Source organism: Glutamicibacter sp. NPDC087344, assembly GCF_044744225.1.
Lineage (GTDB): Bacteria > Actinomycetota > Actinomycetes > Actinomycetales > Micrococcaceae > Glutamicibacter.
Genome location: NZ_JBIUXY010000004.1, coordinates 171,454 through 229,124, shown reverse-complemented (window position 1 = coordinate 229,124; position 57,671 = coordinate 171,454). Strand labels below are relative to the sequence as shown.

General features: G+C 60.8%; 49 protein-coding genes (2 of these 49 only partly in view). 27 read left to right on the top strand and 22 right to left on the bottom strand.

The annotated features are described in order from the left end of the window. A protein-coding gene (locus ACIOWL_RS08680; protein WP_400383630.1) for a prolyl oligopeptidase family serine peptidase crosses the window boundary here: on the bottom strand, window positions 1–1,850 show its 5' portion. Its footprint begins 106 nt before the window's first position; only the first 1,850 of its 1,956 coding nucleotides appear in the window; it begins with the start codon at window positions 1,848–1,850; its stop codon lies beyond the left edge, outside the window. 74 nt (window positions 1,851–1,924) lie between these two features. Here ACIOWL_RS08680 and ACIOWL_RS08675 point away from each other — a divergent pair, with 74 nt between their 5' ends. Continuing rightward, on the top strand, window positions 1,925–2,464 hold the full coding sequence (locus ACIOWL_RS08675) for a DUF1697 domain-containing protein (protein ID WP_400383628.1): 540 nt from the start codon (window positions 1,925–1,927) through the stop codon (window positions 2,462–2,464). A gap of 65 nt (window positions 2,465–2,529) precedes the next feature. Next, window positions 2,530–3,186, top strand: coding sequence for a trimeric intracellular cation channel family protein (locus tag ACIOWL_RS08670; RefSeq protein ID WP_400383626.1), 657 nt, complete (start codon window positions 2,530–2,532; stop codon window positions 3,184–3,186). A 17-nt stretch (window positions 3,187–3,203) separates the two neighbouring features. Here ACIOWL_RS08670 and ACIOWL_RS08665 read toward each other — a convergent pair whose 3' ends face one another. Both ACIOWL_RS08665 and ACIOWL_RS08660 read right to left on the bottom strand, forming a co-directional pair. Continuing rightward, window positions 3,204–4,463 carry a CynX/NimT family MFS transporter gene (locus ACIOWL_RS08665; RefSeq protein ID WP_400383624.1) on the bottom strand — a complete coding sequence of 420 codons (1,260 nt, stop codon included), beginning with the start codon at window positions 4,461–4,463 and terminating at the stop codon, window positions 3,204–3,206. 17 nt (window positions 4,464–4,480) lie between these two features. Next, window positions 4,481–5,035 (bottom strand): TetR/AcrR family transcriptional regulator, encoded by a 555-nt coding sequence (locus ACIOWL_RS08660; protein WP_400383622.1) that lies wholly within the window; start codon window positions 5,033–5,035, stop codon window positions 4,481–4,483. A gap of 129 nt (window positions 5,036–5,164) precedes the next feature. On the opposite strand from ACIOWL_RS08660, the gene ACIOWL_RS08655 reads away from it, so the two are divergent. From ACIOWL_RS08655 to ACIOWL_RS08645, 3 genes are all read left to right on the top strand, one after another. Next, the gene (locus tag ACIOWL_RS08655; protein ID WP_400383620.1) at window positions 5,165–6,682 is read left to right on the top strand and encodes an MFS transporter; all 1,518 of its coding nucleotides are present in this window, start codon (window positions 5,165–5,167) and stop codon (window positions 6,680–6,682) included. A gap of 293 nt (window positions 6,683–6,975) precedes the next feature. Further along, on the top strand, window positions 6,976–7,179 hold the full coding sequence (locus ACIOWL_RS08650) for a cold-shock protein (RefSeq protein ID WP_028268826.1): 204 nt from the start codon (window positions 6,976–6,978) through the stop codon (window positions 7,177–7,179). A gap of 124 nt (window positions 7,180–7,303) precedes the next feature. Beyond that, window positions 7,304–8,296 carry an LLM class flavin-dependent oxidoreductase gene (locus ACIOWL_RS08645; protein ID WP_400383618.1) on the top strand — a complete coding sequence of 331 codons (993 nt, stop codon included), beginning with the start codon at window positions 7,304–7,306 and terminating at the stop codon, window positions 8,294–8,296. Here ACIOWL_RS08645 and ACIOWL_RS08640 read toward each other — a convergent pair. Further along, the gene (locus tag ACIOWL_RS08640) at window positions 8,283–8,765 is read right to left on the bottom strand and encodes a hypothetical protein (RefSeq protein WP_400383616.1); all 483 of its coding nucleotides are present in this window, start codon (window positions 8,763–8,765) and stop codon (window positions 8,283–8,285) included. The genes ACIOWL_RS08645 and ACIOWL_RS08640 overlap by 14 nt on opposite strands. Window positions 8,766–8,770: 5 nt before the next feature. Beyond that, window positions 8,771–10,027 (bottom strand): MFS transporter, encoded by a 1,257-nt coding sequence (locus ACIOWL_RS08635; protein WP_400383614.1) that lies wholly within the window; start codon window positions 10,025–10,027, stop codon window positions 8,771–8,773. Window positions 10,028–10,249: 222 nt separating this feature from the next. Between ACIOWL_RS08635 and ACIOWL_RS08630 the strand changes: the two genes are divergently transcribed. From ACIOWL_RS08630 to ACIOWL_RS08615, 4 genes are all read left to right on the top strand, one after another. After that, a complete protein-coding gene (locus tag ACIOWL_RS08630; protein ID WP_400383613.1) occupies window positions 10,250–10,726 on the top strand; it encodes an Lrp/AsnC family transcriptional regulator in 477 nt (158 codons plus the stop codon). Window positions 10,727–10,857: 131 nt separating this feature from the next. Then, on the top strand, window positions 10,858–11,121 hold the full coding sequence (locus tag ACIOWL_RS08625) for a hypothetical protein (RefSeq protein WP_400383611.1): 264 nt from the start codon (window positions 10,858–10,860) through the stop codon (window positions 11,119–11,121). Window positions 11,122–11,167: 46 nt separating this feature from the next. Beyond that, complete coding sequence (locus ACIOWL_RS08620) at window positions 11,168–12,073, top strand: LysR family transcriptional regulator (protein WP_400383609.1); 906 nt, start codon at window positions 11,168–11,170, stop codon at window positions 12,071–12,073. A 48-nt stretch (window positions 12,074–12,121) separates the two neighbouring features. Further along, window positions 12,122–13,183, top strand: coding sequence for an enoyl-CoA hydratase/isomerase family protein (locus ACIOWL_RS08615; protein WP_400383608.1), 1,062 nt, complete (start codon window positions 12,122–12,124; stop codon window positions 13,181–13,183). On the opposite strand, the gene ACIOWL_RS08610 is transcribed toward ACIOWL_RS08615, so the two are convergent. Beyond that, entirely contained in the window at window positions 13,180–14,979 is a 1,800-nt protein-coding gene (locus ACIOWL_RS08610; RefSeq protein WP_400383606.1) for an FMN-binding glutamate synthase family protein, read from the bottom strand. The two genes, ACIOWL_RS08615 and ACIOWL_RS08610, sit on opposite strands and share 4 nt — an antisense overlap. A 266-nt stretch (window positions 14,980–15,245) precedes the next feature. On the opposite strand from ACIOWL_RS08610, the gene ACIOWL_RS08605 reads away from it, so the two are divergent. Then, window positions 15,246–16,010, top strand: a complete 765-nt coding sequence (locus ACIOWL_RS08605) for a hypothetical protein (RefSeq protein WP_400383604.1) — start codon at window positions 15,246–15,248, stop codon at window positions 16,008–16,010. A gap of 509 nt (window positions 16,011–16,519) precedes the next feature. On the opposite strand, the gene ACIOWL_RS08600 is transcribed toward ACIOWL_RS08605, so the two are convergent. Together ACIOWL_RS08600 and ACIOWL_RS08595 are read right to left on the bottom strand one after the other, a co-directional pair. Further along, window positions 16,520–18,301: an amino acid ABC transporter ATP-binding/permease protein gene (locus tag ACIOWL_RS08600; RefSeq protein ID WP_400383602.1), complete on the bottom strand. Its 1,782-nt coding sequence runs from the start codon at window positions 18,299–18,301 to the stop codon at window positions 16,520–16,522. A gap of 3 nt (window positions 18,302–18,304) precedes the next feature. Continuing rightward, window positions 18,305–20,035 carry an ABC transporter ATP-binding protein/permease gene (locus ACIOWL_RS08595; RefSeq protein ID WP_400383600.1) on the bottom strand — a complete coding sequence of 577 codons (1,731 nt, stop codon included), beginning with the start codon at window positions 20,033–20,035 and terminating at the stop codon, window positions 18,305–18,307. 85 nt (window positions 20,036–20,120) lie between these two features. Between ACIOWL_RS08595 and ACIOWL_RS08590 the strand changes: the two genes are divergently transcribed. Then, window positions 20,121–21,134 carry an acyl-CoA thioesterase gene (locus ACIOWL_RS08590; protein WP_400383598.1) on the top strand — a complete coding sequence of 338 codons (1,014 nt, stop codon included), beginning with the start codon at window positions 20,121–20,123 and terminating at the stop codon, window positions 21,132–21,134. Beyond that, window positions 21,131–21,772, top strand: a complete 642-nt coding sequence (locus ACIOWL_RS08585) for a phosphoribosylanthranilate isomerase (protein ID WP_400383597.1) — start codon at window positions 21,131–21,133, stop codon at window positions 21,770–21,772. Before ACIOWL_RS08590 ends, ACIOWL_RS08585 begins: the two co-directional genes overlap by 4 nt. Window positions 21,773–21,858: 86 nt before the next feature. Here ACIOWL_RS08585 and ACIOWL_RS08580 read toward each other — a convergent pair whose 3' ends face one another. Continuing rightward, window positions 21,859–22,410, bottom strand: coding sequence for an acyl-CoA thioesterase (locus ACIOWL_RS08580; protein WP_400383595.1), 552 nt, complete (start codon window positions 22,408–22,410; stop codon window positions 21,859–21,861). 151 nt (window positions 22,411–22,561) lie between these two features. Between ACIOWL_RS08580 and ACIOWL_RS08575 the strand changes: the two genes are divergently transcribed. The 5 genes from ACIOWL_RS08575 to ACIOWL_RS08555 all read left to right on the top strand — a co-directional run bounded on the left by ACIOWL_RS08575 (window position 22,562) and on the right by ACIOWL_RS08555 (window position 27,399). Continuing rightward, entirely contained in the window at window positions 22,562–23,932 is a 1,371-nt protein-coding gene (locus ACIOWL_RS08575; protein WP_400383593.1) for a sensor histidine kinase, read from the top strand. Then, window positions 23,929–24,585: a response regulator gene (locus ACIOWL_RS08570; RefSeq protein WP_400383591.1), complete on the top strand. Its 657-nt coding sequence runs from the start codon at window positions 23,929–23,931 to the stop codon at window positions 24,583–24,585. Before ACIOWL_RS08575 ends, ACIOWL_RS08570 begins: the two co-directional genes overlap by 4 nt. 84 nt (window positions 24,586–24,669) lie before the next feature. Beyond that, complete coding sequence (locus ACIOWL_RS08565; RefSeq protein WP_400383589.1) at window positions 24,670–25,551, top strand: ABC transporter ATP-binding protein; 882 nt, start codon at window positions 24,670–24,672, stop codon at window positions 25,549–25,551. Next, complete coding sequence (locus tag ACIOWL_RS08560; RefSeq protein ID WP_400383587.1) at window positions 25,548–26,720, top strand: ABC transporter permease; 1,173 nt, start codon at window positions 25,548–25,550, stop codon at window positions 26,718–26,720. The genes ACIOWL_RS08565 and ACIOWL_RS08560 overlap by 4 nt, the downstream gene beginning before the upstream one ends. Window positions 26,721–26,790: 70 nt before the next feature. After that, window positions 26,791–27,399 carry a hypothetical protein gene (locus ACIOWL_RS08555; protein ID WP_400383586.1) on the top strand — a complete coding sequence of 203 codons (609 nt, stop codon included), beginning with the start codon at window positions 26,791–26,793 and terminating at the stop codon, window positions 27,397–27,399. Between the two features lie 71 nt (window positions 27,400–27,470). On the opposite strand, the gene ACIOWL_RS08550 is transcribed toward ACIOWL_RS08555, so the two are convergent. Next, window positions 27,471–28,664 carry an MFS transporter gene (locus tag ACIOWL_RS08550; protein WP_400383585.1) on the bottom strand — a complete coding sequence of 398 codons (1,194 nt, stop codon included), beginning with the start codon at window positions 28,662–28,664 and terminating at the stop codon, window positions 27,471–27,473. Window positions 28,665–28,736: 72 nt separating this feature from the next. On the opposite strand from ACIOWL_RS08550, the gene ACIOWL_RS08545 reads away from it, so the two are divergent. Then, a complete protein-coding gene (locus tag ACIOWL_RS08545; protein WP_400383583.1) occupies window positions 28,737–29,642 on the top strand; it encodes a LysR family transcriptional regulator in 906 nt (301 codons plus the stop codon). 172 nt (window positions 29,643–29,814) lie between these two features. Here ACIOWL_RS08545 and ACIOWL_RS08540 read toward each other — a convergent pair whose 3' ends face one another. Further along, window positions 29,815–33,333: a proline dehydrogenase family protein gene (locus ACIOWL_RS08540; RefSeq protein ID WP_400383581.1), complete on the bottom strand. Its 3,519-nt coding sequence runs from the start codon at window positions 33,331–33,333 to the stop codon at window positions 29,815–29,817. A 236-nt stretch (window positions 33,334–33,569) separates the two neighbouring features. Between ACIOWL_RS08540 and ACIOWL_RS08535 the strand changes: the two genes are divergently transcribed. Then, window positions 33,570–34,526: a LysR family transcriptional regulator gene (locus ACIOWL_RS08535; protein WP_400383579.1), complete on the top strand. Its 957-nt coding sequence runs from the start codon at window positions 33,570–33,572 to the stop codon at window positions 34,524–34,526. Between the two features lie 140 nt (window positions 34,527–34,666). After that, window positions 34,667–36,172, top strand: a complete 1,506-nt coding sequence (putP, locus tag ACIOWL_RS08530; RefSeq protein WP_400383577.1) for a sodium/proline symporter PutP — start codon at window positions 34,667–34,669, stop codon at window positions 36,170–36,172. A gap of 606 nt (window positions 36,173–36,778) precedes the next feature. Here the strand turns inward: putP and ACIOWL_RS08525 are convergent. Together ACIOWL_RS08525 and ACIOWL_RS08520 are read right to left on the bottom strand one after the other, a co-directional pair. Beyond that, window positions 36,779–37,051 carry a hypothetical protein gene (locus tag ACIOWL_RS08525; RefSeq protein WP_400383575.1) on the bottom strand — a complete coding sequence of 91 codons (273 nt, stop codon included), beginning with the start codon at window positions 37,049–37,051 and terminating at the stop codon, window positions 36,779–36,781. Between the two features lie 187 nt (window positions 37,052–37,238). Then, window positions 37,239–37,574 (bottom strand): nucleotidyltransferase family protein, encoded by a 336-nt coding sequence (locus ACIOWL_RS08520; RefSeq protein ID WP_400383573.1) that lies wholly within the window; start codon window positions 37,572–37,574, stop codon window positions 37,239–37,241. 516 nt (window positions 37,575–38,090) lie between these two features. Between ACIOWL_RS08520 and ACIOWL_RS08515 the strand changes: the two genes are divergently transcribed. The 3 genes from ACIOWL_RS08515 to ACIOWL_RS08505 all read left to right on the top strand — a co-directional run bounded on the left by ACIOWL_RS08515 (window position 38,091) and on the right by ACIOWL_RS08505 (window position 42,597). Then, complete coding sequence (locus ACIOWL_RS08515; RefSeq protein ID WP_400383571.1) at window positions 38,091–39,491, top strand: NAD-dependent epimerase/dehydratase family protein; 1,401 nt, start codon at window positions 38,091–38,093, stop codon at window positions 39,489–39,491. A gap of 261 nt (window positions 39,492–39,752) precedes the next feature. Continuing rightward, a complete protein-coding gene (locus tag ACIOWL_RS08510) occupies window positions 39,753–41,375 on the top strand; it encodes a biotin carboxylase (RefSeq protein ID WP_400383569.1) in 1,623 nt (540 codons plus the stop codon). Further along, window positions 41,365–42,597 (top strand): serine hydrolase domain-containing protein, encoded by a 1,233-nt coding sequence (locus ACIOWL_RS08505; RefSeq protein ID WP_400383567.1) that lies wholly within the window; start codon window positions 41,365–41,367, stop codon window positions 42,595–42,597. The genes ACIOWL_RS08510 and ACIOWL_RS08505 overlap by 11 nt, the downstream gene beginning before the upstream one ends. Before the next feature lie 77 nt (window positions 42,598–42,674). Here the strand turns inward: ACIOWL_RS08505 and ACIOWL_RS08500 are convergent, their stop codons facing one another. From ACIOWL_RS08500 to ACIOWL_RS08480, 5 genes are all read right to left on the bottom strand, one after another. Then, on the bottom strand, window positions 42,675–45,422 hold the full coding sequence (locus tag ACIOWL_RS08500) for an aminotransferase class I/II-fold pyridoxal phosphate-dependent enzyme (protein WP_400383565.1): 2,748 nt from the start codon (window positions 45,420–45,422) through the stop codon (window positions 42,675–42,677). Window positions 45,423–45,641: 219 nt separating this feature from the next. Then, window positions 45,642–46,631, bottom strand: coding sequence for an Lrp/AsnC family transcriptional regulator (locus tag ACIOWL_RS08495; RefSeq protein ID WP_400383563.1), 990 nt, complete (start codon window positions 46,629–46,631; stop codon window positions 45,642–45,644). 21 nt (window positions 46,632–46,652) lie between these two features. Continuing rightward, window positions 46,653–48,194, bottom strand: coding sequence for a carboxyl transferase domain-containing protein (locus ACIOWL_RS08490; protein ID WP_400383561.1), 1,542 nt, complete (start codon window positions 48,192–48,194; stop codon window positions 46,653–46,655). After that, entirely contained in the window at window positions 48,191–49,396 is a 1,206-nt protein-coding gene (locus ACIOWL_RS08485; protein ID WP_400383559.1) for a CaiB/BaiF CoA transferase family protein, read from the bottom strand. Before ACIOWL_RS08485 ends, ACIOWL_RS08490 begins: the two co-directional genes overlap by 4 nt. Window positions 49,397–49,411: 15 nt before the next feature. After that, entirely contained in the window at window positions 49,412–50,866 is a 1,455-nt protein-coding gene (locus tag ACIOWL_RS08480) for an amidase (RefSeq protein ID WP_400383558.1), read from the bottom strand. A 217-nt stretch (window positions 50,867–51,083) separates the two neighbouring features. Between ACIOWL_RS08480 and ACIOWL_RS08475 the strand changes: the two genes are divergently transcribed. From ACIOWL_RS08475 to ACIOWL_RS08465, 3 genes are read left to right on the top strand one after another with little or no spacing between them, the layout of a single operon-like run. Further along, window positions 51,084–51,824, top strand: coding sequence for a DUF5058 family protein (locus tag ACIOWL_RS08475; protein ID WP_400383556.1), 741 nt, complete (start codon window positions 51,084–51,086; stop codon window positions 51,822–51,824). A gap of 22 nt (window positions 51,825–51,846) precedes the next feature. Then, complete coding sequence (locus ACIOWL_RS08470; protein ID WP_400383554.1) at window positions 51,847–52,569, top strand: hypothetical protein; 723 nt, start codon at window positions 51,847–51,849, stop codon at window positions 52,567–52,569. Window positions 52,570–52,577: 8 nt separating this feature from the next. Continuing rightward, window positions 52,578–53,810 carry an amidohydrolase gene (locus ACIOWL_RS08465; protein ID WP_400383552.1) on the top strand — a complete coding sequence of 411 codons (1,233 nt, stop codon included), beginning with the start codon at window positions 52,578–52,580 and terminating at the stop codon, window positions 53,808–53,810. Window positions 53,811–53,836: 26 nt separating this feature from the next. Here ACIOWL_RS08465 and ACIOWL_RS08460 read toward each other — a convergent pair whose 3' ends face one another. From ACIOWL_RS08460 to ACIOWL_RS08445, 4 genes are all read right to left on the bottom strand, one after another. Further along, entirely contained in the window at window positions 53,837–54,655 is an 819-nt protein-coding gene (locus tag ACIOWL_RS08460) for an HAD family hydrolase (protein WP_400383550.1), read from the bottom strand. A gap of 20 nt (window positions 54,656–54,675) precedes the next feature. Next, window positions 54,676–55,470, bottom strand: coding sequence for a polyphosphate--glucose phosphotransferase (gene ppgK / locus ACIOWL_RS08455; RefSeq protein ID WP_400383548.1), 795 nt, complete (start codon window positions 55,468–55,470; stop codon window positions 54,676–54,678). Between the two features lie 78 nt (window positions 55,471–55,548). Continuing rightward, complete coding sequence (locus ACIOWL_RS08450; RefSeq protein ID WP_400383547.1) at window positions 55,549–56,619, bottom strand: ROK family protein; 1,071 nt, start codon at window positions 56,617–56,619, stop codon at window positions 55,549–55,551. Beyond that, window positions 56,616–57,305 (bottom strand): tyrosine-protein phosphatase, encoded by a 690-nt coding sequence (locus ACIOWL_RS08445; protein WP_400383545.1) that lies wholly within the window; start codon window positions 57,303–57,305, stop codon window positions 56,616–56,618. The genes ACIOWL_RS08450 and ACIOWL_RS08445 overlap by 4 nt, the downstream gene beginning before the upstream one ends. 50 nt (window positions 57,306–57,355) lie before the next feature. Between ACIOWL_RS08445 and ACIOWL_RS08440 the strand changes: the two genes are divergently transcribed. Next, window positions 57,356–57,671, top strand: the beginning of a protein-coding gene (locus ACIOWL_RS08440; RefSeq protein ID WP_400383543.1) for an alcohol dehydrogenase catalytic domain-containing protein. Its footprint extends 716 nt past the window's final position; 316 of the gene's 1,032 nt are visible here — the first part of the coding sequence; the start codon lies at window positions 57,356–57,358; its stop codon lies beyond the right edge, outside the window.

Below are 57,671 nucleotides of genomic sequence, written 5' to 3'. Positions count from 1 at the left end.
CCGTGCTGTTCCCCGGCGTACACGATATATGCATGCGGGATGCCCCGGGTGGCCAGCGCGTCGGCAACAACCTGCGATTGCGCCGGGGGAACCACCAGGTCTTCGTCACCTTGCAGCAGCAACACCGGGCAAGAAATCTTGGATACGTGATTGATTGGCGCGCGTTTTTCATACAAATCGGCGGCCGCCGGGTACGGTCCTACCAACGAGAACATGTATTGGGATTCGAAGTCATGCGTGTCCTGGACCAGGGCAACGAGGTCCGAGACTCCGTAGCGGCTAATACCAGCGGTGAAAACCTTGGAGTTGGTCAAGGCGCTCAGCACGGTCCAGCCGCCTGCGCTGCCTCCTTCAATCCCGATTCGCGCAGGATCCGCAATCTTGCGGGCCACCAGCGCTTTAATCACCGACACGGTGTCCGCGACGTCCACCACGCCCCATTGCCCGCGGAGCCTGTTCCGGTACTCACGTCCGTAGCCGGTCGACCCGCCGTAGTTCACGTCGACCACGCCGATGCCGCGAGAGGTGTAATAGGCGATGCTTGCGTTCACGGTGGGGGCGGCCTGCGCGGTAGGACCCCCATGCACCAGGGTGACGAAGGGAGCAAGCTCGCCGTCTTCTCCTGTGTAGCCGTCCTGGCGTGGTCGGTACAACAAGGCATGCACCGACTGTCCAACCTCGTTGGAGCATTCAAATTCTTCAACCTCCGGCAGCATGGCCGGGTCCGGCAGCTTGGAGATGGAGCCGGCGACCGTTCGATATTCCAAGGTCTCAAGATTGATCAGCGAGATTTGCTCGCCATAGGTCATCGAGGAGGTTCCGGCCAACAGCCAACCGTCACGAACTTCCAAGGGGCGCACCCGGGTGAAGGGCAGAGCCAGATCTTCTAGTCCCCCGGTCAGCGCGTGGACGCGAGCCAGTTTTGTGGTTCCAGTTCCGTAGGAGCACAACAGCGTTCGTTGGTCTTCGAGAACATACCAGGTCGTTCCAACTTGCCACAGCGGTCCGGCGAACTCAGCCGCACGATCCGCCAGACGAGTGGCACGCGCCGAGCTGACTTGGTAAATGTAGGGATTCCACCAGCCGGACTCATCGCTGATGAAGGCAATGCGGTCCTCGTCCACCCACTCGGGCTGCATGATCGAGATATCTTCGGCTCCGGCAATCACCGTGTCGCGCAACTGCCCCAGTGAAGTGAATTCGGCCAGGTGCAATGTGGTGCCATCCCAAGGCATGTTCGGGTGCTCCCAACTGATCCACGTCAGCTGCGTGCCCGAAGGGCTCAGCCGCGGTGCGGCCACAAAACGGGCCGGTGTGGTGAGCACCCGAATCCTGGTCGCGTCTTCAGCGGCAGACCCGTCCAACGGGATCTGGACGATATGGCGCACCGGTTCACCATTCAGATCTTCCATGATTGCAAGGACCGTGCGACCCGGACCATCGATAAATTCTGCGAAACGCAGTTGCGGTTGTCCGTTCACCAGGGAGTCTGGTGTCAGGGCAATGGGAGTAACCTGACCCAATTGCTGCAGGTAAACTCGCTGGTCACTGAAGTTACTGAAAACGATAGCGTCCTGGAGCTGACCCTTGATCAGTTTCCAGCTCGCGCCACCGTACTCATGAACACGAGAACGAACATTGTAGGGTTTGCTGATCAGCTCGCTTGGTTCACCGTTCGAATCTATCGGGTAGGAAACCAGGGTGATTCTCCCGCCTTCGGCAGGACGTCCTTCTTGGACAATAATATTTTGACCATGAAAGCTTGCACCGCCGAGAGGCTTGGTCCCCGCAGCAACGTCGTGCGCGGAAATTGTCGAGGGCCAGGATCCATAGGGCAGTTTCGAAGGCATGTTTTGATCCTATCCAGATTTTTGCCGCCAAACGACCCTCGACAACTTCAAAGTTGTTCGGTTTGGATTAACCCATGACAACTTTTGCGGTTTTTCTCCGCGGTGTAAACGTCGGTGGCGTCAAGGTGCTGATGAAGGACTTGACCGCCTTGTTAAGCAATGAGGGCTACCAAAACGTACGTACGCTACTTGCCAGCGGCAACGTGCTGCTTCAGTCCGCTCGTCAGGGGCGAGGCGAGCTGGAAGCTCACTGCAATTCACTTTTGGCCACGCACTACGGACGGCCAATCCCCACCTTGGTCTTCACCACAGATGAAATTCTGCAGCTGGCCAAACCGTTTGCGGTGAATCTGCCCGGGCCGGCAGCCGAACACCACTGCTATTTGACGTTATGTGAATCGCAGAGAGACGCGCAGGAACTTTATGCCTTGGCCGCGCAGCTCACCGCAGAATCAAGCATCGCCGTAGTGGGAAGATCCTTGTGCTGGACCGCTCGCAAGGGGCAAAGCACCAATGACGCCCTGGGCAAACTCATGGCAGCACAGGCCCGACGGCGGGTTATTACGACAAGGAACCACAACACCTTGGTCAAAATGGCCGCGATTATCGACTAGGTTCCCTGACGGGCAATAATTGAGCGTTGTATTTTCACCGCCGAAATCTCACCGAAAGTCCGTGAATGCTGACCATTATCGAGCTTGTTGGTATTTTCTTTTTCGCTGTCTCCGGATCCTTGATGGCGGCGCGGCGCGGGTTCGACATGCTCGGCTCGGCATTTCTCGGTGGAGTCTGTGGTCTCGGTGGTGGCGTGGTCCGGGATCTCATCTTGAATCAGTCCCCGGCCACCTTTGCGCATCCGATCTACTTCCTGCCCCCGGTGTTGGCCGCGTTATGTGTCTACGCATTCACCCCGGCCGTCCAGAAGCTGCACCGTCTGGTACAGATCTTTGACGCAGCTGGTCTGGGACTGTTCTGCATGACCGGCACCATGAAGGCGTTGGAGAATCAGGTCAACCCGGTAACAGCGGTGCTGCTTGGCGTGATTACCGGCGTGGGTGGCGGAATGTTGCGTGATGTCATTTCAAATGTCACCCCGGATCTCTTTAATCCCCGGGATATTTATGCAATTCCGGCCATTTTGGGCGCTACCCTCACCGCGGCAGCCTGGCATTTCGACGTATTGAACGTCGCGATAGGTTCAGGCATTGCCGGGCTGACCTTTGTGTTGCGGCTGGCGTCGATTCGTTTCGGGTGGAGTATTCCCTTGGCGGCCGGACATTGGCACCGCCAGGCACCCCCGCCGTCCACTGGCGATGGTCCACGCCGCCATTTCTAACCGGTCTGACCGCAAACTCAGCCGATACGTTCCAAGCCGCCGGCTTTGCCTCCACCGGGCACACTGTCTTCAATGGTTCGCGAGGGATTAATGATGATGGCCCCAACGAGCATCACGACAACACAGACACCGAGCATGGCAAAGGCCGGCCCCCACGAACCGCTAGATTTCTGCACCACGCCAAAAAGCAACGGGACAATCCCGGCTCCCGCGTATCCCAATCCTTGAGCAAAGCCGGAGAGCACCCCGGAACCGTAGGTGGTGCGTGAGCGCAAATTCATCATCAACAGCGCGATGGCGAAGGTTCCCTGTCCAAGGCCCGCCAGGCAGACCCACAAAATCGTGCCACTGGTGGGTGAAAGGTAGATCCCGAGGTGGCCGGCAACCCAGCATGCGGTAAAAATGAGCACTGCGATGATCGGGTTTTTCAGTCGGGGAACCCACAATGGAACCAGCAGGGATACAGGAAGTCCGAGGATCGCGAAGAGCGCCAGCATATTTCCCGCACTCAGTTCGCTCAGCCCGCGGTCTTGCAGGTAGGGCGGCAGCCACGTGAAGTACACATAGGTCTGGGCGGAGTTGCCGGCCAAAAAGATGGCCAGACCCCAGGCAACTTTGGATTTCCAGGGGTTGATCCGGGTGATGGTTCCGGCTGCACCAGCAGAAGCATGCGCTGGCTGATTGGGACGGTCGACCTTGCGGTCGGCCAGTAATTGAATGATCCACGGCACCAGCACAATGGTCGAGAGCAGGGCCCACGATCCAATGGAGATCTGCCAATCGCTGGCGTTGGCCAGCGGTACCGAGAACTGCGGAGCCATCCAGGTGCCCACGGCGAGCATGGTGACGTAACCGCTGGTGACCAGGCCGATACGGTCGGGGAAATACTTTTTGACCAGCGGCGGCAAAACGACGTTACCCATGCCGTACCCGGCCAGCGCAATGACTGAGAGTCCCAAAAAGGCATAAACGTCCGTTGTGAACACGCGGGCAACTTGTCCCAGAACTGCCAGAACGACCGCGGAGATCAAAGTTTTCTCCAGCCCGAATGCGCGGATCAGCCGCGGAGTCAACAGGCCGAAGCAGGCAAAAACAATCGGGGCAAGAGTGGCCAGCAGGCCAATGGTGAATTCGGTAAATTCGATGTCATCCTGGATGCGTGCCAACAGCGGCGGCACGGAGACCACCGCGGCGCGTAGTGACAGCGCCATCAGCAGAATGCCAATCAGGGCCCCAATTCTTCCCTTGAATGAGGTTTTAGGGCTGGCATTCGACATCAAAAATTCTCCGCAGTCTATTCGTTGTTGGTTTTCAACTTTTTCAGTTGCGGAACCAACTCTAGTAACTGGGAGAGGTTACCTTCAAAGTGGCGCTCGTACCATGTCCCGGGAGTTCCGGAATAAGCATAGAGCCCTTCGCCCACCAGCATCACCAGATGAGCGATGCTCTTGTCACCAACTTCTTCCATGAGTACTTCAAACCAGCGCTCATTAATGCTCGCCAATTGCTCGGTAGCCGCTTCAACACCCGAATACGCAAGTCGTTGCAGCGCGGTTAACAATCGATCCAGCTCGGTGTTTACTTCGGCGCTGGTCCGAATGAAGTATGAGACGGAGCCTTCGGCCGCTCCACGCATATCATTCAGGTCAATGCGGACAAAATCCTCACTCATCTTGATCACCGCATCGGCCAAGGCTTCCTTCGAAGCAAAGTGATACAACAAACCGCCCTTGGAGACTCCCGCCCGGGTGGCCGTCGCTTCCAGGGTGGCCGCACGCTCGCCCTCCTCGCAAAGCAATGAGATATATGCGTCCAAAACTTTAGCGCGCGCCGCTGCTGGTCGTGCCATGAGACTCCGTTCGATCGCTAGAGGTGATGGATACAACCATACCCAAGAATTGTAACTATACCGTCCGGACGGTATAGTTACGATTTGTTCAGGCACAAAGCCCCGTAACTAATTCTCAGGATGATAACTATGGGCCCACTACTCTCCGACCACACCTCAACGCTGTCCAAGCCGCGACGTTGGGCGGCGCTGGTTGCGCTCCTCTTCCCGGTCTTGCTGATTTCGATCGACAACACCGTGCTCACCTTCGCGGTCCCTGCGATTTCCGAAGCCCTCTCCCCCACCGGCACCCAGTTGCTGTGGATCATCGACATCTACCCGTTGATCCTGGCCGGCCTGCTCGTTCCGTTCGGCTCATTGGGCGATCGAATCGGGCGCCGCCGGTTGCTGCTGATCGGCGCCTCGGGGTTCGCCATCGTTTCCGCGCTGGCATCATTCGCCACCGACCCAAATCAGCTGATCGCGGCTCGCGCGCTGTTGGGCATCTTCGGTGCCATGCTGATGCCCGCCACCTTGTCATTGATCCGCAACATCTTTACCGACGACACCGAACGACGCACGGCCATCGCGGTGTGGGCTTCGGCATTTTCCGGCGGGTCGGTACTCGGGCCGATCATCGGCGGGGTACTGCTTGAGCACTTCTGGTGGGGTTCGGTCTTCCTAATTGCCGTACCGATGCTCTTGCCGCTGTTGATTGGCGGGCTCATCTTGGTTCCCGAGTCCAAGGATCCGAACCCAGGCCGGGTAGACCCGATCTCGATCCTGTTGATCATCATGACCCTGCTGCCCTTCACCTATGCGATCAAGACCTTCTCCAGCTCACCTTGGTACATTCCACTGGCAGCTGTGGCCTTGGCCGTGGTGTGCGGCGTGACGTTCGTCCGTCGCCAGTTGGGCGCCTCGATGCCAATGATTGATGTCCGGCTATTCAACAACGGCCGCTTCTCCGGATCGTTGATCGTGAACCTCATCGGTGTGTTCTCACTGGTCGGTTTCATCTACTTCGTCTCGCAGCACCTTCAGCTCATTGCCGGCTACAGCCCGATCCAGGCCGGCCTGCTCATGACTCCGGGATTGGTGCTGACCATGGGCTTCGGCTTGCTCTCAGTTCCGCTATCCGAGCGTTTCGGTTCGCCGAACATCATGATCGTTGGCCTGCTGTTCTCCGTGGCCGCCTACTCGATGGTGATTTTCGCCGGCAGCAACCCCAATGTTGTTTTGTTGATGGCCGCCTTCTGTGTTTTGGGCATCGGCATCGGCATGACCGAAACGTTATCCAACGACATGGCCCTAGCCGCCGTCCCTGCCTCCAAGGCAGGCGCCGCCTCGGCTATCTCGGAGACCGCCTACGAGATCGGGACAGTTATGGGCACGGCCGTGCTGGGCACCATTCTGAACACGGTTTACAGCTCGAACCTGCAGGTACCGGCCGTTGTTTCTTCCAGTTCCGCGGCTCAGGCGGGCGAAACACTCAGCGGTGCGCATCAGGTGGCGCAGACACTGGATCCCGCGTCGGCGCAGGCGTTGCTTGAGTCAGCGGCGCAGGCTTTTGACCATGGCGTGCTGTTCACTTCAGGCATCGCAGCGGTGCTCTCACTAGTCGCTGCGCTCATGGTTATGAAAGTCATCAAACCGGCCGCTAAGTGAAGGTTTCGGGGCGATATCTCAAATTTTTGATAAATTGCTTCAAAGTTATTCAAAAGTGGCCTTTGACCACGTAGGCTAGGCAGTGTAGTTCCAAAGTAATTCGCGAAGTACCCTTTAGAAGTTTGTGAATGTCGGACCATCCTTGGTTGGCGCGAACCCCTTCTAGACGTGAAGTGAATGACTTGGCTGCTTCGCGGGTTCACGTTGAGCAATCAACGTGGGACTTGCGTGGATACAACCAAGCTCGCCAGATAAGAATTGGCGAGAAACGTCTGAAAGGACCAAATAGGAATATGGCAACCGGAATCGTCAAGTGGTTCAACGCTGAAAAGGGCTTCGGCTTCATCGCTCCAGACAGCGGCGATCCAGACGTCTTCGCACACTTCACCGCAATCCAGACCCAGGGTTTCCGCACCCTGGACGAAGGCCAGAAGGTTGAGTTCGAAGTTGTTGAGGGTCCAAAGGGTCTGCAGGCTGCAGACATCCGCGCACTCTAAAGAAGGTCTTTGGCACTAACGCCTGACTTTTATTGATGGGTGGCTATCCGTTTCGGATAGCCACCCATCAATCGTTAACCGCTGACCCCGGAATAGACGACCCAGAATCCTTGTTACATACAACGTGAAGCTATCGATTTTGGACCTTGCCCCGGTATCGCCCGGCGGCTCAATTGCAGACTCTTTCAAATCATCCGTCAGACTTGCGCAAACCGCAGAACGTCACGGCTACGAACGCATCTGGTACGCCGAGCACCACAACATGGAAACCATCGCCTCCAGCGCGACGTCCGTGCTGATTGGCCACATCGCCCACCACACGAACCACATCCGGTTGGGCTCTGGCGGCGTGATGCTCCCGAACCATTCCCCGCTGGTGATCGCCGAGCAGTTCGGCACCTTGGCTACCATTTTTGGCGACCGTATTGACCTGGGCTTGGGCCGTGCCCCGGGAACGGATATGACCACCTTGCGCGCCCTGCGCCGCGATGCCTCGGCAGCGGACGCATTCCCCCACGATGTGCTGGAACTTCAGGCCTACCTCGCCGGGAATTCTCGGGTCCCCACCGTCCAGGCAATCCCCGGTGCCGGTACCAATGTGCCGCTCTACATTCTGGGATCTTCGCTCTTCGGTGCGAAGTTGGCCGCCCAGCTGGGTCTGCCGTATTCCTTCGCCTCGCATTTCGCCCCGGCCGCTCTGCACCAGGCCATCTCGGTCTACCGCGAAGAATTTGTCCCTTCAGAGCAGCTCGCCGAGCCCTACGTCATCGCCGGGGTCGGGGTGCTCGCGGCCGAAACCAGCGAGCGAGCTCATGAGCTGTTCAACGTGGCCCGCCGCCACCGTGTGGCAAGTTTCCTCGGCCGCGGGGCGAAAAAGGACTTCACGGAGGCTGAGGTGGACATGCTGATGGACACCCCGCAGGCCGAGCAGATCCTTGACATGATGCGGTATTCGGCGGTTGGCACCGGGGAACAGGTCAACGAGTACCTCAAGCACTTCGCCCAGTCCGCGCAGGCCGATGAACTGATCACGGTGCACTACCCCACCGAGGAGCAGGCGCGTTTGGAATCGGTCATGATCACCGCCAAGGCAGCCAACCTGGTTAACGCGGGCTGATCTGAACCCAGCGCCGAACGGCCATGACCATGAGCGTTACCAGCGTCGCGGTCAGCAAGCATTCTGCGCCAATATAGGCGTAGTGCCACAGCGATCCGCCCTCGGAGGTTCCCGCCAGCACCGCATCGGTGCGCTGGGACAGCCCCGGGCGGATCGCTGCGGTCTTTAACAGCAAAATGAAGCCAGCAGCTGCGACACCCCAGTTCCACAACCTGTCGGTGCCGCGTTTGACTGTGCCCAGAAGCAAAAGTATGAACAGCAGGATTTCGACAAGGTTCATGGCAAAAAAGACCAGGCGGCCAATGCCCAGTCCCAACGGAATAGTGATTCCCGGAGCCTGGAATTTCAGCGGTGCCTCGATGAAGGAAATGCCGATCACCAGACCCAGCCAGAGTGCCGGAACCATAACTCGCGCAGCGGTAGCCCACAGGGCCGGACGTGCAGGTGCGTGAAGTGCAGAAGAGCTCATGCTCTCTACACTAAACCCGCACCCCGCTGAATGCGGCGGAGGTACAGTGCCGACCATGCCCCGAGCGCTAGCGCGACGGCGGCGCTGGCCAGGGAATACACCGAGATGCTCGGGCTTTCTCCGAAGTGTCCAACGGCCCAACCCAGTACGATCACCGGCAAGGCGCTGCCCAGGTAGGTGACCAGGTAAATACTGGACACTGTTTGCGCGTGGGCTTGCGGGCTGACCGCGTCCACGCATAGGGCGAAGGCGGTACGGAAGGCGACACCTTGCCCCAGGCCAAGGAGCGCCAACGCAAGCACGCCGAGTCCCAGCGCCCCATGGTTCGCCGCAAAACTCAGTGTCATGATTCCAACCGCCATGAGCCCCAGCCCCGCGGGCAGCAAAGTTCTACCTCCGCGCACAAGCACCTGCGAGAGTGCGGCTACCCCCAGGGGCAGGCCAGCGACCAAACCGACGGCCCACAGCGAGCGCAGGTCGAAAGCGCCGGCGAGGTATCCCGGCGCGAGGGACAGGACAAAACCGAACACGGCAAAACTGAGGAAACCAACCAGGGAAGCCAGCCAGAACTGGGTGCGGGCCTTCTGCGGGATTCCCAATCTGCGTGGTGCCAAGGCCCGGGATCGCTGACCGGGACCGGCCATGGCGATCGCTGGGCGAGCCTGCAAGGTGCCTAAGGGAACCAGCACCAGCAGGAGGAACACTGCCTGGACGGCAAACACCGTTGAACGTCCACCGGGCAGGGACGCAAGCAGGCCGCCAATCAGCGGCCCGAAGGCCACCCCGCCGGAAGATGCCAGCAGGGTGAACCGCGAGGCCCATTCCGGTTTGGAAGGCAGCAGTTCACGCAACGCCGCTGCGCTGGCACCGGTCGCCAGGGCCACACCTGCACCCTGCAGGCCGCGGCCAAGGCACAGCTGCCATAAGTTATCGGCCGCACCGAAGACCATGGTGCCAATCAGCGAGACGCCTACGGCCAGCACCAACGCCGCACGACGCCCCACATGATCCGACCAATGGCCGATCACCAGCAGGAAAAGCATCAATGAGCAGACATACGAGGCAAAAGCGATGGTCGTCCCCATCGAGCCGAGGTGCAGTTCCGTTTGCAGTTGGGGATACAACGGTGTCGCCAGGTTCGCGCCTACCAGCAAGGTAAAACTGACCAGTACCGTGATCATCAAACGCACGGTGGTACCCGGATTCCAGGAGAGTACACGCGGTGAACTCTGCTGCATCCGCAGCTCACTGATGACGGACATGGGTCACTCCCGCGAAGTAGCTACCGGCAAAAGGACAAATTTTTACCGGTGGGGCCACTCGCTGCCCCACCGGTTATTTGAGCGTCCTGCTTGAGTTTGTCTACTGCAACAGTTCGTTCACTCATAAATATCCATCCAGTGAGCTCATCAAGATGTATCTATTGATAGAATTTGAGCAAAATGGTCAAATTTATGACCTCTTGCGCTACTGGAAGTGAGCAAATGGTTCGGTTGGACGAGGTTGACCTGAAAATCCTCTTGGCTTTGATCAGGGATCCGAGAATTCAAATCTCCGAACTTGCCGATGAAGTGGGGATCGCCCGTAACACCGCCCAGTCACGACTTCGGCGGCTGCAACGCTCGGAGGTCTTGCGAGAGGGCGGGCGCGATATTGACCTGGGCACCCTGGGCTACGACGTGCTGGCTTTCGTGACTCTGGAGGTCAACCACCGCGAGTTGGACGCGGTCATCACCGCATTGCGCCAGATTCCCAATGTGTTGGAAATCCATGAAACTTCCGGACGCGGCGATCTCTGGGTTCGTTTGATAGCCACCGATACCCACCAGCTGCAGTCGGCCTTGCGCCAGATCCTGCGCATCAAGGGTGTCACCCGCTCCGAAACAACCTTCGCCTTGCATTCTCACTTGGCCTATCGCACTGCTCCCCTGCTGGAGCACTATGCCGAGCACAACCACTGAACAGAACCACCGGCGACACACAATTTCAAGTCTTTTGTTCAGGTCATAAGGGTTCTAGGCTGTAGCCAAGAGAAGTCACGAGGTATGTGCCCGACTTCCGGCAGATCCTCGTCCAACCGAAGGAGCACGCCATGAGCCGAGATTTTGAACCCACCGACTTCGCCCCCGAATACGGCAACGACATCTACGAGCCGGATGACGGCCGGGACTCGCAGGCCTATGAGGGCTCCAGCGACATGCCCGAAACCATGCGCAACATCGATCCCCTGGCTCAACGCAATTACCTGTACGACGATGACCTTGAAACCGAAGCCCAGCTGGACAACGAGTTCACCGAGGAAGACCGGGAAGACGACGATGAGACGGAGGACGACGACTCCGAAGATGAGGACTAGCTCACTGACTAAGCGAATCTTGGCCTAAAGGTCTTAGACTTTAGAAGTGATTAATCCTGTCCACTTGCGCACCCTGCTCGAGGTCGTTGCCCACCGCTCGTTCGCGACCGCAGCAACACGCCTGGGTTACACCGCCAGCGCGGTCTCCCAGCAGATGACCGCCCTGGAACGCAGCACGGGTACCACCCTGTTTGTCCGAGGGGCACGTTCCATCACCCCCACCGCCGGTGCGCTGCGTATGGTGCGCCATGCCAAACGTGTGCTCACCGACCTTGACGCGCTCATGGCTGACGCCGCCACCATCTCAACCGAACCGACGGCGAACGAAGAGATCAAGCTCGGCATCTTCCCTTCGCTGGCGACTTTTGCCCTTCCGCAGATCCTGAAAGCCGAAGATTGGGCCTCGCTGGGTATCAACCTGCGCTTGTGGATCGGCGAACCGCAGCAGACCGTTGCCGGCCTGGGCAGCGGCGGGGACCTAGACCTGGCTTTGATCTTCCAGGTAGGCCCTGGGGGCCTGTCCTGGCCTGCCTCACTCGAACGCACGTGGTTGGGCGATGACCAGTTCCGTGTGGTGATCCCCTCGTCGTGGCCGATCGCCGAGGACTCCCAATTGACCGTGGACCAACTGGCCGAATGGCCGTGGATCTTCCACCACCCAGGCACCTCGGACGCAACGTTGATCTCACGCCTTTTCGCCTCCTACAACATCCACCCGCAAGTCTCCGCCTATTGCGACGACTTCAACGCCTCGCTGAGCCTGGTCGCCTCGGGGCTGGGTGCCGCGCTGGTCCCTGATCTCGCCATGGCCAACGCGCCGGAGGGCATCCGGATTGTTGATGCACCGGAGATTCGATTAGCGCGCTCGATCTTCGCATTGAAACCCGAGAATTCCAAAAAGCCGAAGGCCGACCTGGTTTTGGACCGACTGGCCCAGGTGCTGTCCAACTAGGATTATTCCCAGACAGTTCGTTCACCAACACAGCAGGGTAGGTACTTCGTGGCGCACAGCAACACGTCTTCGGCGGAACCACTGGTCGTTTCCACACGCTACGGGGTCTTGGGCCATGTGGAACTGAACCGCCCGGCCAAAATTAATGCCCTGAATCTGGACATGTTGCTCGAACTGAACCGGATATTGAAGGCTTGGGCCGAAGACCCGGACATCCACTTGGTGCTGCTGACCGGGCGAGGTTCCCGCGGATTCTGCGCCGGAGGAGACATCGCCGACTTCCACACCGCCGTCACCAGCGGACACCACCAAGATTTTGTTAATCTCCTGGCCCATGAGTTCGACACGGATCAACTCATCGCCAACTATCCCAAACCCCTGGTGAGCCTGGCCCATGGCATCACCATGGGCGGCGGGATTGGGTTGGCCAGCCATGCGCCGGTTCGGCTGGTGACCCCCGAGGCCCGGATGGGAATGCCGGAAGCAAAAATCGGTTATACCCCGGATGTGGGCGGCAGCCACCTGCTGGCCAATATGCCCGGACACTTTGGCGAATATTTTGCCATGACTGCCAGTTCCTTCAATGGCGCAGATGCCGTGTATCTGGGCTTTGCCGACGCGACGGTGAGCGAAGAATTCGCCGATGACATCCTTGACCACCTTGATGAGTTCATCGGCCTCAACGCTGCAGACTTGGCCGCGGCTATTGAAGTGATGCACGGCGTGCCCGAGTCCCATCGGCTGGAACTTGATCAGGGCTGGGTGGACCACGCGTTCAGCGCCGATGTGCCGCAAGAGGTCATCGAACGCCTCGAACAGATGGTTCATCCGCATGCGCAACAGGCGGCAGAGCTCATTTCCCAGAATTCCCCCACCAGCGTTGCCTCCGCATTCCATGCGGTGCGCGCCGCCCGCGCGGAAAACAACCTGCGCGGAGCGTTGGACCGCGAGCTTCGGTTGGCCGAACACTTGATGTACCTGCCGGACCTGGCCGAAGGGATCCGCGCCCAAGTGATCGACAAGGACCGTAACCCGCAGTGGAATCCAGCTACCCTGGCAAACGTCGACCAGCAGGTCCTGCTGGGGCTGATGGACCCGGTTGATTCCTAAGGTTGTTGCGGTTCATGTTGCTGCTCGGGCACATAATTTCCGGGGAGACCCTCTGGCCTGGTGATATCTTGCGGCACAGGTGAGACCTTTTTGGAATTGCGTGGTTCAACACGCACGGCGCTGACCGCTTCCTCCTGTTCCTTGCGCTCGTATGGGTCTTCAATGCCAACCCCACGAGGTTTGCCATACTCCACGGGTGAGAATTCGCCGAAATGATCAGGATTCGCCCGTCGCCAGTCCGCGGCCCACGAGGCCGGCGGGTCTTCGAGCAACTCGTTGGGGCGCAGCCACTGGAACAGCTCGGCATAGGAGCGGGTTGACTGCAGATTGACCCGGCGGCGCAGCATCCGCATGTTGAGCTGTTTCGGGCCGGTGACACCCATGGAGGCCATCAGCTGTCCGGCTTCCATCACGGTCAACCGGTGGTAGTTGTACACCCGATGACCCTTGTCTTCCACATCCAGGGCACGCTCAAGGCGTTTGTTTTGGGTGGTCACCCCGACCGGGCAATGGTTGGTATGGCACTGTTGGGCCTGGATGCAGCCGGTGGCCATCATCATGGAGCGGGCGGCAAAGGTGAAGTCTGCACCTTGGATCAGCCTTTTGACGATGTCCGAGCCGCTGGCGACCTTCCCGGCCGCAGCGAGCCGGATCTCATCACGCAGCCCGGCACCAACCAAGATGGTGTGCACCAGCATGAGCGCTTCGGTCAACGGGGTGCCCACGTGGTCTTCGTACTCGATCGGGGCCGCCCCGGTTCCGCCTTCGGCGCCGTCCACGGTGATGAAATCAACCAGGATTCCGGTTTCCTGCATGGCCTTGCAAATGGCCATGACGTCGGTTCGTGAGCCGACACAGAATTTCAGTCCCACCGGTTTGCCGCCGCTGAGCTCACGCAGCTGGGCCACAAAATTCAGCATTTCGCGCGGGGTCGAAAACTCCGGGTGGCTTGCCGGGGAAATGCAGTCCTGCCCCATCGGGACCTCACGCGCTTGGGAGATTTCCTCGGTGATTTTCGCCGCCGGCAGCACGCCGCCAAGACCGGGTTTGGCACCCTGCGAAATTTTGATGGTGATGCCTTTGACTTCATCCCGGCTTGCCTTCGCTCGGAACGTTTCGGGAGCAAAACGCCCCTGCGGGGTCCGGCAGCCGAAGTACCCGGAACCGATTTCCCAAAACAGGTCTGCCCCGTACTCCAGATGGTATTTGGTCAACCCGCCTTCACCGGTTTCCTGAACGAATCCGCCCATCGCGGCACCCTTATTCATGGCCATCACCGCATGAGAAGATAGTGCACCGAAACTCATCGACGAGACATTAAGCAATGAAATATCGTAGGGTTGGCGGCATTGGCTCGACCCGATGCGTACCCTGTGCTGTTCCGTTGCCGGGGCGACCGGTGCGGCCGAGTGCACCAAATACTCGTGTCCCACACGATTGACATCCAGTTCCGTGCCAAACGCCTTGTGGCTGTCCGCGCCCTTGGCCCTGGCGTAAATCACCGAGCGGGTATCCCGGTCAAACGGTTTGCCATCCGTGTTGCGTTCAATGAAGTACTGCTGAATTTCGGGGCGGATAAATTCAAACAGATACCGTGCGTGGCCAACAATCGGAAAGTTGCGCAGGATTGCGTGGCGTTTTTGCACCAGGTCATGGACACCCAGGGCGACCAGGACACCGGTCAGCGCCACCAAAATCCACCAGACCCATTCCCCGGAGGTTCCCGCCAGGATCGCCGTAATGACGAACCCCGCGACCAACACCGCCAGAAACAGGAGGACAACTATGCGCATCATGTGCTGAGCCTAACCCCTCACGACGCTGGTTGTCAGTGGTTCTCGGCCAACAGTGCTGTGGTGCAAAGTTAATTCGCAGGCAGGATTTGGTCCGCTTCGCGGACCGCCATACGGCCAAACAGCGAGTCCGGGTTGGCGAGCAGCATAACGGTCGGCGGCGCCTCCTAAGGCAGCGCCAAACGTTGGGTTAATCTTGCTGTCCGGCTCGGTGACGGATACAGGTTTGGCGCGCATTGCTCCAATCCTGCAGCATTTTTAAGTGCGAGATGGTTAAACTTGCCGAAGCTGATCCACAGTTGGGAGCGCTCAATGATACTGGGCAGGTTGAGTGCGATATCTTCGGCGGCATGAATGGTTACAACGCTGAGGGCAACGAATCCACGAGTAAAAACCCTGATCCGAAAACCTCCGAGGATGGCGCCGTAGAGAATACAATCTCAGATCATGAGGAGCAAGGCTCAGGTGAGGTTGACGCTGTATACGCAAAGCCGACAATCTGGGCCAAACTGTGGGCAAACACGGTCTTGATCCTTATCGTTTTGGGGCTGATGATCATCAGTGGATTCGTAGGTCACTTCACGCGTCCAGTTGTACTGGACGAGGAGTTTTGGCAAGACTTCCTGAAAGGTCCTCCTGCCGCCGGAGCTTTCGCGGTGATGGCCGCGTTCGTCGCTTATTTTGCTGCCCGACAAGGCGCCAAGATCACCAAGGCGAATGCCGAAGAAACAGAGTGGCGCAATTCAGCGCAGTGGGCTATCGATCTCGCGCTATCTACCGACAACCGCAGTGCGGGAATTGGCCTCAGTGCTATGAGCGTTCTATTAGACGGTGCAGACAAAAGAGACGACAGGCTGATACGGGCAGTAGCGTTGGCGATCAGGAACGAGACGACGAACTCCCCACCCTCTATGGGGCCAAACTCTCCATCTGAGGGTACCCCGTCTGAAAGCGCTAGCGTAGACAATATATATTCGACCGAGGACAATAAGTCGCGACGGAGGTGGTTCAAATGCCTAAGCCAGAAAAAGTGAACGGTGCCGAGCTAAAGGTAGTCAAGAACGTGGGTACACCGAGGCTGGCAATCCTTGCTGACCAGGTCATAAAGCGGTACGACGCCAAATACGCCAATCGCCCTGTCCCTAAGAACAGCCTGAGCTGGATCAAAACCCCAGAACCCAAGGTTCGGTTCATTAAGAAATGACCAAGTAGCCGCGTGCAGTCCCCTTTCGTGAGAGAGGAGAGGATCTCGACTCTCATGTTCGCGCGAGATAGCAATCAGGAGACTGTTTTTGGTGTTGAGCAACTCGAGGCTTTCACCCGCAAACGTTATATGCGCTGGGTGATATTTTTGCATCGATTGCTTTGATGGGACGCGTGGTTTTGAGCCCTACTTGAATCAAAAAATGTGGACTTGACTAGTGTAATGAAGCATCTCAAGGCTGGGTGTACTGGCTCGGCCAGATGCGCATCTTGTGCTGAGCCTATTCCTTGACGACACTGCTTGTCAGTGGTTCTCGGCCAACAGTGCTGTGGTGCAAAGTTAATTCGCAGGCAGGATTTGGTCCGCTTCGCGAACCGCCATACGGCCAAACAGCGAGTCCGGGTTGGCGAGCAGCTGCCTCGGGTTCCCGGTTTCGACCACCTGCCCGGAACGCAGTACCAGTACCTTCTGGGCCCCGTGCAGAATCGAGATCCGGTGACTGATCATCAGCACGGCTAGTCCCTTGGCGCAACGAGAGGTGATGGCCTCTAGCACCAACTGTTCGCTGGCCGCGTCCAGGGCGCTGGTCGCTTCGTCCAGGATCAGCACCTTGGGGCTGCGAATGAGTGCCCGGGCCAGCGCCAAGCGCTGGCGCTGACCGCCCGAGAGCCGGGTTGAGCGGTCCCCCAGCCGGGTGTCCAGGCCGTGTTTCTGGCTTTTCAGCCATGGCCCCAAGCCTAGTTCTTCCAGCACGGATTCCAGGTCGGCATCGCTCAGGTGGCTCAGCCCCAGCAAGAGATTCTCCCGCAGGGTTCCGCGTACCATCACTGCCTCCTGCGACACCAGCACAAGGCTCGAACGCAACTCATACAGCGAGGCCTGGTCCAAGGGAACCTCGCCGTACGCACAGCTGCCGCTGCTTGGCACCGCACGCACCAAGGCTGAGGCGAGGCTGGATTTGCCCGACCCGCTTTCACCCACCAACGCCACCAGCTCTCCCGGGGAAATCTCCAGGCTGAGTCCGGACAAGGCCGGCTCACCGTTGTAGCTCACGCTCAGGTTGTTGACGCTGAGCACCCCGGTGCCGGGCAGGAGTTGTGGGGAGTTCGCCTCTTCGACCTGCGGACGGCCCAGGCTCACGGTGTACAACCGCTTGGCGCTGGCGATGGAGTCCGCAAGGCCCAGCATGAATCCGTCCACCGCTCGCACCGCTTCAAAAGATGGCACCGCAATGATCGCCAGCAGCAGCACCGCTGCCGGGTCGTATATCCGCGCGGCCACCAGCAACAGTGCCAAGACACAGCCCCAGATGATCAGTTGAGACAGGGCCGCACGCAGTCCTGTCACACGGCCTGCCTGCAAGGTGCTGGCCTTGACCGTGGTTCCCGTCCCGTTAAACCGGGCCAGCATCCGGGACCCTGCCTCGTAACCGTGAACCACGTCGATCCCGTTGAGCAGTTCGGTCAGCTGCTGGTTCTGCATACCGCGCACCCGTGCCTGACCGGCGGCGGCTCGGCGCAGCGAGGTAATTCCCAGCGCCGGGATCAGTAATCCCAGCAGCAGGTAACCTGCCAGCAGGATCAGCGCGGCCGCCGCCCCAATGGTCGAGCCGATCCACCAGGTCACCGCCGCGCTGACAACTACCGCACTGACCGCCGGTGGCAGGGTATGCGCAAAAAAGACCTCAACCCGATCCACGTCCCGGGTGGCGACAGCCAACAGCCCACCGGAGTTTTTGGATTGCGCGGCGAAGGGGGCTTGGTGCTCGGCCGCCGCATACACGGTATTGCGTAGCCGGGAGAGGGACAAAAAGGCCACCCGGTGTCCCACATACTGTTCGCCGTAGCGCAGTGCCCCCTTGATTAGTCCCAGCATTAGCACGGCTGCAACCAGCAGGGTCCACGACGGTGTGCCAAAACCGGGCAGTTGCAGCCCCACTGCCTTGGAAAGCCCCAGGGCCGCCACCACATACATGGCCAATGAAACCCCGCGGGTCAGGCAGGAGAGCAGGCAAGCCAGAACCAGCGGCGGCAGCAGGTCTGCCGTCACGCCGATCAGCCAACGCACGGTGAGCCGTGTTGTTGGGTCCGCCGGGGTGGGTGAGGTCGGTCGCGTAGTCATCCGTTAGTCCTTCCCGCTCTGGGTGGTTCGCAACTCGCCGGTGCGCCGTTGGAAGTTCTCCATGGCTTGTTTCAGGTATCCGTCCTGGGCTAAAAGTGTCTTAAGATCTCCTGCTTGGATGATGCGCCCGGCATCCATCACGATGACCCGGTCGTAGTCCGCCAGCAGTCCCAGGCGGTGGGTCACCGTCACCATGGTCAGTGACCGTTCCAGTTGGCGCAGCGTGGCGAGGACCTCGGCCTCGGTTTGCACATCCAGTGCGCTGGTCGGCTCGTCAAGCAAGAGTATCGGCCGGTGCGCCAACAGAGCCCGGGCCAAGGCCAGGCGTTGGGCCTGTCCGCCGGAAAGCCGTGCCCCGGCTTCACCGAGTTTTTCATCCAGCCGTTCGGTAGCCCGGTCCCCCAACCAGCCCCCGAGCCCAGCCTGTTCCAAGGCCTGGATCATTTGGGTGTTGGTGGCTCGCGGTGCGGCAAGCAGCAGGTTTTCACGCAGCGAACGGGCAAAGAGGATGGTGTGCTGCTCAACCACCGCGGTGTTGTGTTTCAGCGTCGCCGGGCCCATCCCGTGGTGCCCGTCGTGAATCATGCCTTCGGAAGGTTCCAGCTGCCCCTGCAAAACTCGCAACAAGGTGGTTTTTCCGCTGCCCGAAGGGCCAATCACCGCGGTACGTGAACCTGCTGGGAACTGGGCATTGATCTGCTGCAGCGAGCGGTGCTCGCCGTCATAACTGGCACACACGTTTTCCAGGACCAATCCGCCGGTGCGCAGCTCGACATTCAGTGGCCTGGCAACCGACTGGTGTACCGGAATGTCTTCGATTTCCTCAATCTTCTTTTCGGCGGCGCGACCGGTCATCCCGATGTAGAAAAAACTTCCGACGTAGCTTACCGGTGCCAGCATCAGGAAGCTGAGGATGATCAGGGTGGCGGCTTCTCCGGTGCTCAGCACCCCGGTGCTCGAGCGCCACCAGGCCAGAATCGCCGCAGTGGACAACAACAACACCGCGAAGCTCGCATCGATCACCAACAGCACCAGCTGGTTGCGGGCCAATAGCTTCATCACCTGGCGACGCACCCGTTCCGAGGCCGTAGCGACCCGTTCCCCCATCCATTGGCCGGCGCCGTTGAGTTTGAGCATGCCAAGGGAGCGTAACGCATCGAGGAAGGTTGCGGTCAGGATTCCTTGCGACCTCCGGTACTCACCGGAGGATGCGCTGAACAGCTTTTGAAACCCCAGAACAATCAGTGGAACCAGTGCAGTGGGCAGCAGCATCAGGCCCGCAGAGAGCGGATCAACGAATAATGCGATGACTACAAGCACCAGGACCGGGGTGCAGATAGCTGCGATGGCCGGGCCCATAAACGTGGTGCGATATTTAACTGAACGGTCCACCGAATCCATGGCGACCTGAACCAATTCGCCTTCACCGGCCCGGCGCACCGCCATGGGGCCGATGGCCAGGTAGTGCTGCAACAATCGACCGCGGTGGTGCTCGGTCAGCTCTTGGCTGGCATGGGCAATCACCACAGGGACAAAACCTGTGCACAAGGCAACGGTCAATAGCTCGCCAACGGCCGCAAAGTACCAGCCGGCATCCGGTACACCGCCGGCAAAGAACACGTCAATGGCCCGCCCAAGCAAGACCGCCAGCCCCGCGGTTGCTGCAGCGCCAACCAGACTTAGTGCGACAACGAGCGTGGTGGACGCCGAAAAAATACCAAAAACCCTATGCACACCCTCAATCCTAGGCCAGGGCCCGTGATGAGGTCGGGATGTCACAGATTGCCCGCAGGGTTCGGTATCAGTCAAGATTGAACGCATGACGAGCCCTGCACACACCACACGCCCACATTCGGTGACCCTTCGTTTTCTTGCGGCGCCGACGGACGTGGGAGTGGCCGGAACTGTTTCTGCCGGCACCGTCCTGGAATGGGTCGACAAGGCGGCCTATGCCGCCGCGGTGGGCTGGTCATCGAGCTACTGCGTCACCGCCTACGTGGGAAATATTCGTTTTGAGGATCCCATCAGCTCCGGAGATCTGGTGGAAGTCACTGCCTCCGTGGTTTACACCGGCAGCACCTCCATGCATATTCGCACCGAAGTCTCCTTCTCAGATCCGCGCGAGCTGCGCCCCACCATGTCCACCACCTGCCTGGTCATTTTTGTGGCGGTTGATGAACAGGGCAAACCCACGGCCGTGCCGAACTACGTTCCCGAAACCATGCGTGAGATCCAGCTGCGCAACAACGCGTTGGCACGGATCGAGATCCGCAACCAAATTGTTCAGTCCATGAAAAATCAGGTGTACTCCGACGCTGGCACCGCAGAGCGTGTGGTGTTGCGGTTCTTGGCCGCGCCGACCGACGTGAATTGGGGAGGCAAGGTGCATGGCGGGATCGTCATGAAATGGATTGATGAAGCCGCCGCCCTGTGCGCCTCGCGGTATTGCGGAGAAGACACCGTGGCGGTGTTCTCCGGAGGAATCCGCTTCTATCGGCCGTTGTTTATCGGTGATCTGGTGGAGGTTGAAGCACGACTGGTTTACACCGGGAGCAAGGGCATGCACATTGCGGTGCATGTGCGCTCCGGAAGCCCTAAGTCCCGTGAAATGAACCTGACTACCTACTGCCTGACCGTGATGGTCTCGCGAGATGAGACGGGCACCGCGGTGCCGGTCAAGCCGTGGGTTCCGCAAAGCGAAGAGGATCACCGGCTACATGATCATGCCCTGCAGCTGCTGACCATTCGGGCGAATGCTCCTGGCGGCTACACACCTACCCACCTGGCAGACGAACCAGGTCTGGGCGAATCAGCTCAGGAGCCAGCCAAATGAGCCAGCCTCCATTCGTTAAGGTTTGCGGGCTGTCCACCGCCAACGATGTCGCCGTTGCGTTGGAGCATGGCGCAGATGCCCTGGGTTTTGTGTTGACCCCCAGCCCTAGAGAGGTCTCCCCCGAACTTGCCGCCGAGCTGATTTCTGCCGTCCCGGACACGGTGGCTACCGTGGCGGTGTTCCGTTCCGAGGACGTTGCCACCGCCATCGAACTTTCCCGTCAGGCAACTGTTGGGTGGATCCAGTTGCACGGACACCGCACCCCGGAAGACATCGCGGCGGCCAAGCACGCAGGGTTCCACACCATTCGCGCTGTACGGATGGATGCTCCGGCGAGCGAGTTTGAGGATTGGGGAGAAGACTTCCTGCTCATCGACGCCGCGGTTCCCGGAAGCGGCGAAAGCTGGGACTACGCGGCCGTGCGTGAGCTGGCTGCGGGTCGACGCTGGTTGGTCGCCGGCGGGCTGGATGCCGGAAATGTGGCCCGTGCCGTCGCAGAATCGCAGGCGACCGGGGCCGACGTCTCTTCGGGAGTTGAATCCTCCAGGGGTGTCAAAGATCCGCAGTTGATCGCCGCGTTCCTTGATGCTGCCAAAATTGGTTCGCGGACACCCAACGAAAATATCCCGGGCATCTAATATGGTGGCATTCTAAGCACGTAGGAAGCGGGCCCTGTTCCTCCCCAATTTGAGAGGAACAGGGACCGCTTCATGTCGCCAAGGGTTTAGCTCACCCAGTTGTGGGGAGCTGGCTTGCGGGAGCCAGGCAATGCACCGTTTTCGCGCCACTCGTGCAACCACTGCGGGACCACACGATCCGCAGGGATTTCAAGTCCAACCGCGTTCATGATCTCCTCGTTGGGGACCGCGCCCTTCTTGGAAGTCATGCGAGTGGCGATGTAGCCGCGGGCATAGATTTCGCCGTCCACAACGATGCGCTGTTCAAAATAGATGCACTTGTCATCCAGGCCGAGCAGCCGGGTTTCTTGGGAGAACTTGGTTCCGAATTTGACGGACTTGCGGAAGGTCATTGTTTCGCACTGGACCACCGGGGTCCACTTGTTTTTGCGCATGATGTCCCAGACACCCGAACGGAACATCAAATCAAACCGGCCGAGATCAAAGATCGAGAAGTACATCCCGTTATTAATATGTCCGGCGAAGTCGATATCGGTCAGGGTCGCACGCATACTGACCGATCCGGTATCAAACATGGAGAGTTTCGGACGCTTTTTGCTCTGCAGAAACACCAACAGAATTCGAAAAATCATGTGCATACCATCACACTACCGCTCAGTAACATATTTGAATAGTTGTTGGCCCGCGCCTCAACCTTTGGCCTAATCCTGCGGGCTCATGCGTTTTTGCCTGTTTTCCCGGTACAGTCGAAACTGACTTTCGAATGCCGGTATTCTCCGAGGAACAGCTATGCGCAGACTGACCGACTATGTCCACCGGATTCTTCCCTCCCTACCGCCGGCGGATTGGGAACGACCGGCCCCGGACAAGGACGGGTTGCGCCGCGACATCCTCGCAGCGCTATTTTTGCTGGTTTTCGCCGTGCTCATTCAGGAACTGAGCCTGTCGCTGACCGAAATCAAAAACGCTCCCACCCGTAGCGACTCGGTGATCGTCCTCTCGGCCATGATTCTTCCCCTGATGTTCCGCCGGCGTTGGCCGATCCTCATGATGCTGCTGGGCTCGGCAGCCTTCATGATCGCCGGAACGTCCGAAGCCTATATGGTCACCATGCAAATCTGTGCCCAGTTTGCCTATTTCCTAGGTCTCTACACCGCGGTGACCTGGTCGCGAAACCGCCGGGCGTTATGGAGCATTCTTAGCGTTGTACTGCTCTCTATGGCGGTGTGGATCATCATCGACCTGTTCACCTCGGACCTGATGAACTCACTGAACATCAATCTCGTGGAGAACCCGGCCGGAAGTGTGCCCCCGGAAACAGCATTCCCGCTGTATACCTTCCTGATCAATCTGCTGTTTTTTGGCGGAGCGATCTTCCTCGGGCTGATCAGTTGGTCCAATGCCTACGCCAACGAGTTGGTGAAGACCCAGGCCCAACGGATCGCCGACCAATCACAACAGCTGGCCGACCGGGCGGTGAATGAGGAGCGGCTGCGTATCGCCCGGGAGCTTCATGACGTGATCGCCCACCACATCGCTTCGGTGGGAGTCCAAGCAGCCGCGGCGCGTATGGTCCAGGCGCGCGACCCGGAAAAGGCGGCCGAGCTGATGAAGGGGATTGAAGAGTCTGCGCGTAGCGCCGTGGGCGAGACACGGTCGTTGCTCGGAGTGCTGCGCGAAAGCGGTAGCGATGTCCTGCCCGAGTCCGGAACCAGCGATGCGCGCAGGCCGGAGCCGTCCTTGAGACAGCTGCAAACCTTAATCGATGAAAACCGTGCACAGGGTCTCACCGTTGACCTCTCGAGGGCCGAGCACAGCCCGAACTATCTTGACTCCTTGCCCGCGGGTATTTCCCTGGCGCTCTACCGGATTTCCAGCGAAGCCCTAGCGAACGTCCGTCGCCATTCCACCGCACGGCGGGCTACCCTGAGCCTGCGCTCCGGAGTTGACGAACAGGGACCCTGGGTGGAGGCAGAGGTGACCGATGAAGGAAATACCCGTCCAGACAGTTCTGGCAGCGGGTTCGGTCTCAGGGGAATCCGCGAGCGCGCCAACCTGCATCATGGCCTGGTGGAGATCGGCCCGCGGATTCCTCATGGATGGCGCACCCGCGCCCGGCTGAGAGTGCTCACCGATGCAGAAACTAGACTGGTCTCATGAGCAAAATATCCGTGGTGATCTGCGACGACCAGCCGCTGATTGTGTCTTCGTTGAAGCTGATCCTAGAAACCGACCCGGAGATTACCGTGGTGGGAACGGCCGAAAACGGCGCACAGGGAATTCAATTAGTCACCGATTTGTCTCCTACCATCGCCCTGATGGATATCCAGATGCCGCAGCTGGACGGCATTGCCGCCACCGCCCAGATCACCCGGGCGACAAACACCAAAGTTGTGGTGCTGACAACGTTCAACCGCGATGATTACCTTTTTGATGCGTTGGATGCCGGTGCCAGCGGGTTCTTGCTGAAAAACACCGACCCCGAAACCTTGATCACCGCCATCCATCAGGTGGCCGCCGGACACGGCTTGCTCTCCCCCGAGGTAACCCTCAAACTGATCCGCCATCGCAGCTCCGGGACCGAGTCCACCATCGGCCACAGCGATCACGAGCTGCTTGAAACCCTGACCGAACGTGAGTTGCAGGTGTTGACCGAACTGGCCAAGGGCAAAAACAATCAAGAGATCGCCACGATGCTCGCATTATCGGAGGCCACCATCAAAACCCATCTTTCCAATGTGTTGGCAAAGCTCCATCTACGCGACCGGGTCCAAGGTGTGCTCTTCGCCTATCGTGTGGGTCTCATCCAATAGTTTCAGCCTGAAGGGTGAGCCTTTCACGGCACCCCGATTCCTAAGCTTAGAGATAGATCAACTCGGATCAGCGTAAGGATTTCCATGCTTGAGGTACACCAGGTAACACGTTCATTTGCTGAACGTCGTGTTCTGGATGAGGTGAGCTTCAACGTGCCACGTGGTGCGCTGACCGGATTCGTGGGAGCCAACGGCGCCGGTAAAACCACCACCATGCGCATCATCATGGGCTTGTTGCAGGCAAGTTCAGGTTCGGTGAGTTTGGATGGCACGCAACTAACCGGTGATACCCGACCCAACTTCGGTTACATGCCCGAAGAACGCGGCCTCTACCCCAAACAGCCAATCATTGATCAGTTGGTGTACCTCGGCCAACTGCATTCGCTGTCCCGGAATACCGCACGGCACCGTGCCATGGAACTGCTGGCTCGGTTCGGGCTGGAGGACCGCGCCAAATCCAAACTTGAATCACTCTCGCTGGGAAACCAGCAGCGTGTCCAGGTGGTCGCGGCGCTCCTGCATGAACCCGAAGTGCTGATCCTTGACGAACCGTTCAGCGGCCTGGATCCGATAGCGGTGGACTCCATGAGCTCAATCCTGCGCGATTATGCCTCGCGCGGGGTACCGGTGCTTTTCTCCTCGCATCAGTTGGATCTGTTGGATGTTTTGGTTGACCACTTGGTGATAATCCAAAATGGAAGGATCCTGGCCAACGCCTCGTCCGACGAGCTCCGTGCCTCGCAAGCCACCCGCCACAAACTGTCCCTCGGAGCCGATGCCGGATGGCTGCGCGAGGAACCCGGCGTTCAGGTGATCGACATTTCGGGGTCCCATGCACTGGTCAATTTCAGCTCGGTAGCCGATTCCCAACGTGTTTTGCGCCAGACACTCAGCCTGGGCACGGTGACCGAGTTCGCCGTGCACCGCCCTGCCCTCGCCGACATTTACCGGGAGATCATCAAATGAGCACACCAACTGCCCCCTGGTTGATCGTGGCGTTGCGCGAAGTGGAAACGAAGGTGAAGGACAAGGCCTTCGTCATTTCGACCGTGGTGACCCTGTTATTGATTGTCGGCGCGGTAGCGTTCACAGGATTCATGGGCAACAAAACGTCCACCTTCTCCGTGGTTGCCACCGATTCGTTGAGCTATCAGGTCCTCGCCGAGGCCCAAAACCAGCGCCCGGACAACGTGAGCCTCACCATTTCCCAGGAAACTGCGGATCAGGCCGGGGATCGGCTCTCCTCCCAGGAGGTCGATGCGACCCTGGTTTCGTCTGCCAACCAGCGAGAACTGACATTAACCGGATACGACGAGGTAGATCCGGAGCTTCGGCAACTGATTTCCACCTCCATGACCACGGTACTCACGCGCAACGTGCTCTCCGCCCACGGAGTGGACCCTGCGGCGCTTCCCAGCGAAACGGACCTGAAAACCGCTCAGTTGCAAGGTGACGCCGAGAAAACCTCCATGGTCCAGGCCATGGCACTGATATTCTCGTTCCTGTTTTACATGGCCGCCTTGATTTTCGGGATGCCGATAGCCAACTCGGTCATTGAAGAAAAACAAAACCGTGTGGTGGAGATCCTGGCCAGCACCGTCAGGTTGCGTCAGCTGCTGGCCGGAAAAATCATTGGAAACGTCATCCTGGCGATGGCTCAGCTCCTGCTGTTCCTCGGTGTCGGCCTGTTGGCAGCCTACCTGGCTCCGGGGCAGATTCCTTTCCTGGGTGTGGTGTCCACGGTGGCCGGATGGTTTATCGTCTTTTTCCTTGGCGGTTTTTTGTTGCTGGCAGGAATCTGGGCGGCATTAGGTGCCCTGGCCACCCGGACCGAGGACCTTCAGCAGTCCAGCGGTCCGATCATCGGCGCGCTTGTCGCGGTCATGTTCATTGGGATCTACGCCAAGGGCAGCCTGCTGGTGATCGCCTCCTACATCCCGATTGTTTCCTCGGTGGCGATGCCCATCCGGATGTTATCCGGGGACGTTCCGTTGTGGGAGGCCCTGTTATCCCTCACCGTGTTGTTGGTTGTGTGTTGGGCCGTCCTGCTCTTCTCTGAACGGATTTACCGTCGCGCGGTGATGCACACCGGTGGAGCCCTGACCCTGCGCAAGGCCATCAAACTGGAAGTTTGATCACCTGACGTCGGTGAAAAGAAAGTCACGGATCAGCCGGTGCACAGACTCACTGACTAGAATCGTTTCAGTGCGAGAAGAGAAAGCCCTTGTGAATTTGTCCGCCCGACTCATCGTGGTGTGGCTCGTGGTCCTTTGCGGAATCATTGGCACCACGGTGCTTGCCACGGCGCACTACGTTTTTGATACCAGCGTCTTGTCGGTGGTTGCCTTGTGGGCCATCCGCCTGGTGGTGCTGGCGAGTTTCTGGCTGCTGGATCTGTCCAAGGACACCAAGATTTTCGGTATCGGTCTGATCTTGTTGTCCCTGGTCCTTGATGTTTTACTGAAACTGCCAGTGCTCGGTGCGGTTCAGTACGCCGATTGGTTCCTGGTTTCTGCCCTTGACGTCACCGGTGCCTACGCAGGGTACTTCACCGTTTGGGGACTGCTGCTACCGGTGCTGAGCATGACCGGCTGGTTTATCCTGCGCCAGCGCAAGCTCGCCGGGTGGCTCGTGGGACTAGCGGCCACCGTAGGGATGGGTTTCGCCGCTCAGTCGGTAGCCCAGTCGGCTGCCGGAACCTTCACCCTATTCGTCACGGTGACCGTTGCACGCTATATTGTCCCAGCCCTGCTGGCCGCCGTGGCAGACCTGATTGCGGCCCGGTTCACCGGCCCCAAACGCATCACCGGCTAACTCCGAATCAACTATCCGAGGAGCGGCGCTCCCGCCGTTCAAGATGGACAGCCGGTCAGGCGGTCAGGCGGTCAGGCGGTCAGGAAGAAGCCTGGTTTCACCTGCTGGCGTCGCATGATCAACAATCCGGCAAAGGTCAGCAGGCCCAACACCACGCCGACCCAGCTGATCCATGACAGGGCTTGGCCCAGCGGCACCCAGATGGTGAGGACCCCCACGATGATTGGTGGAACGCCGGTCGCCAGATAGCCCGAAAGATAGTAGGCCGAAGTTACCGAGGCTCGGTTCTCAAGGTTCGTCACCTGGTCGATTGACACCCCGGCCCCGCTATAGGCCAGGCCCTGGCCCAGCCCGGAGAGCACCGCGAACACCAAGGTGATGCTCAGCGAGGCTCCGTCGGTCAGCGCCAGCCCCAGCAAACCCAGCAGCAGCAGAGGCAGCCCGCACAGCTGCATGGTCAATGCCGACAGGCGCAGCCCCAACAGCTGAGTCAGCATGGAGCAAGCGAGCATAGCGGCCAGCACGCAGCCGGTGAGAAAGGGCCGGTTAATACCGGTGCTGCGCGCCAGCAGGGTGGGGATGATCGAGACAAAAAGTGTGACCCCGAACCACGAGGTGGCCGAAGCGCCGGAAGCCAACATAAACCGGGTGCGGATGTTGGCTGGGATCCGGGGCATGACCGGTCGCCAGTCGCGCAGCGCGAGCACCGGCGGCGAATCGATCCGGCGCGCACGCCACCAACCGATGGCCATCAAACCGATAAAAACTATGTAGGGAGTGAACCGCGGGAACGGCACAAACTCTCCAACCATTCCGGCCAGGAAAGATCCCACCACCGTGCCTCCCACAAAAGCGATAGTGCAGGCCACCGACGCCACGGCAAGCTTGGCCGGTTCGGTGCGTTCGATAATCAAGGCCATGCCACCGGCGGTGGCCGCGGCAATGGCCAGTCCAAACAGGCCGCGTCCCAGCAGCAACATGCCCGGCCCGGTTGCCAGCACAAAACACAGGGCACCGGCGGCGCAGAGCGCAATACTGGCCTGAATCACCGCTCGTTTGCCCAACGCATCGGCGGCCGGTCCGAAAAACAGCAGTGCCGGCGCACTCACGGTGGCGTACGCAGCATAGATCAGCGTCAACGTCAGGTCGCTGAAACCAAAAAGCTCCTGGTACATGGGGTACATCGGGGCTGGGATATAACCAACGGCGGTCACCAGGACCAGCAGGCACAACGCGGTGAAGGCATCGCGGTGAATGGATCTCATGGTTCAAGTCTCGGGGCGAAAACCGTGAATAAAAAGCGAATGTTTTTCACCAGTTCCATGTACGATTTTTTCATGATTGATCCTCGCCTGCGGATGCTCCAATTGGTGGCCCACCATGGCACGGTGACCGCCGCGGCACGGTCCTTGAACTACACCCCGTCGGCGGTATCGCACCAGCTGAAGGCTTTGTCCGCGGACCTGGGTGTGGTGTTGCTTGAGTCCGAAGGCCGAAGCGTGCGGCTCACCGAGGCCGCTCGCACCCTGCTGCGCCATGCCCAGCTGCTTTTTGCGCAAGCCGAACGTGCCTACGCCGAGATTCAAGAAGGCTCGCACAGCGGGATCTTCACCGTCTGCGGATTCGCCACCGCCGCCAACTATCTCCTGCCCCATGCGGCCGCCGGGGTCCGCGACGCGTTTGCCGGCCTCGACGTGCGAGTCATCGAAGCCGAACCGGCGCGTTGCATCAACCTCTTGCTCACCGGCGACGCCGACCTGGCGTTGCTGACCGGCACCACCGACCTGCCACCGGTCTCAGACGGGCGTTTTGATCAACGCCCGCTGCTCGATGACCCGATGGACCTTGTGGTGCACAAAGATCATCCCCTGGCTCAGCGCAACAGTGTGGCGCTGGCCGACACCGCCAACGAGCGTTGGATCCTCGGACGCCCCGAGGGTGCCTACTACCCGCTGACGTTGCATGCCTGCCAGGCCGCGGGTTTCACCCCGGATGCGGCCCACTTTGCCGATGAATGGGACACCGGACTGGCTCTGGTGGCTCACGGTTTCGGGGTCACGCTGGTGCCGCGGATGGCGCGCATCCACCATGACTGGGACGTCAAACGGATCGAACTTTCCGGGCGCGCCCAGCCGTCGCGGCCAATCATCAGCTTCACCCGTGCCGGGGCAAGGAATCGGCCCACTATCATCAAGGCCATGGAACTGATTGAAGCGAAAGCCGCCTCGATGTTCACGCTGTGAGATCCGATTGGCGTCTGCCCGGCAATCACTCAGATGCCGTGCGTGGGCTCGGGCACTGTTTCCTGATCAAAAAAACTGGTCAAAAAAAATAGGCCGCGGTGTGTTTTCCAGACAAGGAAAACACACCGCGGCCGATCCCGACGTGATGCGGTCGGTGAGCACCGTTGGGTGACTAGATCAACGAATCACTGAGATGGTTCGGGGTGCCGAAACGGTGAGCGGTGATCGACACGGCCTGTTCGTGCAGGAACGGCAGCAGTTCAACGCGTCCGGCGCCGGTGACATTCGACGCATAGATCGCCACATCCGGTTTGCCGTTGGTCGCTTCGGCCACTTCAGATAGCGAACCACCGATCAGGCGGATCCGGGCCGAGGACTGGGGGCCGGTTTTCGCCGCGAGTTTAGCGGCCCGGGTTGCGAAGGCCGCCGCATCTTCACGCACCACGGTCACCGAATGCTCAGCCAGCAGGTTGCGCACACCGCGCGGCAACTCGATATCGGCGGAGAATACCAGGCGCGAACCTGCGGTGACACCGGCCGACAGGACACGCAATGCCTCGGCAATGCCATGGCCGCTGGTTTCATTCTCAAAACGAACCGTCACATCCACCGGGCGGTAGCGGAACACGTTGCGTTCAGCCTGCAGTCCCGAACGATCCTTGGACTGGTTGAATTCGGTGTTCCACCACAGCTTGTCGCTGCCCAAGGCATCGGAGAGCCATGCGCTCTGGGCGGCATCCAGACCCGCGGTGTTCAGCAGTCGCTGGTCGAAGGCGGACAGTGCCGCGGTCCGGGTGACCTTCGCATCTTCCCAGGAACCCATGCCCACCAGGTAGTTCGGTCCGCCGGCCTTGGTGCCGGCGCCAATGGCCGACTTCTTCCAGCCGCCAAATGGCTGACGCTGCACAATGGCACCGGTGATCCCGCGGTTGACGTAGATGTTGCCGGCCTGGATGTTTTCCAGCCAGTAACCCAGTTCGTCCTGATCCAGCGAGTGCAGTCCCGAGGTCAAACCGTAGTCGATCTCGTTGACCATGGCCACGGCTTCTTCCAGGGTTTGCGCGGTCATCACACCGAGGATCGGGCCGAAGTATTCGGTCAGGTGGTATTCGCTGCCGCGCTGAACCCCGTAGCGCACGCCTGGCGAATACAGTTTGCCCGAGTCGTCAAGCTGTTGCGGCTTCACTTCCCAACGCTCCCCGGCGCCCAGCGTGGTCAGTCCGCGGGCCAGTTTCTCCCCCGGTTCACCAATCAACGGGCCCATCTGGGACTCCGGGTTCCACGGGTAACCGACCTTCAGGGACTTCACCGCGTCAACCAGCTGGCTGTTGAACCGGCGCGAGGTCGCCACCGAACCAACGAGCACCACCAGCGAAGCCGCCGAGCACTTCTGGCCGGCGTGGCCGAACGCCGAGGCCACTACGTCCTTGGCAGCCAAATCCAGGTCGGCATGCGGGGTGACGATGATGGCGTTTTTGCCGGAGGTCTCCGCCAGCAGCGGCAGGTCCTTGCGGAACGAGCGGAACAGCTGCGCGGTCTCGTAACCGCCGGTCAGGATCAAGCGGTCAACCCGGGGATCCGAGACCAGCTGGGTCCCCAGCTCGCGCTCACCGACAAACACCAGCTGAAGCACGTCCTTGGGCACTCCGGCATCCCACAGCGCCTTGACCATCACGGCGCCAACGCGGGCGGCCTGGGAGGCTGGCTTGATGATGACCGCCGAGCCGGCGGCCAGCGCGGAAAGGGTGGAGCCGGCAGGGATTGCCATGGGGAAGTTCCACGGCGGGGTAACCACGGTCAGCTTGGAGGGGACAAACTTCGCCCCGTCCACGGTATCCAGCTCCAGGCCGCGCTGGGCGTAGTAGTGGGCGAAATCGATCGCTTCGGAGACTTCCACGTCACCCTGGTCGATGGTTTTGCCGCACTCGGAACCCAGCACCTCAAGCAGGGTGGCGCGGCGCTCCTCGAACAAGACCCCGGCGCGGTGAAGGATTTCTGCGCGTTTGGCCGAGCCCAGTGCCTGCCAGTCGGCGGCGGCATCAACCCCCATGGCCATGGCTTCATCCAGCTCCGCCGCCGAGGAGACGGTGTTGGCCGCGACCAGGTCCTTGCCCAGGGTGGAGGCCTGCATCTTGCCCAGGATCTCGCGGCCCCAGGCACGGTTGTTTTTCAGGTCCGGGTCGGTGTCCGGGGTGTTAAAGAAGTCGGTGGTGCCCGCGATCAGCGCCTGCACCTTCGGTTCCAGCGCCGCGTCGGCAACCTGGCGGTTCTGCACGCGGTGCGGTGCCGGCACCGTTGCGCTCATGGACTCCAGGGAGGCCAGGAAACGGTTTTTCTCGCGCTGGAACAATGCCTCGTTTTTCTCCAGTTCAAAAACTGCAGACATGAAGTTTTCCTGGCTGGCTCCTTCTTCGAGCCGGCGGATCAGGTAGGCGATGGCCACGTCGAACTCTTCGGGGTGGACCACCGGGGTGTAGAGCAGCAGCTCGCCGACCTCGCGGCGGACCGCCTCGGCCTGGCCGGTGGCCATACCCAGCAGCATCTCGAATTCGATGCCCTTGGTGACCCCGCGGGATTTGGCCAGCAACCACGCTAGTGCCACGTCGAACAGGTTGTGGCCGGCCACGCCGATACGCACGTTTTTCACATGCTCGGGGCGCAGCGAGTAGTCGATCACCATCTTGTAGCTGGTATCCGAGTCCTGCTTTGAGTGCCAGGTGGCCAGCGGCCAGCCGTGGATGTCCGCTTCCATGGTTTCCATCGGCAGGTTCGCGCCCTTAACCACACGCACCTTGATTGGCGCGCCGCCGGCGGCCACACGCTGGGCGGCGAAGTCCTGCAGCTGGATCATGGCGCCCAAGGCGTCCGGCAGGTAGGCCTGCAGCACGATCCCGGCTTCCAGGTTTGTGAACTCATCCATGGACAAGATCCGGGTGAAGACCGCAATGGTCAGCTCCAGGTCCTTGTACTCTTCCATGTCCAGGTTGATGAACTTCTTCTTGCTCCCCCGGTTGGCCAGCTCGTAAAGCGGCTTGAGCTTCTCGATGATGTGCTCCACCGCCTCGTCAAAGGCCCAGTGGTTGTGGGGGGCCACGGTGGCCGAGACCTTGATGGAGACATAGTCCACGTCGTCGCGGGCCAAAAGCTTGGTGGTGCCTTCCAGCCGGCGGGCGGCTTCGCCCTCGCCCAAGATGGCCTCGCCGAGCAAGTTGACGTTCAGGTTCACGCCTTCGCGTTTGATCTTGGAGATCGCACCTCCCAGCTTGGCGTCGGACGCGTCAATGATCAGGTGTCCAACCATCTCGCGCAGCACCTTGCGGGCTGCCGGGACCACCACCTGCGGCACCATTGGTGCCATGAAGCCGCCCAGGCCCACGGCCTTGCGCATGTACCACGGCAGGAACGAGGGAACCTTGGGGGCCAGTGCCTTGAGGTTGGCGGCCGCTACGTTCAGGTCCTCGGGACGGATCACCCCGTCGACAAATCCAACGGTGAAATCCAGGCCGTTGGGGTCCTTCAAGACCCCGGCCAGGCGGGCGGCGGAGGCGTCCGCGGGGAACTGCGCGGCTTCGGTGAGCCAGCGGCGGACCAGCGCGATGACGTCGTCGGCCAGTTCGGCCGGGGTGGTCAACGAGTTGCCGGCGGCGTCGACGGCCGGCGGCACGGTGGGCTGGGAGTTGATAGAAGACACTTGTGGTCCCTTCGATGCGATTCGTACAGGTGGTTCGGCACCGAACGCTCAGGTCGTTTTGGGCTGTGCTGGCCGCCTGCTCCGGTCTGGAATCGCGCGCCACGCGTAGCTGTGTGCAAGATCGAGTATCTATCTTTTCTGCGTTAAGCAAAAGTGAACAAAACCGAAGGATTTCGTTCGGGTTTGCTAATGTATCTGCCAAGAGACGAATTTCCCTGATTTGAGGCGGTAAAACCTTGCTTGAACTGCGACGTTTACGTTTGCTCCGGGAGCTGAGCATCCGCGGAACCATCGCGGAGGTCGCCGACGTGCTCAGCTACTCCCCGTCTTCGGTGTCCCAGCAGCTCACCCAGCTGGAAACCGAAGCCGGGGTTCAGCTGTTGCGCCGTACCGGACGCACCTTGCAGCTCACCCCGCAGGCCCAGGTGCTGGTGGCCCACACCGAGGAACTGCTGGACTCCATGGAACGCGCCGAAGCGGCCCTGGCCTCCACCCTGTCAACGGTCAGCGGCACCGTGCGGCTGGCAGTCTTCCAAACCGCCATGCTGGCGTTGATGCCGCCGGTGTTGCGCGAGCTGCGCACCACCTACCCGCAGTTGCGGGTGGAGATGAGCCAGCAAGAGCCCGCTGCGGCACTGCACGAAACCAGTAGCCGGAACTTTGATCTGGTGGTTGCCGAACAATACCCTGGGCATGCCGCCCCGCACTATCAAAACCTGGACCGACGAGTGCTGACGCATGATGCGATTCGCCTGGCCCTGCCCGCCCCGGGAGTGGAAGGGAATGCAGTTTTTGATCGTGTCAGCACCATCCAGCAGGCCGCGCAGCTACCCTGGGTGATGGAGCCGGAAGGTGCCGCCAGCCGGCATTGGGCCGAACAGTCCTGCCGCTTGGCCGGCTTTGAACCTGATGTGCGCTACGAATCCGCTGACCTCCAAGCCCACATGCAACTGGTGGCCTCCGGCAATGCCGTCGCCCTGCTGCCGGCCCTGGTCTTGCGCAGCGACCCCGGAGCCCTGCGCACCGTGGAGCTGCCCGGGGCCCCGATGCGCACGATCTTCACCGCCATACGTCATTCTTCGGTGTTATCCCCTGCCATGCAGGCGGTGCGTTCGCTGTTGCACCGCCAGCCCGGGATGAGTGATGAACAAGGTTCCCTGGCTCCATCTCCGGCAGAGCCGTTGGATCGATGAGTTGGATCACAAAAAGGTAACGACTCCCTGTTAGGCACGCGACAAACCGGAGCGAAGGTGCAATAGTGGTGACCCACACCGCACTGTCCGCGTCCCGCCCCACAACATCACTCGGTGGGCACAACCGGTAATGAGGAACCATGTCCAACCAAACCTTCCAGATCATCGCGATCGTTATCTATATGGGTGCCATGCTCGGCATCGGATATATGGCATATCGACGCACCAACAACATCGACGACTACATGCTGGCCGACCGCGGCCTGAAACCCTGGGTGGCGGCACTGTCCGCCGGAGCCTCGGACATGTCCGGCTGGCTGCTCATGGGGCTTCCCGGCGCCATCTACATTGGCGGCCTGCACGAATCCTGGATTGCCATCGGCTTGCTCATCGGAGCCTGGCTGAACTGGAAGTTCGTGGCGCCGCGGCTGCGTTCCTATACTGCGATCGCGCAGAACGCCATCACCATTCCCAGCTTCTTCGAAAAACGCCTCAAGGACAAAAACCACCTGCTGAGGATCGGTTCAGCGCTGATCATCCTGGTGTTTTTCACCTTTTACGTCTCCTCCGGCATGGTGGCCGCCGGCAAGTTCTTTGAAGCGTCCTTTGGCTGGCCGTACCTGAACGGAATGCTGTTTGTCGCGGTAATCACCCTGCTTTACACGCTGTTTGGCGGATTCCTTGGTGCCTCGCTCACCGACGTGGCCCAGGGCCTGCTGATGTTCGCGGCGCTGATCGCGGTGCCAATTGTCGCCGTCATCCAGATGGGCAGCTTTTCCACGCTGGGTGCCCGAATCACCGAGGTGAATCCCATCGCCTTCAACCTGTTCTCATCGTTTGACGAGAACGGTTGGTTCTTGGCCGTCGTCGCAATCTTCTCCACCGCCGCATGGGGTCTGGGCTACTTTGGCCAGCCGCATATCATTGTGCGCTTCATGGCCCTGCGCACCCCGGGCGAGGCAAAGGTGGCCCGTCGCATCGGCATCGGTTGGATGTTCTTGACCTCGGCCGGTGCCGTGGCGACGGCGCTGATCGGTATTGCCTACTTTGCCAAGGAACCGCTGGGTGTGGCCGGAAGCGAAACCGTTTTCCTGCTGCTCAGCCAGATCTTCTTCCACCCATTTGTGGCCGGTCTGGTATTGGCCGCGGTATTGGCGGCCATCATGTCCACCATGTCCTCGCAGATGATTGTCTGTTCCTCGGCGCTGGTCGAAGACCTGTACAACATCTCCGGCCGCAAGGCCTCGCCCAAGGCGCTGGTGATGCTTGGACGCACCGGGGTGCTGGTGATCGCGCTGATTGCCGCCATCCTGGCGCTGAACCCGAACTCCTCCATTTTGGATCTGGTGGCTTTCGCCTGGGCCGGATTCGGGGCGGCGTTCGGACCGATCGTCCTGTTGGCCCTGTACTGGCGAAAACTCACCGCTATCGGGGCCTTCGCCGGCATGGTCTGCGGCGCCGTGGTGGTCTTCGTCTGGGGCAACATCGAAGTGCTGTCGGATAATATGTACGAAATCGTTCCGGGCTTCGCCATCAACCTGATTGTCGCGTGGCTGGTTTCGCTGAAAACCTACCGTCCCAATACCGAGATCCAGGCCGAATTCACCGAGATGGAAAAGGAACTCGGAGCGAAGGTCACCGCCTAGTACACCGCTGCCCCTGGGGCTCCCAGGGGCAATGGTTACAAACTCCGACTGCCTCTTCCTCTTGAAAGAAGAAGAATCATTGACCCGTCCATGCCGTGAGGCGGGCAGGATTTCAGTGGGTTCGTGCTTCACAGGGCGAAGCGTCCACGATTGCTAGTACACGTTCTATACTCTCAGTGACCTACGCGGAAACCGCGGAAACCAGGGCCACGGTGGAAGCCCTAGCTACTCAGGCGCGGAATGCGGCCCCCAATGGCCAGGGGCATCAACGCAATGCATGCTCGCCACACACCTGATCTGGTGCCTATCCACCACCATGGCCCGCTCACCTACCCCGCCGAAGACCGGTCAGCCAGGGCAGACGCGGTCGTGAAAGCCGAACACTCCACCGCCGCGCAACGTAAGGCCAGCACGAGGGAACTTGAGGATCAAACCCTTCGAACTACTGGCCATGCCGACCACGGTGCGGCACCGTGCAATGGATTTTGTGGACCAACACCTGAAAAACAGGAGTTCGTAGCCAGAGCAAAGAAAGGAGAAAACGCTGGGAACCGCTCGATTCCGCGGTTCCTCGGTTCCCAGCGTTTTCCCCGACGTAGCCTCTGCCTAGTACACCGGCATCTGGTCTACTAGCTGGCGAATCTTATCGAGCAGCCCTTTTGCCACTTCGGCCGCCTCCTTTGCGTCCAGCAGGTTGGCTAGGGCTTTCTCAGGAACTGGGTAGTCTCCCGCATTGCGCAGCTGCCGCATCCAACCAAAATCTTTAACAAGCTCTCCCAGTGGAGGGTCCAGCTGTGCGGCGATAGATCGCTGGAGAACAACATGACCACCAGCAGCAGCTCTTCGCAGGCCTTGGTTGACCAGGAGCGCGTCTACCATTTTGCGCAAAGCATCGTAGTAGGTTTGAAACGCAGTTAGCGGGGAAACTTCCAGGATCAGGTCTGCTGCGACGATTTATTCCTCGGCGATGTCAATTAGCCTAAGAGCCCAAACCATGTTCGGCTCAACCCTGGACAGCTTGTTTTCCGAAAGCAACATGTCGATTTCCGCGCGGCGCTTTTCCCACCTAAGAATCATTGTTTTCTTTCAAAGCCAGCTGGACTATTGGTTCGTTCTTAACTGTGGTCACGAAGGGGTCGACCGAAGCTAGCCAAGCGTCGGCGGAGACTCTCTGAAAATTCACCTCACGGCCAGCAAGATCTGTAAGGTTTTCCGCGACCTCCGCCAATTTTCTTCGAGTTATATCGCCGACGATGAGCACATCGATATCGTTGGGCTCAGGTCCATCGTTTCCCATGTAGCGCGATGCCCACGAACCAAAAATATATGCCTGCTCAACACCCTCAGCCTGCGCAAGCTCGTGTTCGATAACCACCTTCGGCCCATAAGTCAGATCGATCATAGAGCGGGTTGGAACGTATAGCCGGGCTTCGGTGTTGGCCCTGATGACTCGCGTCCGTCCGACACGTCGGTCGAGCAATAGACCGGATTTGACGAATCTTTCAACCTCACGATGAACAGACGCTGCGTGAGAAGATGTTCGTTCAGTCAGCTCGGTCAAACTGTACTCACGATCAGGGGTCAACAACAAGATCGCGAGAAGGTCGCCTTGGAGGTTGGAGCGCAAGAGCGGAGCCAGCGCAGAATGCGGACTTTTCATTTATCAAAAATAAATCTTCAGCTTATGTGAAACAAGCCTCCGCTCAAGCGAGGAAGTGGCGAATGCATAGGTTTCGGCTGAGCTCGGTACCTCGCAAAAACTATCGGTGCCCGCGCCTTGAAAAATGTGTGGACCGATTCGTTCGTCTCCGCCGCCAGGAAATCTTTTCCTCATCCTCCCTTGTCTTGCGTTCCAATACACACTTCACCGCGTAGCCTTGGGATAAACGGAAAGCTCCAAGACGCAGGGGGAATCTCGATGAGCAGCACCACCAAGTTCACGCACTGGCAGCGCACCGAGTCTCAGTTCCTGGCCGCAAGCGCCGACGCGGTCTATTCGATCGTTGGAAACCTTGCACAGACCGGGCAGTGGATGAAGCAACTGAACTTCAGCGTGCACGACGACCAGCGAGGGGTGGGCACCAAGGTCGATCTGTTGCCCCCGGGCAAACTTTTTGGCCCGCTGCATCGTGCCACCGCGCCGTCCGGATCGATCACCCGCCGCAACCAGGCTGCCCGGCTGGTCGAGTTCACCCAACCGCAACCCGGTGGATCCATGGTCCTGCGTTGGCGGGTTGAGGAACAAACCGGCGGTTGCCTGCTGCTATTCACGGTTGAGCTGAATGGGCCCGGCACCACCGCATTCAAATTCACCGTAGGCAAAGATATCTGCCAAGACTTTTCGGTGGCCGCCGCCCGGCTCTACCGACTGGTGGCGCACACCGCCCACATCAAACTCGACGCGCACGTGGTGATTGCCGGAGGGCGCGGATTCTTGGGCCGCAACCTGGCCGCCGACCTGGTTTGCCGCGGGGCCTCGGTGGTGGTGCTCTCCCGGACCCGCGAGGCCGATTTCCCCACAGAACAGTACATCTGGGACGGGCAACACCAAGGACCGTGGTCCTCGGCTTTCGCCAGCGACCGCCCGGTGCATCTGGTGAATCTGGCCGGAGAGCGGGTCGATAAACGCAACACTCCGGAAAACATTGCTCAGCTGGCCGATTCACGGGTGCGCACCACCCGGACCCTGGCCGAAGCAACCGCCAAGGGACGCCCGCTGGCCACCTGGATCCAGTCAAGCACCACCGCCATCTTCTCCGACGCCGGTGAAGCCGAACTCACCGAGTCCAGCCCCATCCCCACCGGCGAGCGCGCGCTGCCGGAAATGACCGGGGTCGCAGCGGCCTGGGAGAAGGCCTTCACCCAGGCCCAGGTGAATGCGCAGCACCAATACATCCTGCGCACCTCCCTGGTCATGCATCCGGATGCGCCGCTGCTTGGCCCGCTGAACATGCTGACCAACACCGGGCTTGGCGGCAAACTCGGCCACGGTAAACAGTGGTTCAGCTGGATCGGGATGGAAGACTGGCTGCGGGTGATCCGCTGCCTGCTGCGCCTGGAGCCCCCTGAGATCCCCGACGGCGTGGTGCATGCCGTGGCGCCGAACCCGCTGCGCAATGAAGAAGTGATGGCGTCGCTGCGCTCGTTGGCCGGCATGCCGGGCCTGCCCACCGGCAGCTTCATCCCTACGATGGGGGCAGCGGTGATGGGGACCAACGCGCGGGTGATCCTGACCGGGCGCAAGGTCACCAGCGAGATACTCAAGGACGCGGGTTTCACGTTCGAAGAGACCGACTTCGCGGCGACGGTCAAACACTAAAAGCACTTCGCAGGCCGGCGGTTTTGATTCAAACCGCCGGCCTGCGGTGTGTCATGCAGTTGTCATCTTGCGTCGCAATGCTTGGTTGCGCGCGCTGCTTTCCATGTCAACCGGCGGTAACGGATCAAGCTAGGGAATATTCATCGGGCGTTCACCACGCGGTGTCCCGGTGCTCACCCGCGCACCTGAGCATAAAACTGTCACGCACTGTGCGCGCAATGCCCTGCCTCTTGACCGTTTGAGAAGGACCCGACAACCGACATGGCCAACATTCTTGAAGCTTCGTCCCACGCTTCCCGCCCCCGGATACCTAAACCCAGCGAACTGTCCAAACTCCGCCAGCATGTTCAGGCGACCGAAAACCTCAACGCAAATGTTGCGATGGACGCCGCCTACAACGACGAGCCTCATCCCGAGGCGACCGCCCGGGTCCTGCCCTTTGGTCGGCAGCTGAAAAACATGAGCGAGGTGCGGCATTTTTTCCGCACCAACCAAACACCGATCTATTTCATCGGGGCGACCCCGGTAAACCTGCTGGGTTTGGACCGTTGGGTTCGCAAGTTCAGCTACATCACCTATTACGACGGGTGGGACGGGCAGCATCCGCGGGTCTTCACCCCGAGCGAGAAACCCTATGTCGATTTTGAAAGCGCCGAGGACATCAACAACTGGTTGCTTGAAAACTCCGAGGTCCGTGAATTCATCGATTCACAGCGCACCGTGGGCGGGCCTAGGCCCAAGGTCGCCATGGTGTTTTTCAACGAAGACACCGAGTCCATCTGTGAAGAACTCGGTTACGACCTGATCCTGCCGCCGGCTTCGCTGCGCACGGAACTTGATTCAAAAATTGTGACCACCAAACTGGGAAACGCCGCCGGGGCCGCCTCGGTGCCCAACGTGCTGGGCACCGCCTCAAGCTATTCCGAGCTGATGTCCCTGGCACGCAAGGGCAAGCTCGGGGAAGATCTGGTGGCCCAGACCCCGTACGGGGATTCGGGTAAAACAACCTTCTTCATCGCCAACGAAGAGAACTGGAACCAGTATTCGAAGTACATTCTCGGCGAAGATTTGAAGGTCATGAAGCGGATCAACAACCAGCCGGTGGCCGTGGAGGCGGTGCTGACGCGCTGCGGCACCGTGGTGGGTCCGATCCTGACCGAATTGGCCGGTTACAAGGAACTCACCCCCTACAAGGGCGGCTGGTGCGGCAATGAGATGCACCCCGACATCCTCACGGACTCGCAGCGGGCGCGGGCCATCGAGCTGGTGCAAAATGTCGGCAGCGGCCTGCAGAAAACCGGTTACCGCGGATTCTTCGAGGTTGATGTGCTGGTTGACACCGATACCGACGAGGTCTACCTGGGTGAACTGAATCCGCGGATCTCCGGGGCCAGCGCCATCACCAATGTCACCGCCGGAGCCTACGCGGACGTTCCGTTGTTCCTCTTCCACCTGTTGGAATACCTCGATGTGGATTTCAAGCTGGATGTTGATGAGATCAACGAGCGGTGGCAGGAGATGTCGGGTGCCGATGTGTGGAGCCACATGATCATCAAGGAAACCGATGACATTCTCCAGTATCTGACCCATGCACCGCGCACCGGAAACTACTACCTCGATTCCCGGGGCAAACTTCAATTCTCACGCTCGGCACTGGACTGGCACCAGTTGCAGAACCACAAGGAAGCCTTTTTCCTCCGTATCTACGGCGAGCACGACTACCGTTGGAAGGGAGCCGATCTTGGGGTCCTGGTCACCAAGGCCAAGCTGCAGTACGAAGGCAAAAAGAAAACCAAACTCACCATCGACGCCAAGCACTTCATTTCTTCCATCCGTTCCCAGTACAAGGGCATTGACGTTCCCCCAAATGAGAATGGAAGCTGATTCGGCCGGTCACCCCGGAGGTGGCGCTCCACCCGTACCACTGGAGCAGAAAGGTGCCCTGTCTATCGCGAATTGGCAGGCGCCGCAGAATGTTAAACGCTCTTTCCAGAATATTGCGCGCATCCATCCCACCGTGCGGGTTTCGCGCGGAGACGGGCCGATTGTGAAGTTGCCGCTGGCCGAGGAAAAACTCGGGAAATTGGAGGTCGCCAAGTCCAGTTACACCGACCCTGCGCTCACGGTGCGCGGGGTCATCCATGCGACCAACACCGACGCGATCCTGATCATTCACGACGGGCGGATCCTGTGGGAGAAGTACTACAACACCATGACCGCGCAAAGTGATCACCTGCTGATGTCGGTCAGCAAAACCTTGGTGGGAACCCTGGCCGGGGCACTGAGTGACGCGGGGCTCTTGGATGTCACCCGTCCGCTGTGCAGCTATGTTCCGTCGTTGGAACGCAGCGGCTACGCGGGGGCCACGGTACGCGACATCCTGGATATGCGTTCGGGGATCCAATTCTCCGAAGAGTACCTGGACCCCAACGCCGAGGTGAGGTTGCTGGAAGAGGCCATTGGCTGGGCCCCGGAGCGCGGGTCGATCGGCCCGATCGGCATGTACGACTTCCTGCTGACGCTGAAATCCAAGGGGCCGCATGGCGGACCTTTTGAATATCGTTCATGCGAGACCGACGTGTTGGGCTGGATCTGCGAAACCGCCGGCGGGGCGCCCATGCAGCAACTGCTCTCCGAGTACGTCTGGTCGAAGCTCGGAGCCCAGCAGGACCTTCTGATGGGCGTGGATCAGTTCGGCACCGGCATGTTCGACGGCGGGTTCAACACCACCTTGCGGGATCTGGCGCGTTTTGGCCATCTCTACGTCAATGGCGGGCGGGCCTTGAACGGTAAACAAATCATCTCCCAAGCATGGATCGATGACACGTTCAGGCAAAGCGACGAGCTGTTCGCGGCCTTTGCCGAATCGCCGGGTGATAACTTGATGCCCGGGGGCCGGTACCGGAATCAGATCTGGTTCCCTAATCCCGCCACCAATGCGGCGGTGGCCTTGGGCATCCACGGGCAGATGATCTACATGGACCCGTTGGTCAAGCTCGTGGCCGTCAAGCTTTCCAGCTGGCCGTTGCCGCAGGACGCGTCCAAGCTGTTCCCCACCCTGCGAGCATTCGAGGCCGTGGCACGGCACCTGGGACGACCTGCCTAGGTTTCGCTGCTCGCGCAGAAACACTACAGCAACGCCCCGGACTCCGCTTGGAGTCCGGGGTGTTGCTGGTGCCGCCGTTATCCCTCTAGCGCGTATTCTCGCAGTGCTTGGCTGGTGAACACCTGGTACCCCAAATCCGGGTGGTACCCGTGGATTTCGCGGGTATCAAGCAGGTCCATGTAGCGCATGATCCCCAAGGTGATTTCCTGTCCCGGAACCAGAACCGGGAAACCCGGCGGGTAGGGTGTCACGAACACCGCCGATACCACCCGTTGCCCAGCCCCGAGGTGCTCCTTGACCTGGGCCGAGGAGAGGAACTGCGTGGCCGGATCCCGGTAGGTCAAATAGTAGGCGGCGCGCATGTTGCCGCTACCGCCTCCCCCGGCGAATTCCGGGGCGAAACAGCTGAAATCAGGCAGCGGGACCTTCCCGGGGCTTTCGGCGGTTCCCATGGCCAAGACCCGGCCGTCGATCCGGCTTTGCCGTTCAAGTCCCTCGGCAATTTTAACGAGCACTTCGATCAGGTGCGCCGCGGCCGAACGGGTAGTGCCGATGTTGGTCATCAACAGCACCGAGCTGCGGCTGGTTTTGTTGACCTGGATCGAGTGGCCGTCCATCAGATAGGTGTGTTTAAACGTATCGCCGTCCACGCCGGTCCGGCTGATATCCAGTGTCAGCCGGGAAGGGTCCACCACCAGCTCATCATGCTGCCACGACTTGTCCCAGACGGCCAGGCCATCCCTGACGGGGTTCGCGGTGGTGGATTCGCGGTAGGCCTCAGGGATGAGGTCCGCGGTGTTCAGAATCCGGAAATACTTGTGCAGCAGCTTATTGCGGCTCACCGCCCGGGCGATCGACTGGGCGAGGTCGACCTGCCGTTGCACCAGCGAGTAGCCCTCAAGTTCGGCCTGGCGGCGCCCGATATCCAGCGACGCGAGGATCTGGTAGTTCGGAGAGGTCGAGGTGTGAGTCATGTAGGCTTCGCGGAACGTATTCAGGTTCCTGACCGCAAAATCCTGATCGTAGATGTGAATCATCGACCCCTGGCGCAGGGAGGTCAAGGTTTTATGCGTGGATTGGGTGCTGTAGACCCGCAGCCTGGTCTGTTCTGGATCCGGGATCAGCCGGGTGCGCAACCAGTAGTCGTCGTTTTCCGGCTCCTGGGCAGTACCCGGTGCCGGCAGGCTGGCTTGCTGGGCGGCATACCGTTGCCGGTACGCCGCGGTCTGCTGCTCGGCTTCCATGCGTGCCGCGGCGGTCATCCCGGTGCGCTGGCGGTAGATCGGGTGGAAGCCGGCAAAGGCGAACCAGGCTTCATCCCAAAGGAATACGAGGTCCGGCTTGATGGCCAGGCATTCCTCCATGACCCGGCGCGGGTCGTAGATGATCCCGTCAAAGGTGCAGTTGGTCAGGGTCAGCATCTTGACCTTGTGCAGCAGGCCCTCGCGGCGAAGCTGCAGCAGACGCCCCTTGATTTCCTCCAACGGGACGGCCCCGTACATTGAGTGTTCGTTCAGCGGGTAGGCCTCCAGGTAGCTCACATTAGCCCCGGCCAGCACCAGCGAATAGTGGTGGGATTTGTGGCAGTTGCGATCCACCAGCACGATGTCCCCGGGGGCGAGGATCGATTGATGCACGATTTTGTTCGCGGTTGAGGTGCCGTTGGTGACAAAGTAGGTGCGGTGGCTTTGGAAGGCCCGCGCGGCCAGCTCGTGGGCCTTCTTGATGGAGCTCTGCGGATCCAAAAGCGAGTCCAGGCCGCCGGAGGTGGCCGAGGTTTCGGCCAGCAACAAGTTCTTGCCGTAGAAGTCCACCAGGTCGCGCGCCCACGGCGAATTCTTGACCGAGGCCGCCCGGGAGATCGGCAACGCATGGAACACCCCGCCGGGGCGTTTGGCGTGTTTCTGCAAGGCCGCGAAAAATGGGGTGTCATACCGGTCGGTGATCTCGGCCAGGATCGACAGGTGCAAGTCCATGCAGTCGTTGCGTGAGAAGATCCGGCGAAACCGCCCGGTGATTTCGTGGGCAATGGATTCCAATGCCACCCCGGCAATCAGGTACACCGGAATCTCCGGGCGCAACTTCTCCAGGATTTGCTCCAGGTCCAGCAACCCCTGAATCTGATGGCCGGAAGTGAAATATCCGGCCATCCGCCCAGTGATGAAACCGTGCAGGGTGGTGCTGAGCTTGCGACTGGACGCCAGGGTATAGCGGGCCGACAGCACCACCGACTGGATGGAGGGGTTCACCACGATCGCCACCAGCGCATCCTGAACGCTGGGCACCACCACGAAGTTGTAGTGGAACGGGTCGGTTCCCTGGCGTTGTTCCAGGATTTCTTCCTTGAAGCGCTCAATTTCCTCGGCCGGCCCGTTGTCTACCAGCAGGATTTCAACCTGCGGGACGTTGCGCGCCCCGGGCAGCTGCTCCTGGCCTTGGGCCGCCGAACGCTCGGGGCTCTCCCCGGCACCGAGATCATGGCCGTCGGCGTCGAAGTACTGGGTATACGCCCTGAATCCCTGGTTGGCCTGGTAGACCAGCCGTGTGGCGGTTTCGCTGCGCCCTTCGGCGATCAGGGTCGCCACCTGGGTGAAGTATTCAAGCCCAGGATTCGCCCAATAGGGTTCGATCGCTCGAAGCAAGGCCAGCAAACGCCGGGCCTCCCGTTCATTTTCACGTCGTCGTGAATCCTCTTGCGCAGTGGATGAAATCTCACTGAGTACATATCCCAGGTGCTCCCACGCGTCTTTGCGTTTCCTCCACGCACTCTCCGGCGTGGCGATCTCCTGGTTCTTGCCCTTGGCCAACCCTGTGTGTCCTCTCACCTGTGCAGCGCGAACCGATGGTTCACCGGTGGCAGAAGTATCCTGCGCTGCCTTCTACTTCGTGAGAATAGGCCAAATTTTGCGCTCTATGGCGCGCATTGGCCCTTATGACAGATTATGATCGCCACTGCGCAAAAAGTTCTTGTGGCGTTTACCTAACTCACCCTTTGGGCGCTGTGTGAAAGACAGACAGCTCACACAGTCTTGGTGTGCGGCAGCCTATCTGCTAAGGGTGTTCGTGAGATAACTTCCGGCCGCCTGGTCAACGAGTTGCCCCCCGCGTTTACGCGCTTGAACCACCAATGACGTTTTCACCTGCATCAGTGAATCGTCCCAGGCGTTATCCGAGATGAAGTTGTACAGCGCCGCTTGGCTGGCCACGGTCACGTTAACCACCAGTTGGCAATCCCCGGCCACCGCGGCGGCGTAACGCACCTCGGGGCGGGCGGCCATTTTCTGTCCCAGGGAATCAATTTTGCTGGGCGTGGTGGACACCCACAGCAGCGCTTCGACCGGCAAACCAACCACCGAGGGTTCGACGAGCGCGCGAATCGAGATGAGGCTGTTTCCCAGCAGCCAGTCGATCCGGCGGGCCACGGAGGTTTCACTCATCGCCACGCGGCGCGCAATGGATTCAATACTCGCCCGTCCGTCCTCGCGCAGCACCGCAATGATCAGTTCGTCCTTGGCACCCAGATCAGGCAGGGTGCGCAAGAGGATCGGGTCGGCTTCCTTGCGCAGCGCCTGTTCCTCCACCGCGGTCAGCGAGCCCATCCGCCAGCCGCGGATGGTCTTGAAGAACTTGAGGATCGGGTACACCACCAACGAGGACACCCCTGGTGTGGCAGGAAGCTGCAAGGAGAGCATATCGGTGATGTCGCCGCTGTAGTGAAGCTCGGCAACCAGGTCCTCGCGCCCGGTGACCTGATAGGAAAAACTTGTGTCTTCCCGGGCGGATAAGGTTTCGCTGGCAATACGAACGGTTCCCGGCGCGCAGCTGCATGCCAGCAACAGCGAGTGTTTGCGGTGGCGGATGGCTGCGACCTTCACCAGCCCGTTCTCCAGCAGCCATGCGCCGTGACGGGCCACCGAGCGTTCGGGCATGTCCAGAACGGTTGCGATCTTGCGCCAGGTGGCCCGCCCGTCAACTTGCAAGGCGGCAATGATCCGGTAGTGGGCCTCGGTGAGTTCGGGTGTCAAACCAGCCATCCGCCTTTCGTTGAGCTTGCTTTAGTTCGGCGCACCGCCCGGGGTGATCGAGGCGTATTTCGCCGCCCGGTCGCCGCGCAGGGTGCCGGGGTCAACCTGTGCAAGCTGGTGCAGTGCGTCGCTGATCGCCTGCCCCATTTCCTGGGAGAAACGCCGCGGTGCCGTGCTCACATCGTACTCTTCGGGCACGATGACCTGCACTATGCCGGCCCGGCGCAGCGAAAACGCGTCGGTGCGCTGGCTATAAGCCAGGGCCGCTGCATGTTCGGTGTCGCGGAACATGATGGCGCTGGCACCCTCCGGCGGCAGCGGGGAAAGCCAGGAGCTGGCCGCCGCAATGGAGATGTTCGCCGGGAGCAGGGCCAGCGCTCCGCCGCCGGTCCCCTGGCCCAAGAGCACCGAAACGCTGGGTACCCGCAGGGTGATCAGGGTGTCCAGCGACCTGGCGATCTGGCCGGCCATTCCGCCTTCCTCCGCCTCGACGCTCAAGGCCGCCCCTTCTGTGTCGATCACGGTGATCAAGGCGATCCCGAGGTTCTGGGCCAGTTGGGCTCCCCGCCGGGCCTCCCGCAGGAAGGCCGGGCCCATGGGCTCCTCGGAGCCGGTGCCGGCAGCCAGCGCCCGGTCTTGGCCCACCACCACCGCCGGTTGCCCGCCGAAACGAGCCAAGGCCAGGTACATCCGCGGATCGCTGGCCCCCTCGCTGGTTCCCGAGAGTTGCAGGAAGTCGCTGGTGGCGTACTTGATGATGTGGCGCACCGAGGGGCGTCGCGGCAGCCGGGTGGCGCTCACCGCCGCCCAGACCTGTTCTTCGGTGAGCACCCGTTCGGTGGCCTGCGGTGTGTGCGAAGGACCTGCCGCGACCTCGGCCGGGCTGAGGATATCCAGTGCCCGGCTGACAATCCCGGCCAGTTCGCTCAAGGGCACCACGGCGTCGATGATGCCGTGGTTTTTCAAGTTTTCCGAGACCTGCACCCCGTCCGGGAACGGCTGGCGGTAGATCGTCTCATAAACTCGCGGGCCCAGGAACCCCAGCAGTGCGCCGGGCTGCGCAATGGTGATGTGCCCCAGCGACCCCCAGGAAGCCATGACTCCGCCGGTGGTGGGGTGGCGCAGGTACACCAGGTACGGCAGCGACGCCTCGGTGTGGGCTTTGACCGCCGCGGTGATGTGCACCATGGAGACGAAGGCCGGGGTCCCTTCCTGCATCCGGGTGCCGCCGGAGGCAGGCGAGGCCAAGACCGGCAGGCCCAGCTCGGTGGCCCGTTCAAAGGCCGCGACAATCCGCGCGGCGGTCGCGCGCCCAATGGAACCGGCCAGGAAATCGAACTCGGAGAGCACCACGGCGACGTCTCGGCCGTTGATCTGGCCGACGCCGGTGATGACAGCTTCATCTGCCCCGGAACGAACGGCCGCCTGCTCGAGCTGCTGGCGGTAGTCGGGACCGGCAAACGAATAATCGGCCGGCTCGTCCCAACTGGTGAAGCTCTGCGCATCCAGGACCTCCTCCAGCATCTGCCGGGCGCTGATCCGCTGCACCTTGGCGACGGTGGCGGTGCTCATCGGGCCCCCTGGGTGGCGTCTGCACCGAGCCACTGGCGAATCTGCGCTTCGTGCTCGTTGAGCAGCGGCGGCGCGGTGTGCCCGGTGCGGGTGACCTCGGCGTGTTCCTCGAAAAAGCGCAGCGGTGCACCCGGCAGGGTGATCTCGCCGAGCAGCGGGTGCTGCACGTCCAAGGCCAGGCCCTGGGAGCGGACCTGATCCCAGGCGTAGACCTCATCCAGGGTGCGCACGATGCCCGAGGGAACCCCGGCCTCGCCAAGCCGCGCGAGCAGCTCTTGGGTGGTGAACGCGCCGAATTTCTCCTCGATGAGGAGAATCAGCTTCTCGCGGCCCTGAACACGCAGTTCGTTGGTTTCAAAACCCTGGGTGGGAAGCTCAAAGGCCTCGACCAGCGAATCCCAGAGCTTCGGGCTGCCGACACTGATCTGCACAAAACCGTCGGCGCTGCGGAACAGTCCGTAGGGCGCGATGGATGGGTGGTGGTTGCCCTGCGCCCGCGGCACCTGACCGGCCACCGTGTTGCGGGTTCCCTGGAACGCGTGGACCCCGATGATGCTTGCAAGCAGCGAGGTCCGCACGTGCTGGCCGCGGCCGGTCCGCTCGCGTTCAAGCAAGGCCGCCAAAACCCCGTAGGCCCCGTACATTCCGGCCAGCAGGTCGCCAATGGGCACCCCGACCTTTTGCGGGTCATCCGGTGCGGAGCCGGTCAGCGACATCAGCCCGGCTTCACCCTGCAAAATCTGGTCGTACCCGCTGCGCCAGGCTTCGGGACCGTCATGGCCAAAACCTGAGATGGAGAGCACCACCAGCCGGGGATTGAGCTGCGAGAGCTCCTCGGGGCCGAACCCCAGACGTTCCATGACCCCGGGACGGAAGTTCTCCACCAGGGCATCGGCCTTGATGATCATCTCGCGCAGCGTCTGCACCCCGTCCGCACTCTTCAGATCCAGCGCAATGGACTGCTTGTTGCGGTTGCAGGAGAGGAAATAGGTGGACTGCCGGTCCTCTTCCGGACCCACGAAGGGCGGGCCCCAGCCGCGGGTGTCATCCCCGCCCAGGGTATTTTCGACCTTGATGACCCGTGCGCCGAGGTCCCCCAACATCATGGTTGCGTGGGGACCTGCCAAGGCGCGGGAGAGATCGACCACGGTGTAGCCGGCCAAGGGGCCGGCAGTGGTGCGTGGTTGCGGTGGGATACTCATACTTTTTCTCCTTCTCTAGGCGCTGACGGTGTGGATCCGCTGCGGGCTGGCCTTGTGCGGTTGCGTGATCAGCCGCGGCGGGGTCGCGGCGAATGGTGCATGTTCTTCGAATCCGGCGGCCCAGTCCAGCAGCTGCACATCCTGGTAGTGGTTCGCGGCGAGCTGCCATCCGACGGGCAACCCGGCCTGCGTGAATCCGGCCGGCATGGCGATGACCGGCAAACTGGCGGCGGAGAGCAGGCAGGCCGAACGCATCCAGTCCAGATAGGTTTCTGCGGTGGTTCCGGCGATGTCCTTTGGCCAGCGCATCGAGGCGTCGAAGGGCAGCACCTGGGCGGCCGGTGAAAGGAACATGTCGTAGCGGGAAAAGAAGTGCTGCACCGCGCGCTCCAACCGGGTCCGGGCGGCCATGGTTGACATCATGGCCGCGCCATCGAGGTCCCAGCCTTTTTGGACGTTCCACCGGACCTCGGGTTTGATCACCTCGCCGTGGGCGCGGACCAAGTCCCCCAGGCCAGTGGCGAAATCGAAGGCCCGGACATTGCCGAACACCTCGTCGGCGTCGCTGAAGTCGATGGTTGCTTCTTCCAGGATCGCGCCGGCCGCTTCAAACACTGCAAGGTTCTGGCGCAGCACCTGAATGATTTCCGGCTCGATGGGAAGCCCGAGCCCGAAGTCGAAACTGTAGCCGATGCGCACACCCTTGAGGTTCGGAACCGGGGTGCCGAAGTCCGAGCCGCGCAGGGTATTTGCGGTGCGCAGCTTCGCGGTGCCCGCGCTGGCGCGCATAAAGAGGGCAATGTCATCCACGGTGCGGGCCATCGGCCCGGAACGTCCCAGCCAGCTATAGGCGTTGGCCGCGGATTCCATGGGGATCACCCCGTAGGAGGGACGGAAGCCGATCACGTTGCAGAAACTGGCCGGGATACGCAGCGAACCGCCCATATCCGATCCGTCGCCCAGCGGCTGGATTCTCGCGGCCACCACCGCGGCCACCCCGCCCGAGGAACCCCCGGCGGAACGATCCGGGGCGTAGGGGTTGGTGGTCGTCCCGAAGAGGTCGTTGAAGGTGTGGGACCCGGCGCCGAATTCCGGCACGTTGCTTTTGCCGGTGCGGATGGCACCGGCCGCGGCCAGTCGTGCGATTTGCAGGTCGTCGTGCTCCGGCACGTTGTCCTTGAGCACTACCGAGCCTTGGGTCGAGCGCAGGCCGGCGGTGTTGAAGGTGTCCTTGTGCGTCATGGGCAGACCGTGCAGCACCCCGGTGCGCTCCCCGCGGGCGGTTTGTTCATCGGCTTCGGCGGCCCGCTCGAAGGCGGTGTCGAAATCGGTGATCACCACCGCGTTGACCGAGTCGTTATAGTCCTCGATGGCCTGGATGTGGCTGGCCAAGGCTTCCCGGGCTGAGAGTTCGCGGCGGCGAATCTTGTCGGTGAGCTGCACTGCGCTGAGCTGTTGAATCTCGTTCATGGCGGACCTTTCGGAACCGAATCGGGTAGCGATCTTTGCCACAATTTTTGACGCTTCTGGCGAGGATCGGAAGAGAAAGCTCAAAATTTACGCATTTTGGAGGATATGGCCACTTTTCTGGCCAATTCCCCCATTCCTTGCCGCGGCAGCCTCCACGGGGAACGATTGATAAATGAGATTCACGTCACATTCCTGATCTCTCCCCTAAGGAGTAGCCATGAACGTCCCTCTTGCCGCCGGCAATCCAGGTTCCACCGATATCTGGGCGATCGCCAATAGCCCGATCCTCTGGTTCTGTGCCCTAGGTGTTTTCGCCGTGATTTTTGTCCAAACCTTCCTCTACGTCCGAGCCACCCGGGCCGCCGCACCGCATGTGGACATGCCGATGCGGGAGGTCAAGGAATCCTTCCGTGCTGGCGCCGTGGCTTCAATCGGCCCGTCGCTGTCCGTGGTGCTCGTGGCCATCGCCCTGTTGGCGTTGTTCGGAACCCCCGCGGTCCTGGTTCGCATCGGCCTGATCGGCTCGGCCTCAACCGAAACGGCGAGCGCCAACCTGGCCGCGCAATCCATGGGTTCCACCCTGGGCGGAGACGATTACACCCAGCAGGTCTTCGCGGTGGCATTTATGGCCATGAGCCTGTCCGGCGGCATGTGGATGCTGTGCACCCTGCTGCTCACCCCGATCCTCAAACGCGGTGGCAAGACCCTGGCCAAACGCAATCCGGCGGCCATGGCCCTGATTCCCACCGCGGCGCTGCTGGGGGCATTCAGCATGCTGACCATCGCCGAAATCCCGAAGTCGAATATTCACATGATGCTGGTGTTGATCTCGGCCTCCTCCATGGCATTTTTCCTCTTCCTGGCCAAGGTGCTGCACGCCAGGTGGTTGAAGGAATGGGCGCTGGGATTCGCCATCATCATTTCCATCACCGCCGGCTACCTGATGCATACCGCCTAGGGCTCACGAAAGGATCATTGCCATGTCAACCCAAACCTTGACCAATGCCGACGCCTCCATGGCGCGTTTCGAGAAGCAGACGACCCGTTATGGCTCGATCACGATGCTGCTGGGCCTGATTTTCTCCCTGCTAGGCCCGATCTACCTGGTGTTTTTCGCCGGGCTTGAAATCACCCCCACCATGATCTGGGTGGCATTCGCCGCGGTGGCTGCCACCTTCGGGGTTTTCTGGATTGTCGAGCCGCTGACCTATTTCCCGATTCTCGGCTCGGCGGCCATGTACCAGGCATTCATGATCGGCAACATCTCCAACAAACTGCTTCCGGCGGCCATCGTGGCCCAGTCCTCCATCGGGGCCAAACCCGGGACCCGGCGCGGGGACTTGTCTGCGGTGATGGCCATTTGCGGCGCCGCCACCGTTCACCTGACCAGTTTGCTGCTCTTTGTCGGTGTTTTCGGTTCCTGGCTGGTGTCGGTGATCCCCGTGGAGATGATCGAAGTAGCCCGCATCTACATCCTGCCCTCGCTGATGGGGGCGGTCCTGGTGCAGGCAATTGTGGCCATGAACCAATTGCGCCCAACCGTCGTGGCGATTGTTTTATCGCTGCTGATGTACTTTGTCATCATTCCGATGGCTCCGTCGCTGGCGCTGTTCGGAACCGCCCTGGTGGTGCTGCTTTCCATCATCGTCTCGTGGCTGGTTCGCGACCGCAAGGCAGTGCACACCCCCGTAGAAACCGACTAGGAGCATTGATGAGCAGCAATACCCAGGAATTCTTGTCCACGGCCTTGGATGCCGCGCAAACCGAAACCATGCACCAGATGTATCGGCATCTGCATGCGCATCCGGAGCTCTCGATGCAGGAGCATCAGACCGCCAGGTACATCAGCGCGCAACTCCAGGCGCTGAATATCGAGAACTTCAGCTGCGGCACCACCGGGGTGGTCGGCATCCAACGCAACGGCGACGGGCCGGTGCTTGGTTTCCGGGCCGATACCGATGGCCTGCCGATTGCCGAAGATACCGGGGCTTCCTACGCCTCGACGGCCCGTGGCACGCTTCCCGACGGCACCGAGGTCCCGGTGATGCACGGCTGCGGCCACGACACCCACGTCACCGCCGCGCTGACCGCTGCCGCACGGCTAGCCGAGCAGCCCGAGGCCTGGAGCGGGACCATTGTCTGGATCTTCCAACCCGGTGAGGAAACCGCGGCCGGGGCCCGGGCCATGCTCGATGACGGGTTATGGGATAAGGCGCCACGGCCGGAGATCATCCTGGGCCAGCACGTTTTTCCATTCCCCGCCGGGTCTATCGGGCTCGTCAGCGGAGCGGCCATGGCCATGGCCGACTCGCTGCGGGTGACCATCCACGGAAAACAATCCCACGGTTCCCAACCTCAAGATTCAATTGACCCGATTCTCCTCGGTGCCCACGCCATCACCCGGTTGCAGGGTATTGTCTCCCGCGAGCTGAATCCGCAGTCTCCGGCCGTTCTCAGCTGCGGTTCGTTCCACGCGGGGCTGAAGGAAAACATCATTCCCGACCGCGCGGAATTCACCCTTAACGTGCGGACCTTCGACGAGCAGGTGCGCAGCCAGGTGCTGGACGGGATCCACCGGATCGTCAACGCGGAGGCGACCGCTTCCAACGCCCCGACTCCGGAGATTGAACGGTTCAACTCTTTCCCGAAGTTGTACAACAATCCGGAGCACACCGCGCAGGTTCGCGCGGCGCTGATGAACGAATTGGGTGCCGAGAACGTGGTGGAGGTGCCGGCAGCCATGGGATCCGAAGATTTCGGGGCGTTGGGAGATGAGATCGGGGTTCCCTACGTGTACTGGTTTTTCGGCGGCTTCATCCCCGGCGAGCAGCCCGCACCGGTGAACCACTCCCCGCATTTCCTGCCGGACTACGAGATCTCCCTGGCCACAGCGGTTCGCGCGGCGTTGGCCGGGATCGGGACCTACCTGGGCCGCGCCCAGTAGCGGCTTTCCCTTCGGTGAGGTGACACCTAGTTCAGGGTTGTGCGCCCCTCAAGGTAGGCACGCAGCACCTGCAGCACCCCATGCTCGGTATTGGCCGGGGCCGTGAAGTTCGCGGCCTCGGCCACCAGCGGGTGGGCATTGGCCATGGCGAAGGAATACCGTGCCTGACCCATCATTTCCAGGTCATTGGGGTAATCCCCGAACACCGCGGTTTCCTCTGCGCTGATTCCCAGCGACTGTTGCAACCGGCCCAGGGCCAACCCCTTGTGGACCCCGTGATTCATCGCGTCAACCCAGTGGCTGCCTGAGATCACCACCTGCAGCTCAACGTCCAGCACCGCTGCCAGTTCCTTGACCTGTCCGGTGCCCACGTTGACCGCCATCTTGATCACGTCGTCGGCGACCTCCTGCAGGTCGTCAACCACCTTCACCGCGCGGTAGTACGGGGCCACGGCCCGGGCGAATTTCTCATCGGCCCGCTCAACGTAGGCGGTTCGGCGGCCGCACAACACCAACCCGGCATCAAGCTCACCCTGGGCACGCACCGCGTTGATCACGGTTTGGACCGGTTGCCGGTCGATGATGTTTGAGTACACCTCGGTGTCGCCGCGCATGACCACGGTGCCGTTCTCCGCGATGATCGACAATTCGCCCAAGCGGGCAAACTGCTCGCTCAGGGTTGCAAACTGGCGCCCCGACGCCGGAACAAAATGCACCCCGCGTTCCTGCAGGTCGGCAATGACCTGCCAGGCCTCCTGCGGGATCGCTCCGCTTCCGTCCAGGAAAGTCCCGTCCATATCCACGGCGACAAGTTTCAGGTCGGCGGCGGGATCAATGGTGTGCATTTGCTACGTCCTTGGTTTTGCTAGTGGTTCATCGCCCGGTGCGCCGCACCAAGCACGCCGGCGGCGTTGTTGTACTGCGCCGGAACAATTCGTGCGCGCAGCTTGAGCTGCGGCATGAATTTCTCATGGTCCAGCGAGACGGCCCCGCCGATGACAATCAAATCCGGGCTGCACAAAAATTCTACGTGGGACAGGTAACGTTGCAGGCGTTCGATGTACTGATCCCAGCTGAGGTTTTCCTCACGGATCACCCTGGCCGCGGCCCGGGATTCTGCATCCACCCCGTCGATTTCCAGGTGGCCGAACTCGACATTGGGGAACAAGTTTCCATCACGGAAAAATGCCGACCCGATCCCGGTCCCCAGGGTCAGCACCAGGGTGCTGCCCGGAATCGGCGCCCCCGCAAAACTTCCCGCCCCGGCGAACACCTCTGCCATTCCCGCGGCGTCGGCATCATTGAGCACACTGACCTCACGGTTCAGCTGGCCACGCAGCAACGCCACGGCATCCAGGCCAATCCAGGCATCATCGATGTTGGCGGCCGAATGCACCACACCGTCAATCACGATCCCCGGGACGGTGACCCCTACCGGCACCCCGAACAGGTCGCTTCCGGTCAGCTGTTGAAGCTCGCTGATGATCTGAGCCATGACCTCGGCAACTGCCTGGGGGTGCGCCCCGGCCGGGGTCGTGGCATGGCTGAAGGTGCTCTCGACAAGCTTGCCCGCCTGGTCTACCACCCCGTATTTGATGGACGAGCCACCCAGATCCAGGCCGATAGCTGCAAAGGGCACGGCCGAAGCGGCAGGTGACATGTGAACTCCATTCTAAATATTAAGGACTCTTTACAATATCTAGCACTCGGCGTTCGGTCAATGCCGGAATCCAGCAGATTACATCTGGCGGTAGCTGCTCCACAGCCGGTCCAAGGCCAAGGTGCGGGCGGCGCCTAACGCCCCGTGAAGGGCCTTGGTTCCACCCTGCGGGGAATACTCGACATCCGGGCCCGCCAGCGGCACACTCTCACCCAGCCGGGCCCCCAGCTGCTCGGTCAGCCCGGCACTGGCCCCCGGGCCGGTGACCACCAGGGTATCGGGATCGAGGTAGCCCAACAGGTTGCCCAGAACCTGGCTCAACGGTTCCACAAGCAGCGGCCAGGAAAGCGGATCGCTCAATTTCTCGCAGAGGATCCGCGGACCCACCAGGCCCGCGGCGTCCAGGTGCTCCAACAGGGTCCGGCCCTTGAGCCGCTGAGTTTCAAGCTCCCCCACCAGCCCGTGACGACCCCGGTACACCTGGCCGCCGATCACCAGCGCCGAGCCGATGCCCGCCCCCAGATACAGCAGCAGCATGGAGCCGCTGCGCGGGGTGTATTCGGCCACCGCCATCCAGTTCACGTCGTTATCCAGCACCGTGCGGTCCTTCTCGAAAAGTCCAGCCAGATCCGCCCCGGAGGCGGCAAAGTTCGGCACCGGAAGAACCTGTTTGCCGCCGTCCTCTTGCTGCAGCACCGGGGCCGCCTGGCTGATCCCGGTCGCCAACCTGGGTGAGCCGAGTTCCAGTTGCAAGCTCTCATCCAGTTCCCGGGCCGCCTCCAGCACCTGCGCTTCGCTGGTGGAAGCCTCAAGGCCGCGGCTGCGTTCAGCCAGCACCCGTCCGGTGACATCGCAGGCACGCAGCGTGAGCCGCTCGGCATTCAACTCGATCCCCGCCACATGCCCATAGGCTTCGCGCAGCGAATACCGTTCGGGAATTCGTCCGCGTTTCCCCTCGGCAGTTGAATACCCCTCGGCTACCAGGCCGAATTCCTGCAACCGCAGGATTGACTGGGAAGCGGTGGGCTTGGAGATCCCCAGGCGCGCGGACAGTTCGCTGCGCGTCGACGGGCCCCGACTCAGAAAATCGACGACGCGCTCATCGGTCAGCGCCGCCAGGGCGCGCGGGCCGCCGCTTTGAACGCTCAACTGGCCACCAGCTTCTCACCCAGGGTTTCCAGCTGGGCGCGGGTTAACCCGTGGGAGAGCAGGTAGTCGGCAATCGACCCGCTGCGTTCGGCCACCGCGAGCGCCTGCTCCAGGTCAGCCACGGAAGTCCCCACCAGCAGCGTGCGCATCGCCTCGGTCAGCTGCACCCCGTGTTCTTGCATCTGCCGCGTCATCACCGAAAGCCAGTGCCCGGACAACGCGGCGGTGGATGCCGAATAATCCTCGAGTACCGCATCCTTCTCCGCGCCGACGGCCAACAGCACCAGCGCCACCCCTACCCCGGTGCGGTCCTTGCCGGCGGTGCAATGAACCAGGCTCGCCCCGGGTTCGGAGATTCCCGCGGCCAGGGCGGCCCAGGTGGAACCGTGCAGCGCAACCAGCGGTTCATAAATTTCTTCCAGGGTGCTCAGCTGTCCCACGGCACCCTCCAGCAACGGCAGGTGGGTACGTGCGGCCCCGGCAATACTAGCCGGAAAACCCGGAAGGTAGCTGGTTTCCTGGGTGCTGCGCAGGTCGAAGATGCGCGACAGCTGCGTTTCGGCGACCCAGTCGGTCAGCCGCTGATCAATCTGGTGCGGTGCGGCGCAGCGGAAGAGCACACCGGAGGCGATGCGCCCACCAGCGGCCGGGATTCCCCCGGCTTCACGGAGGTTGGAAAGAAACATGCTCACATCCTAGGCTTGAATCAGCACACCATGCCAACGCAAGGAGCAACATGCGCGCCACCTATCTACTCGGAGACCAGAGCGTCGAACTGCGCGAGGTCCCGGATCCGGTCCTGATCGAGCCAACCGATGCCCTGGTTGAGATCACCGCAAGCTGCATCTGCGGTTCGGACCTGCACCCCTATCACGGGCCGGCGGTCACCGCGCGTCCCATCGGCCACGAGTTCGTTGGCCGGGTCACCGAGGTTGGCGCCGAGGTCAGCACCCTGAAAGCCGGCGATTTTGTGATCGCCCCGTTCACCATCAACTGCGGCACCTGCCAGTTCTGCCGCGAAGGACTGACCACCTCCTGCGTGCAGGCCGGTT

Coding starts and splice junctions, on each gene's coding strand:
- ACIOWL_RS08570 (WP_400383591.1), top strand. CDS start 23,929: ATGAGCAAAATATCCGTGGTGATCTGCGACGACCAGCCGCTGATTGTG.
- ACIOWL_RS08580 (WP_400383595.1), bottom strand. CDS start 22,410: ATGCACATGATTTTTCGAATTCTGTTGGTGTTTCTGCAGAGCAAAAAG.
- ACIOWL_RS08525 (WP_400383575.1), bottom strand. CDS start 37,051: ATGGTAGACGCGCTCCTGGTCAACCAAGGCCTGCGAAGAGCTGCTGCT.
- ACIOWL_RS08475 (WP_400383556.1), top strand. CDS start 51,084: ATGAACGTCCCTCTTGCCGCCGGCAATCCAGGTTCCACCGATATCTGG.
- ACIOWL_RS08515 (WP_400383571.1), top strand. CDS start 38,091: ATGAGCAGCACCACCAAGTTCACGCACTGGCAGCGCACCGAGTCTCAG.
- ACIOWL_RS08460 (WP_400383550.1), bottom strand. CDS start 54,655: ATGCACACCATTGATCCCGCCGCCGACCTGAAACTTGTCGCCGTGGAT.
- ACIOWL_RS08505 (WP_400383567.1), top strand. CDS start 41,365: ATGGAAGCTGATTCGGCCGGTCACCCCGGAGGTGGCGCTCCACCCGTA.
- ACIOWL_RS08630 (WP_400383613.1), top strand. CDS start 10,250: ATGGTTCGGTTGGACGAGGTTGACCTGAAAATCCTCTTGGCTTTGATC.
- ACIOWL_RS08670 (WP_400383626.1), top strand. CDS start 2,530: ATGCTGACCATTATCGAGCTTGTTGGTATTTTCTTTTTCGCTGTCTCC.
- ACIOWL_RS08585 (WP_400383597.1), top strand. CDS start 21,131: ATGAGCCAGCCTCCATTCGTTAAGGTTTGCGGGCTGTCCACCGCCAAC.
- putP (WP_400383577.1), top strand. CDS start 34,667: ATGTCCAACCAAACCTTCCAGATCATCGCGATCGTTATCTATATGGGT.
- ACIOWL_RS08625 (WP_400383611.1), top strand. CDS start 10,858: ATGAGCCGAGATTTTGAACCCACCGACTTCGCCCCCGAATACGGCAAC.
- ACIOWL_RS08490 (WP_400383561.1), bottom strand. CDS start 48,194: ATGAGCACCGCCACCGTCGCCAAGGTGCAGCGGATCAGCGCCCGGCAG.
- ACIOWL_RS08590 (WP_400383598.1), top strand. CDS start 20,121: ATGACGAGCCCTGCACACACCACACGCCCACATTCGGTGACCCTTCGT.
- ACIOWL_RS08495 (WP_400383563.1), bottom strand. CDS start 46,631: ATGGCTGGTTTGACACCCGAACTCACCGAGGCCCACTACCGGATCATT.
- ACIOWL_RS08565 (WP_400383589.1), top strand. CDS start 24,670: ATGCTTGAGGTACACCAGGTAACACGTTCATTTGCTGAACGTCGTGTT.
- ACIOWL_RS08605 (WP_400383604.1), top strand. CDS start 15,246: ATGGTTAAACTTGCCGAAGCTGATCCACAGTTGGGAGCGCTCAATGAT.
- ACIOWL_RS08665 (WP_400383624.1), bottom strand. CDS start 4,463: ATGTCGAATGCCAGCCCTAAAACCTCATTCAAGGGAAGAATTGGGGCC.
- ACIOWL_RS08470 (WP_400383554.1), top strand. CDS start 51,847: ATGTCAACCCAAACCTTGACCAATGCCGACGCCTCCATGGCGCGTTTC.
- ACIOWL_RS08545 (WP_400383583.1), top strand. CDS start 28,737: ATGATTGATCCTCGCCTGCGGATGCTCCAATTGGTGGCCCACCATGGC.
- ACIOWL_RS08445 (WP_400383545.1), bottom strand. CDS start 57,305: ATGTTTCTTTCCAACCTCCGTGAAGCCGGGGGAATCCCGGCCGCTGGT.
- ACIOWL_RS08510 (WP_400383569.1), top strand. CDS start 39,753: ATGGCCAACATTCTTGAAGCTTCGTCCCACGCTTCCCGCCCCCGGATA.
- ACIOWL_RS08485 (WP_400383559.1), bottom strand. CDS start 49,396: ATGAGTATCCCACCGCAACCACGCACCACTGCCGGCCCCTTGGCCGGC.
- ACIOWL_RS08655 (WP_400383620.1), top strand. CDS start 5,165: ATGGGCCCACTACTCTCCGACCACACCTCAACGCTGTCCAAGCCGCGA.
- ACIOWL_RS08560 (WP_400383587.1), top strand. CDS start 25,548: ATGAGCACACCAACTGCCCCCTGGTTGATCGTGGCGTTGCGCGAAGTG.
- ACIOWL_RS08480 (WP_400383558.1), bottom strand. CDS start 50,866: ATGAACGAGATTCAACAGCTCAGCGCAGTGCAGCTCACCGACAAGATT.
- ACIOWL_RS08465 (WP_400383552.1), top strand. CDS start 52,578: ATGAGCAGCAATACCCAGGAATTCTTGTCCACGGCCTTGGATGCCGCG.
- ACIOWL_RS08640 (WP_400383616.1), bottom strand. CDS start 8,765: ATGAGCTCTTCTGCACTTCACGCACCTGCACGTCCGGCCCTGTGGGCT.
- ppgK (WP_400383548.1), bottom strand. CDS start 55,470: ATGTCACCTGCCGCTTCGGCCGTGCCCTTTGCAGCTATCGGCCTGGAT.
- ACIOWL_RS08610 (WP_400383606.1), bottom strand. CDS start 14,979: ATGATGCGCATAGTTGTCCTCCTGTTTCTGGCGGTGTTGGTCGCGGGG.
- ACIOWL_RS08550 (WP_400383585.1), bottom strand. CDS start 28,664: ATGAGATCCATTCACCGCGATGCCTTCACCGCGTTGTGCCTGCTGGTC.
- ACIOWL_RS08675 (WP_400383628.1), top strand. CDS start 1,925: ATGACAACTTTTGCGGTTTTTCTCCGCGGTGTAAACGTCGGTGGCGTC.
- ACIOWL_RS08600 (WP_400383602.1), bottom strand. CDS start 18,301: ATGACTACGCGACCGACCTCACCCACCCCGGCGGACCCAACAACACGG.
- ACIOWL_RS08520 (WP_400383573.1), bottom strand. CDS start 37,574: ATGATCGATCTGACTTATGGGCCGAAGGTGGTTATCGAACACGAGCTT.
- ACIOWL_RS08660 (WP_400383622.1), bottom strand. CDS start 5,035: ATGGCACGACCAGCAGCGGCGCGCGCTAAAGTTTTGGACGCATATATC.
- ACIOWL_RS08650 (WP_028268826.1), top strand. CDS start 6,976: ATGGCAACCGGAATCGTCAAGTGGTTCAACGCTGAAAAGGGCTTCGGC.
- ACIOWL_RS08635 (WP_400383614.1), bottom strand. CDS start 10,027: ATGTCCGTCATCAGTGAGCTGCGGATGCAGCAGAGTTCACCGCGTGTA.
- ACIOWL_RS08575 (WP_400383593.1), top strand. CDS start 22,562: ATGCGCAGACTGACCGACTATGTCCACCGGATTCTTCCCTCCCTACCG.